Raw genomic sequence first — 56,568 nt, forward strand, 5'->3', positions numbered from 1 at the left:
AGAGCGGGTGGCGGGTGTCGTACGCGTCGGAGGCGTGGGTGCGGTCGGTGCCCAGTTCGTCGTCGTCGAGGTAGTCCTCGGTCTTCGAGGCGAACATCGTCTGGCGGGCGTCCTTGTCACCGCCCGCGCCGGTGAAGCCCTGCTCGTCGCCGTAGTAGACGACGGGGTTGCCCCGGCTGAGGAACATCAGCTCGTTGGCGAGCTGGGCGCGCCTGACCAGTTCCGCGTCGTCGGCCTTCGGGTTGTCCTGCTTGAGGAAGGTGCCGATGCGGCCCATGTCGTGGTTGCCGAGGAAGGTCACCTGCTCGTAGGCGTTGGCCTTGTCGGTGGTGTACCGGTAGTCGTCGCCGAAGACGGCGGCGAGCTTCGAGGCCGGGGCGCCCTGCGAGGCGTACTGGCGGGCCGCTTCCTGGAACGGGAAGTCGAGCGTCGCGTCCAGCCGCCCCTGGGTGACGTAGGGCGAGGTGATCGCGGTGTCGGAGGAGTAGACCTCGCCGAACATGAAGAAGTCCTCGCGCCCGTGCTCGGCCGCGTAGGCGTCGAGCGCGGTGGCCCACTGGGTCCAGAAGTCCATGTCGACGTGTTTGACGGTGTCGATGCGGAAGCCGTCGATGTCGAAGTCGCGGACCCACTTCTCGTAGATCTTCTCCATGCCGGAGACGACCTCGGGCCGTTCGGTCCACAGGTCGTCGAGCCCGGAGAAGTCGCCGTACGTGGTGGACTCGCCGGCATAGGTCGAGTCGCCCCGGTTGTGGTACATCGTGGGGTCGTTGAGCCAGGCCGGCGTCTTCCCGCCGGTGGTGACCGGCTGGTACGGGAAGGAGCCGGCGTCCACCTTCGCCATGCCCGAGGCGTCGTCGAAGGGGCGGCCGTCGCGGTCGAGGTAGGGGTAGGCGCCCTTGGGCTTGTAGCCGTAGGTCTTCTCGGCGTAGTCGACGGTGTCGGCCGTGTGGTTGGTGATGACGTCGAAGAAGACCTTCATGCCCTTGCGGTGGGCCCGCTCGATCAGCTTCGTCAGATCGGCGTTGGTGCCGAAGTGCGGGTCGACCTGGGTGAAGTCGGTGATCCAGTAGCCGTGGTAGCCGGCCGAGGCGTCCTTGCCGGTGCCCTGCACGGGCCGGTTCCTGAAGATCGGGGCGAGCCAGATGGCGGTGGTGCCGAGCCCCTTGATGTAGTCGAGCCGGTCGGTCAGCCCCTTGAGGTCGCCGCCCTGGTAGAACCCCTTGTCCGTGGGGTCGTACCCGGTCTCCAGCCGCGAACCGGTCAGCCCGCCCCTGTCGTTGCCGGTGTCGCCGTTGGCGAAGCGGTCGGGCATGACGAAGTAGAACTGCTCGCGGGTCAGGTCGTGACGGGAGGGCGTGGCCGCCAGTTTCGCGTCCGACGGCGCGGCGGGCGGTCTGGGCGCGGCGGACGCGGAGGCCGCCGGCACGAGCGGGAGCAGCGCCGTGCACAACGCGGCGACGGCTCCTCGTCTCAGGGTGGAACGGAACACGGGCGGGGTCTCCTTGTATGTGGGACGAGGGTGCGCCGGGTGCCGCGCCGGAGGATCCCGGCGCGGCACGCGGACAGGCGGAGGGGTCAGCCGCGCCAGACGTCGGCGGTCAGGGCGACCTTGCCGGAGGACGGCACGGTGGCGGTGCGGTTGGCGCCGCTCTCCCAGGTGACGTTGCCGCTCGCGTCCTTGCGGATGTACTTGTACTCGAACGACGTACCGGCGGGCAGGCTCACGTCGAGCTTCCAGACGGGGTACGTGGCCGGGTCCAGCTTCAGCGCGCTGCCGGGGTTCCAGTTGCCGAGGGCGGACTGGTTGCCGGTGACGTAGATGTTCTGGCCGAGCTGGGTGGTGGCGTTGACGCCGAAGGAGGCGCCGCTGGTGCCCGTTCCCGGGTCGGTCGGATCGGTCGGGTCGGTGGAGCCGCCGCCGCAGGTGCGGGCGCCGGTCTGGAGGGCGAGGGCGGTGTTGGCGCCGAGCGTGGCGGTGAACTGGCCGGAGCCGTTGACCGTGACGCCGTTGCCGGACTGGATGTCGCAGTAGTCGCCGGCGGGCAGCGAGGTCTGGAACGTACGGGTCAGCGAGGAGCCCTCGTGGTTGATCGCGACGTACGCCTTGGAGCCCCGGCCGAAGGCGATCTGGTCGCCGCCGTTGTCCCACCAGTTGGTCACGGTCTCGCCGCGCGCGGTGTTGCGGAAGCCGACCATGGAGGAGATCTCGCGCCAGGCGTGCTGGCACTTCCAGCCGTCGCTGTAGCAGGCGTTCACCGTGCCGCCGCTGGGCGGGCCGGCGTCCTTGTCGGACCACTCGTAGCCGGAGTGCACGTCGGGCGAGCCGTAGGGCCAGGCCAGCATGAACACGCTGGCGAGCGTGTAGTTGGCGCCGTCCTTGTAGTTCAGCGTCTCGCCGTTGCGCTCGGTGTCGTGGTTGTCGACGAAGACCGCGGCCTTGGAGGAGGACATGAAGCCCCAGCCCTCGCCGAAGTTCTTCAGGTTGGCGAGGTTCTCGTTGTTGAAGACCTGCTTGAGGCTGCGGGCGTAGCGGAACTCCTGGACGTCGCCGGTGCCGGCGTACTCGTCGGGCGAGACCGCCTCGCCGGCTCCGTAGATCGCCTCCTGCTTCCAGTAGACGCCGGAGTTGCTCAGCCGGGACTTGATGTTGGCGAGGTCACCGGCGGGCATGTGCTTGGCCGCGTCGATGCGGAAGCCGTCGACGCCGAGCGACAGCAGGTCGTTCAGATAACCGGCGATCCTGCCGCGTACGTACTCCTCGCCGGTGTCCAGGTCGGCCAGGCCGACGAGTTCGCAGTTCTGGACGTTGGCGCGGTCGCCGTAGTTGCTGATCTGCGACTGGCAGTCGTTCATGTCGTTGACCGAGTACAGGCCGGGGTAGTCGTACTTGGTGTACGAGGAACCGCCCGTGCCCGTGCCGGAACCGGCCGACATGTGGTTGATGACCGAGTCGGCGACGACCTTGACGCCCGCGCTGTGGCAGGTGCTGACCATGTTGGCGAAGGAGGTGCGGTCGCCGAGCCGTCCGGCGATCTTGTAGCTGACCGGCTGGTACGAGGTCCACCACTGCCCGCCCTGGATGTGTTCCTGGGGCGGCGAGACCTGTACGAAGCCGTAGCCGGCCGGGCCGAGGGAGTCGGTACACGCCTTGGCGACGGAGTCGAACTTCCACTCGAAGAGAACAGCGGTGACGTCCTTGGTGCCCGGGGCGGAGGCCTGGGCGTTCGTGGCGGGGACCACGAGAGCGGCGGCGCCGGCTATCAGGGCGAGCGCGGCAGACAGGGGTCTGCTGGCCATTGTTTCCTCCTGCGGTGGGGGAAATGCGGGTGACGGTACCGAGGCCCCGGGCTGCCTCCGATCCGAAGCGGCCCGAAGCCTCGCAGCCTCATACGGCAACGCGCCCTGCCCTCAAGGCTCCTGAAGGTTCTTGCTGCAAGAATGCAAACCTTGCCGCGGGGAGACCGTACGAGCCCGTCAGGTTCCGGTCAACCCTTTGGACACTCCCTGCTCACATCCCCGAAATACTGGAGATTTCTTCCTGCAAGGTCTTACGCAAGACATTGCAGCGCTGTTAAGTTTCTTCCGACTCCGGTCCGGTCGGCCGGGGGTCCCGTCACCCACGGGCCCCACGCGCCCGGCCGGCCGGGCCGGTCACCGACAAGAGGGGCACCTGGAGTCACACTCCCCGCCGGCCCGTCCGGGCCGACTCCCGGTGCCTCTCCTGCGTGTGACGGACCGGCAGGGAGCCTCTGCCGTCTCGGGCCCGGCATGGACCTGCTGCCGTTTCCTGCCTACGCTCAGGCCCCATGCGCACCCACCGCCCCCTGACCAAGCGCGGGCGCGTCCTCGTCCGTACCGCCGTGGCCTTCGTGCTGCTCGTCTCCCTGGGCGGCGGGCTCGGCCTGGCCGCCGAGGGCGTCGAGGGCCGCGAAGCGCTGCGCGAGGGCCCCGTGGGCGCCTTGGCCCCCACCGACCGCACCTGCGGCAAGGAGTCCTGCTCCTGGACCGGCACCTTCACCAGCACCGACGGGACCGTCACCGCGCGGAACGTCGAGCTGAGGGACGCGGTCGAGATCCGCCGCGGTGATGCCTTGCCCGCCAGGATCGACGGTGTCCGGCTCGCGAAGGACGCCGAGGCCGCCTACACCGCCGACTACGGCTGGCACGGCCCGGTCGTGAAGGGCGCGGTGCTCGCCGTCCTGGGCCTGGCGATCGCGACCGGCCTCGTCCTGATGCTGCGCCGGCAACGCGCCACCGCCCGGCCCGCCTGACAGCTGCCACCCCGCCCGACAGCCACCGCCCGGCCCGCCCGGCAGCCACCGCGGTCACCCCGCCCGGCATACGACGGGGCCGGGTCCCCCCTCCGGACCCGGCCCCGATTCCCTCGCCTCAGGCGCTGCGCAGCGCCGCAGTCGACCCCCGTACCACCAGCTCGGGCTGGAACACGTACTCCGTGCGCTGTACGGGACTTCCGCCTATCTCCTCCAGCAGCGCGCCCACCGCGGCCGCCGCCATCGCCTGGACGGGCTGGCGCACCGTGGTCAGCGGCGGGTCGGTGAACGCGATGAGCTGCGAGTCGTCGAACCCCACCACGGACACGTCACGCGGCACGTCGAGCCCTCGGTCCCGGGCGGCGCGCACCACGCCCAGCGCCATCAGGTCGCTGCCGCAGACGATGCCCGTACACCCCTGGTCCAGCAGCGCACCGGCCGCCACCTGGCCGCCCTCGACGCTGAACAGCGTCGAGCACACCAGGAGTTCGGCGTCGGCGCGGTCCAGGCCCAGCAGGGAGACCGCGGCGTCCACGAACCCGTCCCGCTTGCGGCGGGAGGGCACATAGCGCTGGGGTCCGATGGCCAGACCGACCCGGCGGTGGCCGAGTTCGGCCAGGTGCCCGACGGCCATCCGCACGGCGGCGTTGTCATCGGGCGAGACGAACGGGGCACTGATCCGCTCGTTGTAGCCGTTGATCAGGACGAACGGCACACCCCGGTCGGTGAGCGCGGCATAGCGCGCCGGGTCGGCCGAGGTGTCGGCGTGCAGTCCGGAGAGGAACACGATGCCGCCGACGCCGCGTTCGACGAGCTGCTCGACGAGCTCGTCCTCCGTGGCGCCGCCGGGCAGCTGGGTGCAGAGCACCGGTGTGTAGCCGTGGCCCGCGAGGACCTGTTCGACGGACTGGGCGAACGCCGGGAAGATCGGGTTGGTGAGCTCGGGCGTCACCAGTCCGATCAGCCCGGCGCTGCGCTGCCGCAGCCGTACCGGGCGCTCGTAGCCCAGGATGTCGAGCGCCGCGAGCACCCGCTGACGCGTGATGTCCGCGACGCCCGGCTTGCCGTTGAGCACCCGGCTGACGGTCGCCTCGCTGACGGACGCCTGGCCGGCGATGTCCGACAGCCGCAGCGCGCCGCCCGTCCCGGGGCCTCGCGGCAGGGGAACACTCACACCGTCCACCACACCGTGGTGTCGGCCGGCAGCTCGATCTCGGCGCCGTCGGTGGCGACCGGGGTGCTGGACAGCAGGACGGTGCCGCGTACGGGGATGCGGACCGGGGCGCCCGTCGTGTTCACCGTGCAGACGAAACCGGGACGGCCGAAGACCAGCAGGCCCTCGGGGGCGTCCAGCCACTCCACGTCGGTCCCGGCGCCGAGTCCGGGGTGCACCCGGCGTGCGGCGATCGCGGCCCGGTACAGCTCCAGGGTGGAGCCGGCCGCGCCGGTCTGGGCCTCGATGCTCAGCTCGCCCCAGCCGGTGGGCTGCGGCAGCCAGCTGCCGCCCTCGCCGAAGCCGTACGAGCTGCCTTCGCGGGTCCACGGGATCGGGACGCGGCAGCCGTCGCGGAATCCGTCCTGGCCCTCGGCCCGGAAGAACGAGGGGTCCTGGCGGGCCTCGTCGGGCAGGTCGGTGACGTCGGGCAGGCCGAGCTCCTCGCCCTGGTAGACGTAGGCGGAGCCGGGCAGCGCCAGCATCAGCAGGCTGGCCGCGCGGGCCCGGCGCAGACCCAGCTCGCGGTCGCCCGCGGTGCGGATCTGGGTGCCGAGGCCCGCCGGGTTGGCGAACCGGGTGGCGTGCCGGGTGACGTCGTGGTTGGAGAGCACCCAGGTGGTGGGGGCACCGACCGGGCGCATGGCGTTCAGCGAGGTGTCGATGACCGCGCGCAGCTCGGCGGCGTCCCAGGCGGTGGCCAGGTACTGGAAGTTGAAGGCCTGGTGCATCTCGTCGGGGCGCACGTAGTTGGCGGTGCGCTCGACGGTGGGTGTCCAGGCCTCGGCGACCGCGATGCGCCCGCCCGTCGTCCGCCGCCCCTTCGGGGAAGGCCCTTCGGGCGCCATGGCGTCCGGGTACTCGTCGAGGATGGTGCGCCAGCTGCGGTAGATCGCGTGCACACCGTCCTGGTCGAAGAACGGCATGACATCGTTTCCGAGCAGCTTGAGCTGGTCGTGCGTGCCCAGGTCGGGCAGTCCCTCGGCCTTGACGAGACCGTGCGCGACGTCGACCCGGAAGCCGTCGACGCCCATGTCGAGCCAGAAGCGCAGGATCGAGCGGAACTCGTCGGCGACGGCCGGGTGCTCCCAGTTGAAGTCGGGCTGCTCGGGGGCGAAGAGGTGGAGGTACCACTCGCCGGGGGTCCCGTCCGGGCCGGTGGTGCGGGTCCAGGCCGGGCCGCCGAAGATGGACTCCCAGTCGTTGGGCGGGAGTTCGCCGTCGACGCCCTTGCCGGGGCGGAAGTGGTAACGATCGCGCAGCGCGGAGCCGGGGCCCTCGGCGAGCGCGCGCTTGAACCACTCGTGCTGGTCGGACGAGTGGTTGGGCACCAGGTCGACGATGATCCGCAGGCCCAGGTCATGGGCGTCCCGGATCAGGGCGTCGGCGTCCAGCAGGGTGCCGAACATGGGGTCGATCGCCCGGTAGTCGGCGACGTCGTAGCCCGCGTCGGCCTGCGGGGAGGCGTAGAAGGGGCTGAGCCACACCGCGTCGACGCCGAGGTCCTTGAGGTAGGGGAGCCGGGCGGTGACGCCTGCGAGGTCGCCCATGCCGTCGCCGTTGCCGTCGGCGAAGCTGCGCGGATAGACCTGGTAGATCACCGCGTCCTGCCACCAGCCGGTGCGGTGGCCCGGGGCGTCGTCGGACGTGCCGGTGGAGGGGGCAGCGAGGTGCTGGGTCATGTCGTCCCTGGGGTGTCTGGGTGGGGGGTGGCGCCGGGACCGGGTCGGGATGCCGGCGCCACCGTGACTGGTGCGTGCGGGTCGTACGGCCGTGCGCTGCGGACAATCAGCCCTTGACGGCTCCGGCGGACATGCCGGTGACCAGGTGCTTCTGTGCGAACAGGAAGACCAGGGCCGCGGGTATCGCGATCAGCACGGACGCCGCGGTCATCGGGCCCCACTGGGCCCCGTACCGGTTGACGAACAGCTGGAGTCCGCCCGCGAGCGTGAGGTTGTCCTCGCCGACCATGAAGGCGGAGGCGTACGCCACTTCGCCCCAGGCGGTGATGAAGGAGTAGAACGCGGTGACGGCGAGGCCGGGCTTGGCCAGCGGCAGGATGAGCCGCCAGAACGTGCCGAACGGGGTGAGGCCGTCGACCTGGCCCGACTCGTCGATCTCGCGCGGGATGGTGTCGAAGAAGCCCTTCATCATCCAGGCGCAGAACGGCACCGAGATGGTGAGGTAGGTGATGACCAGACCGGTCGGCTTATTCAGCAGGCCCATGCCCGCCATGATGTTGTAGATCGGCACGATGAGGACGGCGACCGGGAACATCTGGGTGACCAGCAGCGTCCACATCAGTCCGCGCTTGCCGGGGAAGCGGAAGCGGCTGACCGCGTAGCCGGTGGAGGCGGAGACGATGACGCCGGCCAGGGTGGTGAGGCCCGCGACGACCACGGAGTTGCCGAACCAGGTCAGGAACTTCGTGTTCTGGAGCAGGTTCGTGTAGTTCTCGAACGTCGTCTCTTTGAAGAAGTCCGTGGTGGTCGCGTACGCGGCGGGCTTCAGCGAGGTGAGCAGCACCCAGAGCACGGGGAAGACGGCGATCACGGACGCGACGATGAGCGTCAGGTGCAGCGCGGTGGAGGCCAGCGGCGAACGCTCGCCGCGCAGCCGGACCTTGGGCGCGGAGTGGCGCGCGGAGGGGGCGGGGGCCGTGGTCACCAGTCATCTCCCTGGGTGCGGAGGACTCGCCGGTAGATCGCGGCGAAGACCATCAGGAGTACGAGGATCAGCACGCCCCAGGTGGAGGAGAGCGCGAAGTCGCGCGGACTGATCTCGAAGGAGAACTTGTAGGCCTGCGTCACCAGGATCTGGGTGGCGTCGCCGGGTCCGCCGCTGGTCAGCAGGAAGATCACCGGGAACATGTTGAAGGTCCAGATGGTGGAGAGCAGGATCACCGTCGTGGAGACGGGGCGCAGTCCGGGCAGCGTGATGTGGCGGAAGCGCTGCCAGGCGGTGGCGCCGTCCATCTCCGCGGCCTCGTAGTGCTCGCTGGGGATGGACTGGAGGCCGCCGAGGAGAGCGACCATCATGAACGGCACGCCGAGCCACACGTTGACGGCGATGACGGAGAACTTGGCCCAGGTGGGGTCGTTCAGCCAGGGTATGCCGTCGAATCCGCCGCCGGAGAGGATCCTGTTGAGCAGCCCCCGGTCCTCGTTGTAGAGGAAGCGCCAGGCGAAGACGGAGACGAAGCCGGGGATGGCCCAGGGCAGGATGAGCGCCATCCGGTAGGCGGAGCGCCCGGCGATCCTGCGGTTGAGCATGTTGGCGAGGGCCATGCCGAGGGCGAAGGTGATGGCCACACAGGAGACCGTCCACACCAGGGTCCACCCGAGAGTGCCGAGGAACTCGTTGCCGGTGAGCACATCGGTGTAGTTGTCCAGGCCCACGAACTTGTACGTCGCGGGGATGTGGTTGACACCGATGGACCGTTCGACGTTGCGCTCGTTGGCGTCGGTCAGCGACAGGTAGATGCCGCGGACCAGCGGGTATCCGATGATCACGCCGATCACGATCACGACGGGCGCGACCATGGTCCAGGCGTACCAGTGCGTCGACAGAGTCCGCCGGATCCTGCCCGGGGGCTTGGGGTTACCAGTACCGCGGCTCCGGCCGCGGGCGACGATGTCGTCGCCCGCGGCCTTCGCCACCGACTGGCTGGTGTGGACAGCCATCAGCCGGCCTGCCTTCCTGAGTTACTTCCAGCCCTTGAGGAGCTTGCGGTAGGAGTCGCCGGTCGTCTTGACGGCCTTCTCCGGGGAGGTCTGGCCGGTGAGGACCTTGGTGTACTCGGTGACGAGCGGGGCGAAGAGGCTGCCCGTCTCGGGGATCCAGGGGCGCTCGACGGCGCTCTCGACGACCGGCTTGAAGAAGCCGACGATCTCGTTGTCGACCACGGACTCCTCGGCGTAGGCGGAGGTACGGGTCGGCAGCAGGTTGAGCTCCTTGGTGACCTGGGCCTGCGTCTTGACGGAGGTCATGTAGTCGACGAAGGCGTAGGAGGCGTCGAGGTTCTTGGAACCGGCGTAGACGGCCAGGTTGTGACCGCCCTGCGGGGCGCCCTGCGCGGTGGAGCCGGCCGGGACCGGGGCGACACCCAGGTTGGCCTTGTCCTTGAACTCGTTGCCGGCGTAGGTGTCGGCGACGGCCCACGGGCCGTTGATCATCATCGCGACCTTGCCGTCCTTGAAGGACGACTGCATGTTCTCCCAGCCGTCCGTCGCGTCGGTCTTCGCGGCACCGGAGTCCACGAGGTCCTTGACGACCTTCATGGCCTTGACGCCGGCGGCGTTGTCGATGGTGACGGTCTTGTCGGTGGCGTTGACCATGTCGCCGCCCTCCCCGTAGAGGAAGGACAGGAACCAGTACGCGTCGTCGCCGCGCAGGTAGAAGCCGGTCTTGCCGGTCTTTTCCTTGATCTTCTTCGAGACGGTCTTCAGCTCGTCGATCGTCTTCGGAACCTCGACGCCGGCCTCCTTGAACATCTTCTTGTTGTAGAAGACGCCCATGGAGTCGATGACCTGCGGCACCGCGTACGTCTTGCCGTTGTACTTGGTGGACGCGGCGGCCTGCTTCAGGAAGTCGTCCTGCTTCACCAGGGCGGTGGTGCCGTCCAGCGGGGCGAGGTAGCCGAGGTCCGCGAACTCGGGGGTCCAGGCGACCTCGGAGCGGATCACGTCGGGGGCGCCGGAGCCGGACTGGGCCGCGTTCTTGAACTTGTTCTGAGCATCACCGAAGGGCACGTTGACGTACTTGACGTCGACCTTCGGGTGCTCCTTCTCGAAGCCCTCGGCGATCTTCTTGAAGACCTTGTCCTCGCTGCCCGCGGTGGAGGTGTCCCACCACGTCACGGTGCCGGAGAGCTCGCCGGAGCCCTTGGAGGTGCCGTTGGAACTGTCGTCATCGCTGCCGCAAGCGGTCGCCGCGAGCGCCAGGGCCGCGACCAGGGCGGTGGCCGTTATGCCACGTCGCATCTGAACTCCTTCAACTGCCGTACCGCTCCGTCGCGGCGCCGGGTCGACGTGAACGTAACAAGGATGAAAGACGGCCGAAAGACTTTGCGGAAGATTTCTGCAAGCTCCGGCGATCGTTACATTCGCGTGTCCTCACGGTTGCCGTCAAGCCTCTTGACGGAAGCACCCGATCCCTGGCATCGAGGGGGCCACCACGGCCGATTCCGCAGTGCGACGATCTGACCGCAACCCGCAATCCAGCTCCGCAAGGCCTTGCAAGATGTTGCTGCCGGCCGGCGGGGCCACCGGCTCCCGCCCCGGCCCGCGAGCGCCCGCGCGGGCGCTGTCGTCCGATTCCTGCCCATGGTGGGCAATCCGACCCATGCCCGGTACAGTCCAGTCCCATGACCGCACGGCTTGCCGATATCGCAACTCAGGCGGGGGTCAGCGAAGCGACGGTCAGCCGAGTACTGAACGGCAAGCCCGGTGTTGCCGCGACCACCCGCGAATCCGTCCTTGCCGCGCTCGACGTCCTCGGATACGAACGGCCCGTACGGCTGCGCAGGCGCAGCGCCGGCCTGGTCGGTCTGATCACGCCCGAGCTGGAGAACCCCATCTTCCCGGCGCTCGCCCAGGTCATCGGCCAGGCGCTGACGCGACAGGGGTACACCCCGGTGCTGGCCACCCAGACCCCCGGCGGCTCCACCGAGGACGAGCTCACCGAGATGCTGGTCGACCGGGGCGTCTCCGGGATCATCTTCGTCTCCGGGCTGCACGCCGACACCTCCGCCGACATGCGGCGCTACGAACAACTGCGGGCCCAGGGCGTGCCCTTCGTCCTGGTCAACGGCTTCTCCCCCAAGGTGCAGGCGCCGTTCATCTCGCCGGACGACCGCGCCGCGATGCGGCTCGCGGTGACCCACCTGGTGTCGCTGGGCCACACCCGGATCGGCCTGGCGGTCGGCCCGAAGCGCTTCGTCCCCGTACTGCGCAAGATCGAGGGCTTCCACGCCACGATGCGGGAGCAGTTGAACCTCACCGAGGACGAGGCCGAGGAGCTGATCCAGCACTCCCTGTACACGCTGGAGGGCGGTCAGGCGGCCGCCTCCGCGCTGATGGAGCGGGGCTGCACGGCGGTCGTGTGCGCGAGCGACATGATGGCGCTCGGCGCGATCCGCGCCGCCCGCCGGGTCTCCCGGGACGTGCCGCGCGACCTTTCGGTGGTCGGTTACGACGACTCGCCGCTCATAGCGTTCACCGATCCGCCGCTGACCACGATCCGGCAGCCGGTGACGGCGATGGGCCAGGCCGCCGTGCGCACGCTGCTGGAGGAGATCGGCGGCACACCCGCACCGCACAGCGAATTCGTGTTCATGCCCGAACTCGTCGTGCGCGGTTCGACGGCCGCGGGTCCCGGTCCGGACACGGCCTCCACCGCCCCGACGGTCCCAGGATCCCACGCGCACCCGTAACCCGCAGGACGTGCGGCCCGCTCCCCGCCGGAGGATCATCAGGCGAAGGGGGCAAATCTGGCAGACTCTGTGCCTATGGGTGAATTGAGCGTGAAACCACAGGAAGGCCGTAGGGCGGCCACCCCGTCACCCATCGTGAACGAGGCGGCTCCTGAGGCGAATACGAAGCAGAACGGCGAAGCGAACCGGATCGGCAGACTGCTCGACCGGGGCCTGGCAGGACTGCGTGCCCCACGGTCGCCCCGGCGGCCACGCCTCTGGTTCGAAATCCTGCTCATCGCGGTCAGTTACTGGCTGTACTCGCTGGTGCGCAACGCCGTCCCCGAGCAGAAGGCGGCGGCCCTCTCCAACGCCGACTGGCTCTGGTCGGTCGAGCGGTTCATGGGCATCGCCGTGGAGCAGTCCGTCAACCACGCGGTCAACTCGGTGACATGGCTGATCGTGTCGATGAACTACTACTACGCGACCCTGCACTTCGTCGTCACCGTCGGGGTGCTCATCTGGCTGTTCCGCCGCCACCCGGGACGCTACGCACCGGCCCGCCTGGCCCTGTTCGCGACCACGGCGGTCGCTCTCCTCGGCTACTACCTGTACCCCCTGGCCCCGCCCCGTCTGATGAACGGCGGCAACTTCATCGACACGGTCCTGGTCCACCAGACCTGGGGCTCGATGGCCTCGGGCAACTTCAAGCAGATGTCGAACCAGTACGCGGCGATGCCGTCGATACACATCGGCTGGTCGCTCTGGTGCGGCCTGACCATCTTCGCGCTGGCCTCCGCCCCGTGGGCGCGGATCCTGGGCCTGGTCTACCCGGCGCTCACCCTGGTCGTGATCGTGTCGACCGCGAACCACTTCTGGCTGGACGCGGTGGGCGGCATGGCGTGCCTGGCTTTCGGATACGCGGTGTCCTACGCCTGGTACGGAGCGCTGCCGCACCATCTGCCGAAGCTCGTCCCCTCGAAGTCCACCCGCCGCCCTCGCCTGGCGGCGGTGACGAGAGGCCCCCGCACCACACCGAAGGCGGCGGCCGGCCGCAACTGAGGGCTGTCCCCCACGGAACGGGCAGGGAACGGGCAGGGAACAGGCAGGCGACGCACTCGGGCCGGGCGCGGGACGGTATCGACGCCGGCGTCTCGTACGAGACCTTCACCGGGCGGGTACGAGGCCTCCGGCTCTCCGGGCCTCCCACAGGCCCTGCCAGGGGCCAGGGGTCCCGGCACAAAGGGGCCTCCTCACACCACCGCCCCGTAGAACAGCTCCTCCACCACCGCGCGGGCCCGGCGCGTGATCCGCCGGTAGTCGTCCAGCATGTCGCCGACATGGCCGGGCTCGTACCCCAGATACCGCCCCACCGCGGTCAGCTCCCTCGGCCCGGAGGGGAAGGTGTCGCCCGGCCTCCCCCGCACCAGCATCACCGCGTTGCGCACCCGAGTCGCCAGTACCCATGCCTCGTCCAGCGTCTGCGCGTCCTCCCCTGAGATCAGCTCCGCCGCACACGCCGCCGCCAGCGCCTCCCTCGTACGGGTGGTGCGCAGCCCCGGCTCCGCCCAGCCGTGCCGCATCTGCATCAGCTGGACCGTCCACTCGACATCGCTCAGCCCGCCCCGCCCCAGCTTGGTGTGGAGGGTCGGGTCCGCGCCGCGCGGCAGCCGCTCGGACTCCATCCGGGCCTTCAGCCGCCGGATCTCGCGGACCGCGTCCTCGCCCAGCCCCTCCATCGGGTACCGCAGCGGGTCGATGAGTTCGATGAAGTCCCGGCCCAGCTCCGCGTCGCCCGCCATCGGCTGGGCCCGCAGAAGGGCCTGGCTCTCCCAGACCAGCGACCAGCGCCGGTAGTACGCCTCGTACGACTTCAGTGTGCGCACCAGTGGCCCGCTCTTGCCCTCCGGGCGCAGATCCGCGTCGATGAGCAGCGGCGGGTCCGCGGTGGGAAGCTGGAGCAGCCGGCGCATCTCGGTGACCACCCGGTTCGCGGCCCGGCCCGCCTCCTGCTCGTCGACGCCCTCCCGGGGCGCGTGCACGAACAGGACGTCCGCGTCGGAGCCGTATCCGAGCTCCTGGCCGCCGAAGCGGCCCATGCCGATCACCGCGAAGCGGGTGGGCAGGGTGTCGCCCCACTCCGCGCGGACGGCGGCGCGCAGCGCGCCGGCGATGGTGACGGCGTTCAGATCGGTGACGGCGCTGCCGACCCGGTCGACGAGCGCCCCGTGATCGGGTTCGGCGGGGCTGTCCTCCGTGCCGTAGGAGCCGATGAGGTCCGCGGCCGTCGTCCGGAACAGCTCGCGCCTGCGCACCCCGCGCACCACCGCGACCGCCGATTCCGCGTCGTCCGCGCGCCCCACGGCGGCCAGCACCTCCTGCTCCAGGTGGTCCCGGCTGCGGGGTGTGAGCCCCTGCGGGTCGCCGAGGAGCGCGACGGCCTCGGGGGCGCGCATCAGCAGGTCGGGGGCGAGGCGGCCGGCCGAGAGGACCCGGGCCAGGTTCTCCGCGGCGGCCCCCTCGTCCCGCAGGAGCCGCAGGTACCACGGGGTCTTGCCGAGGGCGTCGGACACCTGGCGGAAGCCGAGGAGCCCGGCGTCCGGGTCGGCGGAGTCCGCGAACCAGCCGAGCAGCACCGGCAGCAGTGTGCGCTGGATGGCGGCCTTGCGCGACACCCCGGAGGACAGCGCCTCCAGATGCCGCAGGGCGGCGGCCGGGTCCTCGTATCCGAGGGCTTCGAGCCGGTGCGTGGCGGCCTTGGTGCTGAGCCGGGACTCGCCGGGCGCGAGCTGGGCGACGGCGTCGAGCAGCGGCCGGTAGAACAGCTTCTCGTGCAGCCGCCGCACCACGGACGCATGCCTCTTCCAGGCCTGGTTCAGCTCGGCGATGGGATCGGTGCGCATGCCGAGGGAGCGTCCGAGCCTTCGCAGGTCGGGCTCGTCCACCGGGACCAGGTGGGTGCGGCGCAGCCGGTAGAGCTGGATGCGGTGTTCCATGGCGCGCAGGAACCGATAGGCGTCGTCCAGCTGGGCGGCGTCGACCCGTCCCACGTATCCGCCCGCGGCGAGCGCGCCCAGCGCCTCCAGGGTCGATCCGCTGCGCAGGGCGGGGTCGTTGCGTCCGTGCACGAGCTGGAGCAGCTGGACGGCGAACTCGACGTCCCGCAGTCCGCCGGGGCCCAGCTTGATCTCGCGGTCGACCCGGTCGGCGGGAATGGTGTCGATGACGCGGCGGCGCATCTTCTGTACGTCGGGCACGAAGTTCTCGCGGTCCGCGGCCTGCCAGACGAGCGGCGAGACGGCATCGACGTACTCGGCGCCCAGCTCGGGGTCACCGGCCACCGGCCGGGCCTTCAGGAGCGCCTGGAACTCCCAGGTCTTGGCCCAGCGCTGGTAGTAGGCGAGGTGCGAGCTGAGCGTGCGCACGAGGGGCCCGTTGCGGCCCTCCGGCCGGAGGTTGGCGTCGACGGGCCAGATGGTGCCCTCGACGGTCGTGTCGGAGCAGATCCGCATCATGTGCGCGGCCAGCCGGGTGGCGGCCCGCATGGCCTCGGTCTCCTCGGCGCCGTCGGTGTGGTCGGCGGGTTCCGCCACGAAGATGACGTCGACGTCGGAGACGTAGTTCAGCTCGTGTCCGCCGCACTTGCCCATCGCGATGACGGCGAGCCGGCACTGCGCGGCGTCGGCGGGCGTGGCCGTACGCGCGATGGCGAGCGCGGCCCGGAGCGTGGCGGTGGCCAGGTCGGCCAGTTCCGCGGCGGCCTCGGCGACGTCCGTCGTGCCGCACACGTCGCGTGCCGCTATCGACAGCAGGCACCGGCGGTAGGCGACGCGCAACGAGTCCGGATCGTCGGCCCCGGCCAGTTCGTACTCGAACTCGGGCACTCCCGGGTGCAGATCTGCCGCCTCGTAGGTGACGAGGGCCTGCCAGTCGCGCGGATGCCGGGCCAGGTGGTCGCCGAGCGCCTCGGATGCCCCGAGCACCCCGAGGAGCCGGTCCCGCAGGGGCTTGGCGGTGACGAGCGTGTCCAGCAGGATCTGCCGCTCCTCGGGCTCCTCGGCCTCGACGAGCCGGACGACGCCGCGCAGCGCCAGATCGGGGTCGGCGGTGGCCCCGAGGGCTTCGAGGAGGACGGGGTCGGTGCGCACGGAGGACAGCTCCGGCAGATCGAGCAGCTGCTCGGCGGCGGACGGGTCGGTGAAACCGTGCCGCAGCAGTCGGGTGAACGTACTGCTCCTGCGCCCCGGCAATGTCGTCATTCCGCGCTCTCCCGCTCGCCGCCCGGTCACCACCCAGTTCTACGAGCTTAGACCGGCGGGCGACCGGCGGGTGGGTGAAGGTGCGGGCGGAAGGCGTGCGGTCGCGAGACCGGGGCCTGGGCGATGTCGTCGGCCTCCGCTGCCCGTGCCCCGGCGCCGGGCCTCGGGGGTGCGCGGTGGGCGGACCGCACCGCGGCTGCGCGTGACCGGCCCCGCGCCGCTGCCCCGGCCGCCGGTCGCTCCCGGTTCCGGCACCGATGAGTTCGGAGCGCGTACGCGGTCGTTACCTGACAGGCAGGATCGCTTCGAGGACCCGACCGGGAGGCCCCACCATGTCCGTATCCGAACCCGTCACCGAGCTGGACCCCCGCTACAGCAGCCCGGGCGCCGAACCCGGTGCCTGGGCGGACGCGCGGCGGCTGCTGTCCGAGGCCGAGCTGTACTGGCTGAGCACGGTCCGTCCGGACGGCCGCCCGCACGTCACACCCCTGATCGGCGTCTGGTGGCAGGACGCACTGCACTTCTGTACGGGCCCCGAGGAGCGCAAGGCCCGCAATCTGGCGGCCAACGACGAGGTGGTCCTCACGACCGGCAGCAACGCGTGGTCGGCGGGGCTGGACGTGGTGGTCGAGGGCCGGGCCGAGCGGGTCACGGACGGGGAGAGGCTGACCGGGCTCGCGAAGGCCTTCGAGGCGAAGTACGGGCCGGACTGGCACTTCGACGTGGCGGACGGCGAGTTCGTGGGCGCGCCGGGCAACCGGGCGGGGGTCTTCGCGGTGTTCCCGCGCACGGTGTTCGGTTTCGGCAAGGGTGATCCGTTCACCCAGACCCGGTGGCGCTTCGTCTGAGGCGCCCTGCCCCGAACGGGCCCCGGGCAGGGGCCCATTCGGGGCTCGCCCGGCGTCGGGACCGTCCGGGCCCGCCCCAAGCCTCCGGCCCGACGGGGGCTCAACCGGCTGCCGGGACCGTCCGGCTCAGCCCGGCAGGGTCCCGATGACGACGGTGGCGCACAGCTCGTCGGAGGCGACCACACGCGGGACGAGCCCGCTGCCGCGCACGGCCTCCACGGCCCGTGCCGCCTGCCGTTCGCTGGTCTCGGCCAGCAGGCTGCCGCCCGGAGCCAGCCATCGCGGCGCCTCGGCGGCCACCCGGCGCAGCACGTCGAGGCCGTCGTCGCCTCCGTCGAGGGCGACGAGCGGTTCATGGACGCGCGCCTCGGCGGGCAGCAGGGCGACATCGTCCGTCGGTACGTACGGCACATTGGCGAGGAGTACGTCGACACGTCCGCGCAGGGAACCGGGCAGCGGGGCGAAGAGGTCGCCCTCGTAGACCCGGCCCAGGCCTCCGAGATTGCGCCGGGCGCAGCGCACCGCGGCCGGTTCCACGTCGGCCGCGTGGAGTTCGACGCCGTCCAGCAGGGCGGCGAGCGCGACGCCCAGGGCGCCCGTACCGCAGCAGAGATCGACGACGACGTCGGGGGCCGGGGTCAGCTCCGCGGCCTGGCGGATCAGGAACTCGGTGCGGCGGCGGGGGACGAAGACGCCGGGATCCACGGCGATACGCAGACCGCCGAACTCGGCCCAGCCGAGGACGTGTTCCAGCGGATGACCGGCAACCCGCCGTTGCACCATGGCGGCGAGGTCGGCGGGCCCGGCCGCGGTCGCGGCGATCAGGTCCGCCTCGTCCTCGGCGAATACGCAGCCGGCGGAGCGGAGGGTGGTGACGAGGGAGGAGAGCACAAGCGGGGACAGCGGGACCGGCATGGAGCGGAGCCTTTCGGAAAAACGCCGATGGGTGCTCCGCGGCCGGTCACATCCGGTCGACCACGCGATCATGTGAGGCGAGCACCCAGCCTGATACAGCGGTGATGGGTCCCACCTCCTTCGGTACGTCCCCGTGCGGGGATGCGAAACACTACCTCAGCCCGGCTCCGGTCCCGCCCGGTATCAGCGCTTCCGGATCGAGTGGTCGTTGCCGCCGTCCAGAAAGCGGTTGTGGACGGCGATCGACGTGTTGGCCGCACGTATGTTGCGGATCTCCGCACTGTGATGGCGCTCGATCTGCTGGCCGTCGAAGTTCTCCGTACGGCGTCGTCGTTCCTTGAGCACCAGCTTCACGATCAGGAAGACGATCGTGAAGAGCAGCGCTCCGAGCAGCACAAGGATCTCGGTCATCGCTCATCCCCCGTCAATGGCCGACGCGTGTTCAGCGGTCGTACGGCCATTATCGGCGGACGGTCAGGAACAGTCCACCGCAGGCATCCAGGTCAAGCCGGCCCGTCCGGGCGTTCCCGCCGCGGATAATGGATCTCATGGAGCGCGCTGTGGGACTGCGGGAACGCAAGAAGGAAGCCACCCGGCAGGCCGTGCACGAAGCGGCCTTGCGGCTGACCGTCGAGCACGGCTTCGACCAGCTGACGGTGGAGGCGGTGGCCGATGCGGCCGGGATCTCCCGCAGAACGTTCTCCAACTACTTCGCGGGCAAGGAGGACGCCCTGCTCCACGGCGAGGAGCAGCAGATCCGGGAGCTCGTCCGGGCGGTGCGCGAGCGGCCCGCCGAGGAGGACGCGTGGACGGCGCTGCGGGCGGCCGTGGCCCAGTTCGCCGAGCGCGTCGCACCCCCGGAACGCGAATGGGCCGTACGCACCCGCCTCGCCATGCACCACCCCTCGCTCCTGGCCCGCCAGCTGGCCAACCACGCGGCGATGGAACGCGACTTGGCCGAGGCCGTGACCGCCCGCCCGGCCCGCTCGGCGGAGCCGGTACGCCCCCTGGTGCTCGCCGCGGCGTTCCTCTCCTCCCTGCGGATCGCGATGCGGCTGTGGATCGAGGAGGACCTGGCCCGGGAGCCCGTCGACGTGATCGACGAGGTGCTGGAGGAGATGGGGCGCAGCTTCGGCTGAAGAGCGGACGAGCTGAAGTCGGGCTCCGGACCTCACGGAGCCCCGGGCCTCACGGCCTCGGAAAGGTTCGAGGCCGGCGGCTGCGGGCTCAGACCTCCGTCGGCACGCAGAGCACGGGCACGGTCGACAGATGCAGGAGCTTGTGCGGGGTGGAGCCGAGAATCGCTCCGCGAATCGGGCTCTCGCCCCAGCTGCCGACCACGATGACGCGTGCCTCGTGCCGTGCGGCGGCCTCGACCAGGGCCTGCGCCGGGGCGCGGCCGATCACCTCGACCGTGGCCGGCACGCCCGCCTCCTCGGCCACCGCCAGCGCACGCTCAAGGCCCGAACGCCCCACCTGGCGGACGGCCTCGTAGGCGGCCCGGTACTCCTCGCCCCGGTGGCCGGGCGGCGCCGCCCCGTAGACGAGGACGAGCGGTTCGCCGTACGCGGCGGCCACCTCGATCGCGATCCGCAGCGCGCGGGCGGCGCCCGGCGACTCGTCGTAGCCGAGAACCACGGACATCTCAGGACTCCTTGTCGGATACCAGGGCGGGATCGACCACACCTCGGCGCTCCCGCCAGAACAGCGGCGAGCGGAACCGCCACACCACCATGAGCACCACGCCGATCAGGAAGATGAAGATGCCGATGACGAGAGGCGGGCCGAGGCCGAACCACGAGGTGCCGCTGTAGGAGTTGACCGCGGACTCCCAGCCCCAGTAGATGAACACCCCCAGCAGCAGACCACCGGTGAGGGCCGCGCCGCCCGCCCCGAAGGGGTTGAGCCAGGCGGCCGACGGGTGGATGGAGTCGAAGGACGTGGTCCCCGCGTAGACGCGGTGGAGGGCGACGATCACGAAGACCAGGAGGAAGGCCACCTGAGCGAGGATCAGCACGTTCTGCACCCTGGCCGACAGCTCGGTGCCGATGACGCACAGGGCCGTCATCACAAGGATCAGGATCACGGCGAGGAGCTGGCGCATGAAGGTGTTGTCGGCCCAGCTGTCGAGGCCGACGGCCAGCAGCCCGAAGCTGACGGCGACGTCCGCCAGCGACCCCACCACGAGCACCCCGGTCATCGTGATCGCCCAGCCGCCGAGCCACCCCGTCCACGGCCCCATCGCGCGGGTCACCCAGGAGAACGTCGTCCCGCAGTCCTGGTCGACCTTGTTCAGGTAGTAGAACGCCGAGGCGATGAAGAGCATCGGCACGAAGGAGGCGAAGAGCACCCCGGGCGCGTAGACGCCGACGAGCGCGACGATCGGCCCGATGACGGCCGCCACGGAGTAGGCCGGGGAGGTGGCGTTCAGCCCGATGACGAGCGCGTCGACAAAGCCGATCGCGTCGGGCTTCAAAGTCGTCGGACGCGCTGGTCCGGCAAGGTCCTCTGCCATGTGCCCTCGCTACGCTCATAGGCCAGGGGGATACGGAAAGTGTCTTTCTCCAGCTACTGAGGCGGTCCCGGGAACGCACCCCCACCGGTGCGTCGGTGCGTCCGGTCCGGCAGGCGCACGCGCCACCGGTCATTGCTCGCGCACGGCCCACGGTGCGCCGTACTCGTCGAGCAGATCGAGGAACGGCCTCGGCTCCATGGCTTCGGGCCCCAGCACACCGCTGCCCCTCCACACACCGCCCGCGACGAGTTCGAGGGCGGCCACCGGATTGATCGCGGTCTGCCAGACGACGGCCTGGGATCCGTACTCCCGCATCGACCACTGGTCGTCGACGACGTGGTAGAGGTACACCTCCCGGGGCCGGCCGTCCTTGACGCCCTTCACCCAGGTCCCCGCGCACGTCTTGCCGTGCATCCGCTCACCGAGTCCCGCCGGGTCGGGAAGGCAGGCGGCGACCACGTCACGGGGTGAGACCGAGGCCCGTCCCGCACCGGAGGCGACCGATACGGGCTCGGTCCGGCCGAGTCCGAGCTTGTGGAGTGTCCGGAGCACCCCGATGAACTCGTCGCCCAGTCCGTACTTGAACGTGACCCGCCGGGCCTTCAGCCACCGCGGTACGAGGAGCACCTCCTCGTGCTCGACGTTCACGCACTCCACCGGACCGATGCCTTCGGGGAAGTCGAAGACCTCCGGCTCGCTGAAGGGGGCCGTGGTGTACCAGCCCCGCTCCTGTTCGTACACGACCGGCGGGTTCAGGCACTCCTCGATCGTCGTCCAGATGCTGAACGACGGAGCGAAGTCGTAGCCGTCGACGGTCAGGTTCGCCCCGTCCCGGATGCCGATCTCCTCGATCTCGTCGAAGAGCTCGTCGGAGGCGTACCGGGCGAACACATCGGACATGCCGGGCTCCACACCCATGCCCACGAGCGCGAGGAGCCCGGCCGCCTCCCACTCCGCGGCGCGTTCGAACTGCGCGTCCCCGAGCTTGACGTCGCACTCCTCGTACGGGCGGGCCGGATGCGGTTGGGAGAGGGACATGGCCATGTCGAGGTAGTGGACGCCCCGGGCGAGAGCCGTCTCGAACAGGGGCAGTACGAAGCGGGGATCGGTGGCATTGAGCAGGACGTCGCAACGGTGCTCGGCGAGAGCCGACGACACCGCCGCCCGGTCGGAGGCATCCAGCCGGACGGCGCTGAATCGGTCCCCCAGGGCCGCGACGGCGCGCTCCGCCCGGCCGAGGTCGTAGTCGGCGACCGTCATGTGCTCGAAGAACGGCCGGCGGGCCGCGATCCGCGTGATCGCCGAGCCCACACCTCCCGCTCCGACCAGGAGGACACGCACGGGGACACCACTCCTTCACCGTGACGCGGCGGGATCACACCGGCACGGCGGTACGGGTCCGGTGGAGTGCGGACGCTAACAGCCGGGGACAGCCGGGGCACGGAACCGGCGGCGGGTTGTCCGCGACACCGCCCCACTGGCACGCCTCAGGGGGCCGGCTCCCCGGATTCGCCGATGACCGGGCAGTGGGTGCCGGTGTAGATGGTGGGCATGCAGCGGTTGCAGTGGATGCACTGCGACCGGGTGGCGGCATCGCGGGCGACGCGGTGCAGCAGGTCGGGCTCGCGCAGCAGGGCGCGGGCCATCGCGACGAACTCGAACCCCTCCGCCATGGCGCGGTCCATGCCCTGCCGGTCGGTGACCCCTCCGAGGAGGATCAGCGGAAGCCCCAGCGCCGCGCGGAACCGCCGGGCCTCGTCGAGCAGGTACAGCGGGCGGTAGGGGTACGTGCGGAAGAACCTGCCGCCGACCGCCCGGATCGCGAGCCGCTGCGGGAGCGGGAAGTTGGCCGCGAACTCGGCGACGGGGGCGTCGCCGCGGAACAGGTACATCGGGTTGAGCAGCGAGCTCCCCGCCGTCAGTTCGAGGGCGTCGACGCTGCCGTCCTCCTCCAGCCAGCGCGCCACCTGGAGGCTGTCGTCCACGGTGAGTCCGCCGCGCACGCCGTCCTTCATGTTCAGCTTGGCCGTGACGGCGATCCGGTCGCCGACGGCGTCGCGCACCGCCCGTGTCACGCCGAGCGCCACCGCCGCCCGCCCGCGCAGGGAACCGCCGAAGGCGTCGGTGCGGCTGTTGAGGCGGGGGCTGAGGAAGGCGCCCGCCAGGTAGTTGTGGCCGAGGTGGATCTCCACGGCGTCGAACCCCGCCTCGGCCGCGAGGAGCGCCGCGTCGGCGTGGGCCCTGATGACGCGGTCGATGTCCTCGGCGGTGGCGGCCCTGTTGCGGCGCATGCTCAGCGCGTTGAACCCGGCCGTCGGCGCGAGGGAGGGCAGCCGGTTGGACCGCCCGTCGGCCACCGGACCGGCGTGACCCAGCTGGGCGCTGACGGCGGCACCGGTGCCGTGCACGGCCTCCGTCAGCCTGCGCAGGCCGGGCAGCGCCTCGGGCCGCATCCACAGCTGACGCCGCTCGGTGCGGCCCTCCGGCGCCACCGCGCAGTAGGCCACGGTGGTCATGGCGACCCCGCCCCGGGCCGGGCGCAGGTGGTAGTCGATGAGTTCCTGGGTGACCAGCGCGTCGGGGGTGGCCCCTTCGAAGGTCGCGGCCTTGATGACCCGGTTGCGCAGCCGCAGCGGCCCGATCCTGGCCGGCGCCAGCACGTCCGGGGCACTCCGGGGCGCCTGCCCGGCCGGCCCTGCCGTTCCCGTTCCATCCGCCATGGCGCGGAGCATCGCAGAGATCTGACGAATAGTCAGTAGCGATGCGGCCCCGGATCGCGACGCCCTCGCCACCCGTACGCCGGGGCCGCGGCCGGACACCGCCGCCGCTCCCGTACGCCGGGGGCCGCGCCGGACACCGCCGCCGGCGGCCTCCCGCACCCACCCCGCACCGGCGTGCCGAACACGGTCGGCCCGGCACGCCGGACACGGCTCCGGGCCGACGGTACGCAATCCGTCGGCCCGGAGTCCTCCGCGTACGCGCGGGGGCAGGCAGCGCTACAGCACCGGCAGCAGCGCCTTCAGCTCGAAGGCGGTGACCTCGCTGCGGTACTCCTCCCACTCCTGCTTCTTGTTGCGCAGGAAGAAGTCGAAGACGTGCTCACCGAGCGTCTCGGCGACCAGTTCGCTCTTCTCCATCAGCGCGATCGCCTCGCCCAGGTTCTGCGGCAGCGGCTCGATGCCCATCGCGCGGCGCTCCGCGTCGGACAGGGCCCAGACGTCGTCGTCGGCGCCGGCCGGGAGCTCGTAGCCCTCCTCGATGCCCTTGAGACCGGCGGCCAGGAGCACCGCGTAGGTCAGATAGGGGTTGGCGCCGGAGTCGATGGAGCGGACCTCGACGCGGGCCGAGCCGGTCTTGCCGGGCTTGTACATCGGGACGCGGATCAGCGCGGAGCGGTTGTTGTGGCCCCAGCAGATGTACGAGGGGGCCTCGCCGCCGGCGCCCGCGGCGCGGGAGGAGCCGCCCCAGATGCGCTTGTAGGAGTTGACCCACTGGTTGGTCACCGCGGAGATCTCCGCGGCGTGCTTGAGCAGGCCCGCGATGAAGGAACGGCCGACCTTGGAGAGCTGGTACTCGGCCCCGGACTCGTAGAACGCGTTGCGGTCGCCCTCGAAGAGGGAGAGGTGGGTGTGCATACCGGAACCGGGGTACTCCGAGAACGGCTTCGGCATGAACGTCGCCTGCACGCCCTGTTCCAGCGCGACCTGCTTCATGACCAGGCGGAAGGTCATGATGTTGTCCGCCGTGGAGAGCGCGTCCGCGTACCGCAGGTCGATCTCCTGCTGGCCGGGGGCGCCCTCGTGATGGCTGAACTCGACCGAGATGCCCATCGATTCGAGCATGGTGATCGCCTGGCGGCGGAAGTCCATGCCGACGTTCTGCGGGGTGTGGTCGAAGTAGCCGGAGCTGTCGGCCGGGGTGGGACGGGTGCCGTCGACCGGCTTGTCCTTCAGCAGGAAGAACTCGATCTCCGGGTGGGTGTAGAAGGTGAAGCCCAGGTCGGAGGTCTTGGCCAGGATGCGCTTGAGCACGTAGCGCGGGTCGGCGAAGGAGGGCGAGCCGTCCGGCATCAGGATGTCGCAGAACATCCGGGCCGTGCCAGGGGCCTCCGCGCGCCAGGGCAGGATCTGGAACGTGCCCGGGTCCGGCTTGGCGATCATGTCCGACTCGTACACCCGGGCGAAGCCCTCGATGGCCGAACCGTCGAAGCCGATTCCCTCGTCAAACGCCTGTTCCAGCTCGGCAGGGGCCACGGCCACGGACTTGAGGTAACCGAGCACGTCGGTGAACCACAGCCGTACGAAGCGGATGTCGCGTTCCTCAAGTGTCCTGAGGACGAATTCCTGCTGCTTGTCCATAGCCACATCCTTGCAGTTCAGACGGTCCGTGCACCACCGCCCGGGGTAAGGGGGAAAGTCCAGTATCACGACCCCGGATTTCACCCAGATTACGCACCCGACGTGAGATGGAGCACGCGGCCACCCACTACGATCGTCGGCCACGGTGTGTACGAGGCGCGACGGCCTCGCAACTGCCCCGCGCACACCGGTTTCAGTCCCGTTCCGTCAACTCGCCGCCCCTTCGCAGAAGGACCAACGACATGAGCTTCGACCGCAGGACCCGCATAGAGCAGATGCGCCAGGCCGACCGCGCGCGTGACCGCCGCACCCGTGTGCTCGTCATAAGCCTCAGCGCCGTCGTCGTCGCAGGTCTCGTCACCTTCGGCGCCTACACGCTGATCGACAGGTCCGAGGCCTCGGCCGACCAGAAGGCCTCGGACGCCAAGAACGCCGAGCAGTCCGAGGCGGAGAAGAAGGAACTGGCCGAGGGGCCGATCCAGGGCGAGAAGACCTGGGACGCGAAGAAGCTGACCCGCAACCACGTCACCGAGACCGTCTCGTACCCGATGCGGCCGCCGGTCGGCGGTGACCACAGCCCCGTCTGGATGAACTGCGAGGGCGACGTATACAAGAAGGCGATTCCGGACATGAACGCCGTGCACGCGCTGGAGCACGGTTCGGTGTGGGTGACGTACACGGACGAGGCCTCGGCCGCCGATGTGGACAAGCTCGCCGAGCGGGTGTCCACGACCCCGTACTCGCTGATGAGCCCGTACAAGGACCAGGCCGGCACCATCATGCTGAGCGCCTGGGGCAAGCAGGTCACGGTGGACAGTGCCGACGACCGCCGGGTGGCGCAGTTCTTCGCCAAGTACGTGCAGGGCCCGCAGACGCCCGAGCCCGGCGCGGCGTGCACCGGCGGACGGGCGACTCCGTGACGGTGACGGAGCGCGCCCGGCGCACCCGGTGGGCGGCGGGTTCCGCCGTCGCGCTCGCGCTGCTTTTCGCGGGCGCGGCGACGGTCGCGGCCGCGCGGGACGACGGCGCGGACCACCACGGGTCCGCGCCGGCCTCCGCCGCCGTGCGGGCCCCGGCGACCGCTTCCGCGGACGCCGGGTTCGCCCGCGACATGGCCGTGCACCATCAGCAGGCCGTGGAGATGTCGTTCATCGTGCGCGACCTCACGCAGGACGAGGACGTGCGCCGTTTCGCGTACGACATCGCCAACACACAGGCCAACCAGCGCGGCATGCTCCTTGGCTGGCTGGACCTCTGGGAGCTGACGAAGGCCACCGGGCAGCCGCCGATGGCGTGGATGGCCGCCGGACAGCACGCGGGCCACGACATGGCCGGGATGCCGGGCATGGACGGCGCGTACAAGGCCCACGACGGGTCCCTGATGCCCGGCATGGCGACCCGGACCGAGCTCGGCCGGCTCCGCGAGGCCCGTGGCAGACAGGCCGAGGTCCTGTACCTCCAGCTGATGACCGACCACCACAAGGGCGGCATCGACATGGCCCGCGGCTGCGTGGACCTGTGCACCGTGAAGGCGGAGAAGCGACTGGCCCAGGGCATGGTCGAGGGCCAGCGGTCCGAGCTGGAGGCCATGGCCGGGATGCTGGCGGAACGGGGAGCCGCGCCCCGGCCCGGGAAGGAGTCCGGGGAGGGGGCCGGGAAGGAGTCCGGGTAGGCGTCCGGGGAGGTGTACTGGTGGGCGTCCGGGGAGGTGTACTGGTGGGCGGGGCATCTCCCCCGGGCACACCCGAATGGGTGAGTCCGTTCGCGTGATCCGGACGTTCCCAGGACGATGGACTGGTCTCGGGGCCGTACGGAAATGCCTTCGGCACGCAGGAGGAACCCCCATGACCACCGCCAAGGACATCATGCACACCGGCGCCACCTGGATCCCGGCGCACGAGACCCTCGACCGCGCGGCCCAGCTGATGCGCGACCACAACGTCGGCGCGCTGCCCATCTCGGAGAACGGCGGGCAGGACCGGATGGTCGGCATCCTCACGGACCGCGACATCGTGGTCGCCTGTGTGGCGATGGGCCGGGATCCGTCGCAGGTGACCGCCGGTGACCTCGCGCAGGGCACACCGCGCTGGATCGACGCGGGGGCCGAGGTGGATGCGGTGCTGGAGGAGATGCAGAACCACCGCATCCGCCGGCTTCCGGTGGTCGAGAACAAGAAGCTGATCGGCATGATCAGCGAGGCCGATCTGGCCCAGCACCTCTCCGACGACCAGATCGCCGGCTGGGCGGAGAAGGTCTACTCCCCCAGCTGATCCCCGTACGGCCGGACGGCCCGCCACCCCCGCCGCGCGGGAGTGGCGGGCCGACGCCGTTCATATACCCGGTGGGGGTAGGGTGGCCGGCATGTCCGGAACGAGGGCTTCGACGTACGGGCAGCTGCTGCTGTTCGCCACGCTGCTCTTCGGAATCTTCACCATGCACACCGTCGGCCACCCGGCGGAGCACGGCGGCCCGGGGCCTGCCGCGCATGCCTCTCACTCAGCCGCCCTGGCCGGTGCCCCGGTTCACCCGGACCCCACCCCGCACCCGCCGGCCGAGGCCGGTCTGCGGCACGGCGCCCCGGCGCCGATGTCCGGCATGGACCCGACGGCCGTCTGCACGGCCGTGCTGGGGACCTGGGGCCTGGCTCTGATCGTGCTGTCGCTGGTGATGCGGCGGTCCCCCGGCCCTCGTCCGCATTCGGCTCCGCCCCGGCCGCTCCGGCCGTCCCCGCCATCTCCCCCGCCCCGGCCGCGCAAGGCCGTCCTCACCGGGCTGTCGGTGCTGCGGATATAGGCGCCCCGCGCCCCCGTCCGTCCTCACGCACACCGACCACATCCTTGAGGTGCATTCAGTCATGCCCGCTCAGCACACCCGACGCGCCGTGCTCGGCGCTTCGATCGCCCTTGCCGGTACGGGAGTTCTCACCGCCTGCGGCGGCAGCGCCGACAGCGGCGCAGCCGCCGGCCACTCCGCCGTGAACCATCCGGCGCCCACCGGCACCGCCGTCCCCGACGGCTATGTCTCCCCCGACGGGCCGGAGGTCGCCGCGGCCGAGAAGCGGCGGGGCGCCGGCCCCGAGCGCAAGGCCACCCTGACCGCGACCCCGTCCCGGCTCGACCTGGGCGCCGGGCACACCGTCAGTTCGTGGACGTACGGGGACCGGCTCCCCGGACAGGAGATCCGGGTCACCGCGGGCGACACGCTCGCCCTCACCCTGGCCAGCCATCTGCCGCAGCCGACCTCGCTGCACTGGCACGGACTGGCCCTGCGCAACGACATGGACGGCGTGCCCGGACTGACCCAGCGGGCCGTCGCGGCCGGGACCGACTTCACGTACCGGTTCGCGGTCCCGGACCCCGGGACGTACTGGCTCCACCCGCACTCGGGCGTCCAGCTGGACCGGGGGCTGTACGCGCCACTGATCGTGGAGGACCCGAAGGAGCCGCTGGCCTACGACAAGGAGTGGGTCGTCGTCCTGGACGACTGGGTCGACGGGGTCGACGGCTCCACCCCGGACGCGGTGTTCCAGGAGCTCACCGGAGGCGGGGGGCACAGCGGGCACGCGATGCCGTCCCCGTCCCCGTCCCCGTCCGCGAGCGGCGGCCCCTCGCGGATGCTGATGGGCGCCGCCAGTGAGCTGCTGGGCGGTGACGCCGGTGACGTCGCCTATCCGTACTACCTGGTCAACGGCCGGGTGCCGGAGGACCCGTCGGCCTTCACCGCGCGGCCCGGTGACCGGATCCGGCTGCGGATCATCAACGCGGGCGCCGACACCGCCTTCCGTCTCGCGCTCGGCGGCCACCGGATGACGGTGACGCACACCGACGGCTTCCCGGTCCGGCACACCACGACGGACGCCCTGCTGCTCGGGATGGGTGAGCGGTACGACGTGCTGGTCACCGCAGGGGACGGGGTGTTCCCGCTGACGGCGCTGGCCGAGGGCAAGAAGGCCTCCGCGATGGCCCTGCTGCGGACCGGCGGCGGTGCGGCGCCCGGCGCGTCCGTGCGGCCCAAGGAGCTGGACGGCGAGCTGGTGACGGCCGGCCGGCTGACTCCGGACGCGTCCGTGGCCCTGCCCTCCCGCACGCCCGACCGGACGGTTCGGATGCGGCTGACCGGTTCCATGGAGGCGTACGACTGGGCGTTCGACAGGAAGCCGTACACCGCCGGTCAGCGCCATCCGGTGAAGGCCGGGGAGCGGGTCCGGATGGAGTTCCACAACCCGACGGCGATGTGGCACCCGATCCATCTGCACGGACACACCTTCGCGCTGGCCGGCGGTGCGTCCGGGGCCCGCAAGGACACCGCGATCGTGCTGCCCCGGCAGACGCTGACCGTCGACTTCGACGCGGACAACCCAGGTCTGTGGATGCTCCACTGCCACAACCTGTACCACGCGGAGGCGGGCATGATGACGGTCCTCGGCTACCTCCGCTGACCGGTTCCTGGCGGGCCGGGGAGGGCGACGGCCGCCTTTCTCCCGGCCCGCCAGGACATTGCGTCAGTCAGACGATTACACTGGGCGGCGTGCCTCAACTACGCCTCGCACTGAATCAGATCGACTCGACCGTCGGCGACCTCGCCGGCAACACCGAGTCGATCCTCCACTGGACCCGGCACTCTGCCGAACAGGGCGCCCACCTGGTGGCGTTCCCCGAGATGGTGCTGACCGGTTACCCCGTCGAGGACCTGGCCCTGCGGTCGTCCTTCGTCGAGGCGTCGCGGGACGCGCTGCGTGCGCTCGCCGCCCGCCTGGACGCGGAGGGCTTCGGAGAGCTCCCGGTCGTCGTCGGCTACCTCGACCGTTCCGAGTCGGCGGCGCCCCGCTACGGCCAGCCCGCCGGGTCGCCCCGGAACGCCGCCGCGGTCCTGCACCGGGGCCGGATCGCCCTGAACTTCGCCAAGCACCACCTGCCCAACTACGGGGTCTTCGACGAGTTCCGGTACTTCGTGCCGGGCGACTCGATGCCCGTCGTGCGGGTGCGCGGCGTCGATGTGGCGCTCGCGATCTGCGAGGACCTCTGGCAGGACGGCGGCCGCGTGCCGGCCGCGCGCGCCGCCGGGGCCGGGCTGCTGCTGTCGATCAACGCCTCTCCGTACGAGCGGGACAAGGACGACACCCGCCTCGAACTGGTCCGCAAGCGGGCCCAGGAGGCCGGCTGCACCACCGCGTACCTCGCGATGATCGGCGGTCAGGACGAGCTGGTCTTCGACGGCGACTCGATCGTCGTCGACAAGGACGGCGAAGTGATCGCCCGCGCCCCGCAGTTCGCCGAGGGCAGCGTGGTCCTGGACCTCGATCTGCCGGCCGCCTCCCCCGAGGCGCCGTCGGGCGTGGTGAACGACGGGCTGCGGATCGACCACGTGGTCCTCTCCGACGAGCCGCTTCCGGCGTACGAGGCGGAGCTGACCGGAGGGTACGCGGACCGGCTCGACGACGACGAGGAGCTGTACTCGGCGCTCGTCGTGGGCCTGCGGGCGTACGCGGCGAAGAACGGCTTCAGCAGTGTGCTGGTCGGGCTCTCCGGCGGGATCGACTCGGCGCTGGTCGCCGCGATCGCATGCGACGCGCTGGGCGCGCAGCACGTGTACGGCATCTCCATGCCGTCGAAGTACTCCTCGGACCACTCCAAGGGTGACGCGGCCGAGCTCGCCCGGCGTACCGGGCTGAACTTCCGGACCGTACCGATCGAGCCGATGTTCGACGCGTACATGGGCTCGCTGGGGCTCACCGGCCTCGCCGAGGAGAACCTGCAGTCGCGGCTGCGCGGCACGATGCTGATGGCCGTCTCCAACCAGGAGGGCCAGATCGTCCTGGCCCCGGGCAACAAGTCGGAGCTGGCGGTCGGCTACTCGACGCTGTACGGCGACTCGGTCGGCGCGTACGGGCCGATCAAGGACGTCTACAAGACGTCGGTCTTCCGGCTGGCGAAGTGGCGCAACCGGGCCGCCGAGGAACGCGGGCAGACCCCGCCGATCCCGGAGGCGTCCATCACCAAGCCGCCCAGCGCGGAGCTGCGCCCCGGCCAGGTCGACACGGACTCGCTGCCCGACTACGACGTGCTGGACCGGATCCTGGAGATGTACGTCGACCGGGACCAGGGCCTCGACTCGATCGTCGCGGCCGGGTTCGACGCGGCGCTGGTGGCGAAGACGCTGCGGATGGTGGACACGGCGGAGTACAAGCGGCGGCAGTATCCGCCGGGCACGAAGATCTCGCCCAAGGGCTTCGGCAAGGACCGGCGGCTGCCGATCACGAACCGGTGGCGCGAGTCCGGCTGACGCCGGGGGCGAATGCGACCGCGGGCCCGTCCGGCCGAGGCTCTGTCCTCGATCGCCGGACGGGCCCGGCCCGTTCCTGCCCTGGCGTGCGGGCGATGCGCGGGACCGTACAGCTGGGGCACGCGATGCGCGGGAGCCCTCCGGCCCGCGCACGTGAGGTGCGAGGGCTCTCCGGCCCCTGCACGTGAGGTGCGTGGGGTTCTCCGGCCCCGGACCGGGTGGGCCGGGGCCGGCCCGGACCGGGTGGGCTCAGTGGACGTCCGCGCCCGACTTCTGCGGGGTGGCCGTCGCCGCCCGCGCCACCACCCTCGACGGGGTCCGGTCGCGGTCCAGGACGCCCGCCGTGACCGCCACCGCGAGGCCCGCCACGGCGAGCACCGCGCCCACGAGGGCCGGGGATGTCCAGCCCCAGCCCGCCGCGATGGCCACGCCGCCCAGCCACGCGCCTCCCGCGTTGGCCAGGTTGAAGGCGGAGTGGTTGGAGGCGGACGCCAAGGTCGGGGCGTCCTTGGCCTTGTTCATGACGAGCATCTGCAGCGGCGTGGTCGTCATGAAGCCGACCCCGCCCAGCAGAACCACCATCACCAGCGCGGCCCACCGGATGTGGGCGGCGAACGGGAACACCGTCAGGACGACGGCGAGCGCCCCCAGCGAGCCGTACAGCGTCGGGCGCAGCGCCCGGTCCGTGAGCGGGCCCGCGGCGAGCGCGCCGAGGGTCATGCCGATGCCGAAGAGTGCCAGCACCAGCGTCACGGAGGACTCTCCGAAGCCCATCGCCTCGGTCGTCATGGCCGAGAGGTAGGAGTACACGGCGAAGACCCCGGCGAAGCCGAGGACCGCGGTGAGGAGTCCGAGGAGCACCTGGCGGTTGCCCAGGGCGCGCAGTTCGTGACGGACGTCCTGATGTGCCTCGACCGGGATCTGCGGGATCAGCCGGGCGAGCGCCGCCATCGCGCAGAGGCCGATGAGCGCGACGACCAGGAACGTGGCCCGCCAGCCGAGGTGCTGGCCGAGCAGTGTGGCGGCCGGGACCCCGACGATGTTGGCGACGGTCAGCCCGAGGAACATCGTCGCCACGGCCCGTGCCCGGCGCCCCTCGGAGACCAGCCGGGTGGCGACGACCGCGCCGACTCCGAAGAACGCGCCGTGCGGCAGTCCGGCCAGCAGCCGTCCGGCGATCAGCCAGCCGAAGCCGGGCGCGAGCGCGGAGGCGAGGTTGCCGATGGTGAAGAGCGCCATCAGCAGCAGGAGCATCCGTTTGCGCGGGATGCGTGAGCCGACCGCGGTGAGCAGCGGGGCGCCGAGCACCACGCCGATCGCGTACGCCGACACGAGATAGCCCGCGGTGGGGACGGAGGTGCCCAGATCGTCCGCGACATTGGGCAGCAGGCCCATCATCACGAACTCCGTAGTACCGATGCCGAAGGCGCTCACCGCGAGTGCGAGCAGAGCCAGTGGCATGAAGAGAGACCTTTCCGACGTGGGCCCGCGCACTCCGGCCGGGCCCGGCGGGCCTGCGGGGAGTGCGTGGGGGCAGGAGGGAACGCGGCCGTCCGCGCGCCGGCGGGACCGGCCTGAGCCGGATCGCGCGGTGCCGGACCGGCTTCCTCGCCGGCGGCCTTGTTCCCGTTCGGAACAAATTCTCTCAGAGGATTTGTGCCCGAAGGTGAACGGACCGTTGCGTCACAGTTCGATGCGGGCGGCGATCGGAAGATGGTCGCTGTCCGTCGCCGGGAGCGTCCAGGAGGACATCGGCTCGACGCCCTTCACCATGATCTGGTCGATCCGGGCCATCGGGAACGACGCCGGCCAGCTGAACCCGAAACCGTCACCGGCCGCGCCCTGGGTGGAGCGCATCTGGGAGGTGACCGCCTTGAGCGCGCGGTCGTTCATCGTCCCGTTGAGGTCGCCGAGCAGGGCGACCCGTTCCAGCGGCTCGTGGGAGATGGCCTCGCCCAGGGCGTCCGCGCTCTGGTCCCGCTGGCTGGCGGTGAATCCGGCGTGCAGTTTGACCCGTACGGAGGGCAGGTGCGCGACGTAGAAGGCGATCGGGCCCTCGGGCGTGGTCACGGTGGTCCGCATGGCGCGGACCCAGCCCATCTTGATGTCCACCGGCCGGGTGCCGCTCAGGGGGTACTTGCTCCACAGGCCGACGGTCCCCTGCACCGAGTGGTACGGGAAGCGGCTGGCGAGCGCCGATTCGTACGCCGCGACCTTGCCGCTGGGCAGCTCCTGGAGCGCGACGACATCGGCGCCCGATCCGGCGACCTGCTGGGCGGTGCCCTTGGGGTCGGGGTTGTCCGCGTTGACGTTGTGCGTGGCGATCGTGAGGTCGCCGCCCGTGCCCGACTTGTCGGTGAGCAGCCCGCCGAAGATGTTGAACCAGACCAGGACCGGGAGCAGCAGGGCGATCAGCGCGGTCGCGGAGCGGCGGACCAGGCCCAGGATCAGCAGCAGCGGGACGAAGACGGCGCACCACGGCAGAAACGTCTCGGTGAGGCTGCCCAGGTTGCCGATGGTGTTCGGGATCTGGGCGTGCAGGAGCATCACGAGGGTCAGCAGGACGGAGCAGCCTGCCAGGACGAGCCCCCGCCGCCAGATGCCGGGGTTCCGGGTCAGTCTGTCGCGCAGGTCCCGGAAGCGGGATCCGGTGCGCTGCGGCTCCGCGCCGCCGTTCCCGGTGTCCGCCCTGTACGCCTGCACCATCGCGCTGTCCTCACTGCCTTGCCGTACACATCGCCGCGCCCCACGACCCTAGGCGATGCGCGATGCCTTTACGGCCGTCGGCGACGGCCGCACTGCCACGAGGACGACGCGGGCGGCGCGGCGGGTTCCGCTCGCGGGGCGTCGGCGGTGCCTTGTGACAGAACGATCACACTCGCCCGGAACCCGGGCGAGTCAGCCGTGCGTGAGCTGTGCGTCAGCTGTGACCTGCCCCTTCGCCGGGTCCGGCGGCAGCGGTTCTCGGCCCGAGCCCCTCGATCAGCAGGCCGATGATGCGGTCGGCGAGGTCCTCGGGGAGCGGTGCGTCGGGCCGGTGGATGGTACGGACGAGCATGGGGCCGAGGAAAAGGTCGTCCATCAGCTCCACGTCCGTGTCGCCCCGCAGCTCGCCCGCCGCGACCGCGCGGCCGACGGCGGCGAGCATCGCGGCCCGGCGGGGGGCGATCACGGTGCCCTGGTACTCGGCCCACAGCTTGGGATGGCTCTTCATCTGCGCGAAGACGTTGTGCAGCAGGACCGAGGAGCGCTGGGCGAGCCCCCGGGTGCGCATGGACTCCAGCAGGACGCGCAGGTCGTCGAGGCCTCCGGTGCCGGATACGTCGGGTTCCGGCGGCTCGATGTCGCGCAGGACGTCGACGAAGAGTTCCTCCTTGCCGGCCCAGCGCCGGTAGATGGTGGCCTTGCCCACTCCGGCCGTACGCGCGATCCGTTCGATGGACAGGCCGGCGAGCGGCTCGCCGGCCTCCAGGAGCTCGACGACCGCGTCCAGGATGGACCGCTCCGCGGCGGGGCTGCGGGGGCGGCCGCGGCGGGGCTCCTGATCGTCCCCGGGGTGCGGCTCCCGGCCCCGGCCGTCGTCGGGGATCTGCCGCTCCCGGCCCCGGTCGTCGGGAACCTGCCGGTCCCGCTCCCCGGGGACCCGGCCGTCCCGGTCCGCTGCCTGAGCCTGCACGTGGAACCACCTTTCGCCACCCCCGATTCTCGCCGACGCGGGAGGCGCCCGGTCCTTGTCAGGGCCGGGCGGCGCCTCCCGGCCTCACCGCCCGGCGTCGGCGTGCACCGCCGGCTCGTCCGGCGCGACCGCCGGCTCGGGGCGCGGCCGGCCCGGCAGGAACAGGGCGACCACGATCGCTCCGATCAGGGCGACGCACGCCGAGCCGATGGCCGTGACGTGCATGGCGCTCATGAACGCGTCGTGCGCGGCGGCCACCAGCGGGCGGCCCGCCGGACCCAGCTTCTCCGCGACACCGAGTGTCGCCTCGATCGACTCCCCCGCCATCTCCCTGACGGCGGCCGGTACGGCGCCGAGGTGTCCCTCGATGTCGCCCCGGTAGACCGTGGACAGCACCGAACCGAGGACGGCGATCCCGAGGGCGCCGCCGACCTGCCGGAACACGTTGTTGACGGCCGAGCCCGATCCGGCCTTCTCCCGGGGCAGCGCCTGCATCACGGCCACGGTGACCGGGGGCATCACATGGGCCATGCCCGTGCCCTGGACGAAGAAGACCAGACAGATGACCCAGACCGGGGTCGTGGCGTCGTACAGGGTGAACGCCGCAAGACCCACGGCGACCAGCAGCATGCCGGCGGTGCACACGGCGCGGGCGCCGAACCGGGCGACCACGAGCCGGGCCCTCGGGGCGAAGACCATCTGCGCGACGGCCAGCGGCAGGATCAGCAGCCCGGACTGCAGGGCGCTCCAGCCGCGCACACTCTGCATGTAGAAGGCGGAGAAGAACGTCACGCCCATCAGCGCGAAGAAGACCAGCGCGATGGCGGCGACGGCGGCGGCGAAGCCCGGCTTGCCGAAGTACGAGATGTCGATGGCCGGGCTGCTGCTGCGCTTCTCGTGGAGGACGAACACGACCAGCACGGCCAGGCCGCCGATGACCGGCAGGAGCACGGAGACGTCGGTGAAGTCGGCGAGCTCGCCGCCTCGGATGATGCCGTACACCAGCAGGACCAGGCCGACGACGGAGAGCGCCACACCGATCGGGTCCAGCCGTCCGGGCTTCGGGTCCCTGGAGTCCGGTACGAGCCAGGCCATGGCGATCACCGCGATGACCACGATGGGCACGTTGACCAGGAAGACCGAGCCCCACCAGAAGTGTTCGAGGAGCAGCCCGCCCGTGATCGGGCCGATCGCGATGCCGAGGCCGACGCTGCCGGCCCAGAGGCCGATGGCCTTGGGCTGCTCGTCGCGCTCGAAGACGTTCATCAGGACGGCGAGCGTGGCCGGCATGACGAAGGCGGCGCCGAAGCCCATCACGGCTCGCCAGGTGACGAGTTCGGCGGGCGATCCCGACATGGCGGCGAAGGCGGAGGCCACGCCGAAGAGGCTGATGCCGAAGAGCAGGACCTTCTTGCGCCCGACGCGGTCGCCGAGCAGGCCGGCGGTGAAGAGGAGTCCGGCGAAGACGAGCGTGTAGGAGTTGATGGCCCACTCCAGCTCGCTCTGGGTGGCACCCAGACCGGTGGGTGAGGGGGAGGCGATCGTCTTGACGGCGACGTTCAGGATCGAGTTGTCGAGCACGACGACGAGCAGGCTGAACATCAGGACAGCGAGGATCGCCCAGCGGCGGCGGTGGACCGCTTCGGGGACCTGGGGCACGGCGACGGGAGCGCCGGACGGTATGGACATGGCGAGAGCGTAACGTTATTTCGATACGAGACCGTCTCGTATTGGAAAGTCTTTACCGGACGCCTGGCACCCGGTGCCAGGCAGGTGTGCGGGCCCACTTCCCGTCAACGGCTCCGGGATGCCACCATGGAAGGGATCCGGGGACGCCGTCAGGGCGCCTCGAGATGACGAAGGAGCCGTTGGCCATGTCGCTTCAGGCTGCGCACAACCAGTCCGCCACACCCCCCGCGGGAACCCCCTCCGACAGCAGCAAGGCGCTGTACGGAGGCAAGAGCAACCGCCGCGTCACCGTCCACGACATCGCCGCCGCCACCGCGCGGGGCGAGAAGTGGCCCATGCTCACCGCCTACGACGCGATGACCGCGTCCGTCTTCGACGAGGCCGGCATCCCGGTCGTGCTCGTCGGCGACTCGATGGGCAACTGTCACCTCGGCTACGAGACCACCGTGCCCGTCACGATGGACGAGATCGCCATCCTGTCCGCCGCCGTCGTCCGGGGTACCAAGCGCGCCCTGATCGTCGCCGACCTGCCCTTCGGGTCCTACCAGGAGAGCCCCGTCCAGGCCCTGCGCAACGCCACCCGGCTGATCAAGGAGTCCGGGGTCGGCGCGGTCAAGCTGGAGGGCGGCGAGCGCAGCCACGAGCAGATCAAGCTCCTGGTCGACGCCGGCATCCCGGTCATGGCCCACATCGGCCTGACCCCGCAGTCCGTCAACGCCATGGGCTACCGCGTTCAGGGCCGCGGCGAGGAGGCCGCCCAGCAGATGCTGCGCGACGCCAAGGCCGTGCAGGACGCGGGCGCGTTCGCCGTCGTGCTGGAGCTCGTACCGTCCGAACTGGCCGCCGAGGTCACCCGCACCCTGCACATCCCGACCGTGGGCATCGGGGCCGGTCCCGACACCGACGCACAGGTGCTGGTCTACACCGACATGGCCGGTCTGACCGGCGGCAAGGTGCCGCGCTTCACCAAGCAGTACGCCAACCTGCGCCAGGTCCTCGGTGACGCCGCGAAGGCGTACGCGGACGAGGTCGTCGGCGGCACCTTCCCGGCGCCGGAGCACACCTTCCACTAGCCGGTCCGGACCGCTGCGCCGCGGCAACCGACAGACCACTGCCGCACCACCGACAGCCCGCCGACATCCCCCATCGGCGGGCTGTCGCCTGCTGTCGGCACGCTGTCGGTGCGCTGTCGGTGGCGGCTGGTCTGATGGTGGACATGACGCGAATCGACAAGAACCCCAGGAACGGCACCAACGCCGTCGAGGTACGGGGACTGGTCAAGCACTACGGCTCGACCAAGGCTCTGGACGGCGTGGACCTCGATGTGCGCGAGGGCACCGTCCTCGGTGTGCTCGGCCCCAACGGCGCCGGCAAGACCACCCTCGTACGAGTCCTCTCCACCCTGATCCAGCCCGACGCCGGACACGCGGTCGTGGCCGGCTACGACGTGGTGAAGCAGCCCCGCGCGCTGCGCCGCACCATCGGCCTGACCGGGCAGTACGCCTCGGTCGACGAGAAGCTCTCCGGCTGGGAGAACCTCTACATGATCGGGCGGCTGCTCGACCTCCCGCGCAAGAAGGCACGCTCGCGCGCCGACGAACTGCTGGAGCGCTTCTCGCTCACGGACGCGGCGCGGAAGGCCGCGATGGAGTACTCCGGCGGTATGCGGCGCCGGCTCGACCTGGCCGCGTCCATGATCGGCAGCCCGGCCGTCCTCTATCTGGACGAGCCGACGACGGGGCTCGACCCCCGTACCCGTAACGAGGTCTGGGACGAGGTGCAGCGGATGGTCGCGGAGGGGGCGACCGTGCTGCTCACCACCCAGTACATGGAAGAGGCCGAACAGCTCGCCAACGAGCTCACCGTCATCGACAAGGGCAGGATCATCGCCCGCGGCGGTGTCGACGAGCTGAAGGCCAAGGTCGGCGGCCGCACCCTGCAGATCCGTCCCGCCGACCACGCCGACCTGGCCCCGATGGCACAGGCGATCAGGGAGGCCGGCCTCGACGGTGTGTCGGGTGCCCAGGCGGTCCCGGACGAGGGACTGCTCTACGTACCGATCCTCAGCGACGAGCAGCTCACCGCCGTCGTCGGCCTGCTCGGCACCCGGGGCTTCCCGCTGGCGCACGTCGCCACGGCACTGCCCAGCCTGGACGAGGTGTTCCTCGCCATCACCGGCGACAAGTCCACCGTCACCGAAACGATTCCCCAGGAGGTCGCGGCATGAGCACGACGACTCTGACGCCCACCCCCACCGACGCGGTACCGGCCGCCCCGGTCACGAAGGTGCACGACGAGGGCCGGATCGGACTGCGGAACAACCTGCGCCACATCGGGGCGCTGGTGCGGCGCAATCTGCTCCAGATCAAGAAGGATCCGGAGTCGATGTTCGACGCCCTCCTGATGCCGGTCATCTTCGTGCTGCTGTTCGTCTACGTCTTCGGCGGTTCCGTCGGCGGCAGCATGGGCGGCGGACGGCAGGAGTACCTGAACTACCTGATCCCCGGCCTGATGGCGATGATGGGCATGAACATCGCCATGGCGGTCGGCTCCGGAGTCAACGACGACTTCCGCAAGGGCGTCATGGACCGGTTCCGGACCATGCCGATCGCCCGCTCATCGGTACTCATCGCGAAGATCGTCGTCGAGCTGGGCCGCATGACGGTCGCCACGCTCATCCTGCTGGGCATGGGCTTCGCTCTGGGCATGGAGCTCCATGGATCGGTGCTCGGACTGATCGGGGCCATCGCCCTGTCCGCCGCGTTCGGCGCGGCCATCATGTGGATCTTCATCCTGCTCGGACTGACCATGAAGACGGCTCAGGCCGTCCAGGGAATGGGGATGATCGTGATGATGCCGCTCCAGTTCGGCTCCTCCATCTTCGCCCCGCCCACGACGATGCCCGGCTGGCTCCAGACGTTCACCGACTACAACCCGCTGTCCAACCTGGCCGACGCGGCCCGCGCCCTGATGATGGGCACCCCGGTCGGCCACTCGGTCTGGCTGACGCTCGGCTGGACCGTGGTCATCACCGCGGCGATGGCTCCGCTCGCGGTGTCCAAGTTCCGCAAGAAGTCCTGACCGAAGGGTCCGGACCCGCTCACTGCCGGTACGCGTCGACGAGGGCGGTGGCCTCCTCCATGGAGAGGCCGCCGCCCTCGGCGTACGCGGCCTCGTAGGCGGCGTCCCCGAGTGCGGCGCGGACCAGTTCCTCGGCCCGGTCGAAGCTCTCCCGCTCCATCGACGTCATGAAGTGCCCCTCCGGAAGACTGTTCCGGGCCACGGCCAGCAGCCGCGCGGCGAGACCGCTCGCGCTCTCCCCGCCGATTCCGCCCAGCGACCACGCAATGGTGACCATGCTGATCACCATCATCTGCGGCGCGACCATCTGCGTCAGCGGGTCGCCCAGGCGCTCCAGGGCCTGCCGGCTCCCCGCCAGCGCCCCGGCGTACTCGCCGTCCAGGTTGTCCAGCCAGGCCAGTCCGCTCAGCACGAAGCCCTCGAAGATCGCCATGGTCCGGGAACTGAACTCTTCGAGCAGCTCGAAGAACTGCTCGCGCGCCTCGTCGGTGCGGCCGGAGCGGCCCAGCCACAGCGCCAGGAAGAGCCGGGCCGTCGGCCTCGCCTCGTACCCCGTGCTCCGCCCGTCGGCGATCACCTCGCGCAGGATCACCTCGCCCTCCGCGCCCCGGCCGAGCTCGGTGAGCGCGGAGGCGTACCGGGTGCGGAGCACCGACACCTGGGCCAGCGCGCCGAGCTTCTCCGCGTAGCCGACCGCGGCCAGGTAGTCCTCGGCCGCCTGCGCGTAGTCGCCCTTCTTCTCGTTCGCCTCACCACGTGAGGAGAGCGCCTCGGCCATGCCCCAGTCGTCGCCGAAACGGCTGAAGATCTCCAGGCTCTCGGCCGCGTCCGCATGGGCCGCGCCCGCCCAGTCGGGGCGGTTGGCCAGGACGTTGGCACGCATCTGGAGCGCCGCCGCCAGCTCCCACTCGAAGCCGAACTCCCGGGCGGCGCGGACCGTTTCGTCGAGCAGCTTCCGCAGGTCGGCGACGCCCCCGGTCAGCATGACGGCGAAGAACCAGAGCGATGCGGGGCTCCGGCAGGTCTGCGGCTGACCGGCCCGGTAGGCGGCGGCGATGCACCGCAGCCGCTCCATGCTGGTCTCGTTCGTCCACTCGTCCATCGCGTGGTCCATGCTGACCAGCTGCACCAGCGCCACCTGGCGCCGCGCCTCCTGGAGCAGTTCGGGCCCCATGGGCGGGGGATCGTCGGTGCAGCGCTCGAAGATCGAGGGCGCGGGCCGCACGGGTGCGGCGAACGGGTCGGGGCCGAGGGCAGCCGCGGCGTCGGCCCAGTGCAGGGCGTCGGAGCGCAGATTGCGGATCTGCCAGTACCAGGAGAGCGAGATCACCAGGCACAGCGCCTCCTGCTCGTCGCGCGCGGCGACGGCGTGGCGCAGTGCGGTGCGCAGGTTCTCGTACTCGTGCTGGAAGACCCCGATCGCGGCGCGCTGTCCGGCACCCCGGAGCAGCGGGTCGGTGGTACGGGCCAGCTCCCGGAAGTAGGTGAGGTGCCGGCGTTCGACGGCGTCCCGCTCCCCGTCCTCGTCGAGTCGCTGCGCCGCGTACTCGCCGACGGTCTCCAGAAGGCGGTAGCGCATCTCGCCTTCCGCCGTCGGGGCGGCAACCACCAGGGACTTGTCGATGAGGGAGCCGAGCAGCCCGGCGACCTCGTGCTCCCGCTCCGGCACGTCCGGGCAGACGGCCTCGGCGGCTTCGAGGGTGCAGCCGCCGGCGAAGACGGACAGCCGGCGCAGGGTCGCGCGTTCGTCATCGGCCAGCAGGTCCCAGGACCAGTCGACGACGGCCCGCAGGGTCTGCTGGCGCGGGAGCACCGTGCGGCTGCCGCTGGTCAGGAGCCGGAACCGGTCGTCGAGCCGGTCGGCGATCTGCTGCGGGGTGAGCATCCGCAGCCGGGCGGCGGCGAGTTCGATGGCCAGCGGCAGCCCGTCCAGGCGGCGGCAGATCTCGGCGGTGGCCGCCTCGGTCGCCTCGTCGGCGTCGACGCGGAAGCCGGGCAGCGCGGCGGCGCCGCGCTCGGCCAGCAGCCGCAGGGCCGTCGGGTCGGGCAGCGGCTCGACGGGCCGGACGAACTCGCCGGGCACGCCGAGGGGTTCGCGGCTGGTGGCGAGGACGGTGAGCCCCGGGCAGCGGGCCAGGAGATGGTCGGCGAGGGCCGCGGCGGCCTCGATGACGTGCTCGCAGTTGTCCAGGAGCAGCAGCATGCGGCGCCGGGAGCAGTGCTCGGTCAGCTTGGTGAGGGGTTCACCGGCGCCCCGTTCGGCGGCCCTGAGCTCCTCGGCACCGGCCCCGCGCAGCACGGTCTCACGGGCGCCGAGCGCTCCGAGGACGGCTTCCGGTACCGCTTCGGGGTCGTCGACGGGCGCGAGTTCGGCCAGCCAGACGCCGTCCGGCCAGGACTCGGGTCCGAAGGATTCCGCGGTCTCCTGGGAGAGCCGTGTCTTGCCCGCTCCCCCGGGTCCGAGCAGGGTGACGAGCCGGGCCCGGGCGAGGTCGTCGCGCAGATGGCCGATGTCGCGCTCGCGTCCGACGAAGCTGGTGAGCCGGGCGCGGAGGTTGCCCTGGAGAACGGCCGGTACGGGGGCGGGGGAAGCCGCCACCGGGACGGGCCGGGCGGGTTCCTGACGGAGCAGTCCGGCGTGCAGCGCGCTCAGCTCGGGCCCCGGGTCGGTGCCGAGCCGGTCGGCGAGCACGGTGCGCACCTCGTCGTACGCGGCGAGCGCCTGGGCCGTGCGTCCGGCGTCGCGCAGGGCCCGCAGCCGCAGCGCCTGGAACGGCTCGTCCAGGGGATGCTCGTCGCAGAGCGCCGCCAGCTCCGGCAGCACCTCGTCGGCCCGGCCGAGGGCGAGCGCCGCGTCGAGCCGGGTCCGGCGGGCGTCGAGGCGGCGGACGGTCCAGCGGGCCGCGACGGCCTGCCGGTCGGGCAGATCGGCCAGCGCCGGTCCGCGCCAGAGGCCGAGCGCGTCGTCGAGGACGCTCAGGGCCTTCGCCGGATCACCGGCCTCCAGGGCCCGCGCCCCCTCCCCCGCGAGGCGTTCGAAACGGTAGAGGTCGACGCTGTCCGGCTCGGCGGCCAGCCGGTAGCCGTTGTCCGCCGAGGCGACCGCCTCATGGCCGAGCGCCCGCCGGAGCCGGCCCACCAGGGCCTGCAACGCGCCCGGCGCGTCGGCCGGCGGCTCCCCGTCCCACACCTCGTCGACGAGCACCGCGACGGACACCGTCCGGCCGGCGCGCAGGGCGAGCACGGTGAGCAGGGCACGCAGCCGTGCCCCGCCGACGGTGACGGCCGTGCCGTCGTCGCGAAGTGCCTGGGTGGTACCGAGGATGCCGTAGCGCACGCGCCCATTGTCCGTGACGGGGGCCGGGGCACTCACACCCGCCCGGCCGTCCCCGGTCGCCCCGCCCGCGTTCCCGCCCGTCATGACTCCACCCTTCACCGAACCACCGGCCCGAAGCGAGACGTTCTCCGCGTGTCGCCTGTACCGTCGGGGCTCGCCGCCCGCCCGCTCCCCACAGCCACCAGGAGCCCGCCGATGACCTCCGCACCAGCCCGCAGCGACCGGCGGATCAGCCCGGTCTTCCTCGGAATCGCCGCCGTGGCGGCGGTCTCCGGCTGGGCGGTGTGGACGGACTTCGCCGAGCAGCCTGGCTTCGCCACGTTCCTGTTCGTCACCGCCGCCTGGGTCGTCTCGCTCTGTCTCCACGAGTACGCCCACGCCCGGACGGCTCTGCACAGCGGCGACATCTCCATCGGGGCCAAGGGCTATCTGACCCTCAACCCCTTGAAGTACACGCATGCGCTGCTGAGCATCGTGCTGCCCGTGCTGTTCGTCGTCATGGGCGGCATCGGGCTGCCCGGTGGCGCGGTCTTCATCGAGCGGGGCCGGATCCGGGGCCGCTGGCGGCACAGCCTGATCTCGGCGGCGGGCCCGTTGACGAACGTCCTGTTCGCGCTCGTGTGCACCGCGCCGTTCTGGCTGGACGCGCTGGACGGCGTTCCGGTCGCCTTCCGGTACGCGCTGGGCTTCCTGGCGCTGCTCCAGGTGACGGCCGCGATCCTGAACTCCGTACCGGTGCCGGGGCTGGACGGCTACGGGGTGATCGAGCCGTGGCTCTCGCACCGGGTCCGGCGGGCGGTGGAGCCGTTCGCGCCGTTCGGGCTGATCGCGGTCTTCGGCCTGCTGTGGGTACCGGAGGTGAACGCGGCCTTCTTCGACGCGGTCGACGCGCTGCTGCGGTCGCTGGGCGTGTCCGAGTTCGACACGTACTGCGGTCTCGACGCCTACCGGTTCTGGCAGACGCGGAATCCGGTGTGCGCGATGAACGGGTAGGGCCGGGCCCTACGCGCCCGCTGCGGCCTGGGCTGCCTGGGCGTTCAGGGCGCGGTGCCTGCGCACGTAGTACCAGGACATGTTGGACGAGAGTCCGACCAGCAGCACCCAGACGATCCCGAGGAGCCAGCTGCCCTGCACGAAGGAGATCACGGCGGCCGCGACGGCGAGGACGCAGACGACGATGGCGTAGAGAGCGAGGCGGGGCATGGGGGTGGCTCCTGTCGGGGGATGGTGCGCGGTCCCGTCCAGTGTCCCCCATGCCCCCGGCCGCCGGGAGCAGGGTGCGCCGCCGGCTCGGACGTCGGTGGCTCGGACGTCGGTGGCTCAGACGTCGGTGGTGCGCAGCCCGGCGTGTGCCTTGTAGCGGCGGTTGACCGAGATCAGGTTGGCGACGAGCGATTCGACCTGGTGGGCGTTGCGGAGCCGGCCCGCGAAGATGCCGCGCATCCCCGGGATCCGGCCGGCCAGAGCCTGGACGATGTCGGTGTCGGCGCGGGCCTCGCCCAGCACCAGCACGTCCGTGTCGATCTCCTCGATCGTCTCGTCCTGGAGCAGTACCGCCGAGAGGTGGTGGAAGGCGGCGGTGACGCGGGACTCCGGCAGCAGGGCGGCGGCCTGCTCGGCGGCGCTGCCCTCCTCGGGCTTCAGGGCGTAGGCGCCCTTCTTGTCGAAGCCGAGCGGGTTGACGCAGTCGACGACGAGCTTGCCGACGAGCTCGTCGCGCAGGGACTCCAGGGTCTTGGCGTGCCCGTCCCACGGCACGGCGACGATCACGACGTCGCTGTCGCGCGCGCACGCGGCGTTGTCCGCGCCCCGGACACCGTGTCCCAGCTCATCGGCGGCGGTCTGTGCGCGGTCCGCCGCGCGGGAGCCGATGATCACGTCGTGTCCGGCACGGGCGAACCGGTACGCGAGTCCGCGCCCCTGCGGCCCGGTGCCGCCGAGTACGCCGATGGTCAGCCCGGAGACATCGGGGAGGTCCCAGGGGTCCTTGGCGGGGGGCTTGGGAGCGCTGCCGCTCTCATTCGTAGTCATGGCCCCGACACTACTGCCAGGTAAGGGGCCGGACCGGATGTCCCCGGCCAGTGGGACGGACCCGCGCACAGGACTCGTACGGATGGTTTCGCCGTCGTTCACCGGTACGGGGGCGCCGGTGTGGTGCATGATCCCGGGCCATGGATGCCGTACGTGTGGCGCTGCTGCGTGAGGTGCTGGCGAGGACCCAGTGGCCGGCGGCGGCCCGGCAGTTCGCCGGGACGCTGCGCTCGTCCGTCGTACCGCACGGCGGCGGGCTGCTGCTGGTGGGGACCGAGGAATACGAGCCGTGGCACCTGGCGGCCCATCTGGTGGACGAGTCCGCCTGGTCGGGGCTGCCCGAGCTGGTGCCCACGCTGGTGCGCCACCGGGTGGAGCCCGGCGCCCCGGCCCACCTGGCGGTCGGGCTCGGCCGGATCGAGGCGGCAGGCCGGGGCGAGACGCTGCTCGTGGTGGTGCCCGAGCAGCCGGGCGAGGGGCTGCTGGAGCGGGTGCACGATGCCCGCAGGGCCGGGGCGACGGTCCTGTCGCTGGACAACGGCGACCCTGAGGTTCACGGGCTGGCCCACGAGGCGCTTTCCGTGACGGACGACGACGACGTGGACCTGGACACGGTCCAGCACCTGGTCAGCGCGGCAGCCGGGGAGAACGGCGTGCCCGTGCCGCGCGGCCGGCGGCGGTTCCGGGACCGGCTGTCCCGGCTCGCCGACCAGCTTACCGCGCCACCGCCGGCGCGGTGGTGACCCGGAACACCCCGGTGTCCGTCCGCCTGGGTGAAATCTGTTTGCACCGGGCACGCACCGGGACGGACCATGTGTCCTCGTGACCTCTCGCCCCTCGCTCGCCGCGAGGCTTGCCGCACTGCTGCCCGACCTCTCACCCTGGCGTTCCTCGGCGGACTTCCGCCTGCTGTGGGTCCAGGGGATCGTCACCTACTTCGGCAGTTTCATGGCGCTGATCGCGCTGCCGCTCCAGATCAAGGACCTGACCGGTTCGCCGCTCGCCGTGGGCGCGATGGGTGCGGTCGAGCTGGTGCCCCTGGTGGTGTTCGGGCTCTACGGCGGCGCCCTCGCCGACGCGGCCGACCGCCGCAAGGTCATCCTGGCCACCGAGGCGGGGCTCGGTCTGCTCGCGCTCGTCCTGCTGGTGAACGCGGCGCTGCCCGACCCGATGCTGTGGCCGCTCTATGTGGTGGCCGGCGGTGTCTCCGCGCTCGCGGGGCTCCAGCGGCCGGCGCTGGACTCGCTGATGGCCCGCATCGTGCCGCACGACCAGCTGGGCGCGGCCGCCGCGCTGAACTCGCTGCGCTGGCAGGCCGGCGCGATCATGGGCCCGGCGCTGGCGGGCCTGGTGGTCGCCTATGCCGGGCACGCCACGGCGTACGCGGTCACCGTGGTCACGTTCGCCGTGTCCGTGGTGCTGTGCCGCAGGCTCGCACCCGCACCGCCCGCCGGGCAGGGGGCGAAGCCGTCGCTGCGCGGCATCGCGGAGGGGGCACGCTACGCCTGGAGCCGGCCGGTGCTGCTGGGCACGTACGCGATCGACATGGCGGCGATGTTCTTCGCCTTCCCGAACACGATCTTCCCGTTCCTCGCCGACGAGCTGGACGCCGAATGGTCGCTGGGGCTGATGTATGCGGCGGGCTCGGTCGGCTCCCTCGTACTTGGCCTGACCAGCGGCTGGACGTCACGGGTACGCCGGCACGGGCTGTTCGTGGTGTGCGGTGCGGCCGTCTGGGGGCTGGCCATCGCGGCGGCGGGCTGGTTCGGCAGCGTATGGCTGGTGCTGGTCTGTCTGGCCGTCGCCGGCGCGGGAGACATGCTCAGCGGCCTCGGCCGGTCGACCATCTGGAACCAGACGATCCCGGAGGAACTGAGGGGCAGGCTCGCGGGCATCGAGGTGCTCTCGTACAGCGTCGGCCCGCAGCTGGGCCAGGTCAGGGCCGGCGGTATGGCGGGATGGACGGGGACCAGGACCGCGGTCTGGAGCGGCGGCGTGGCCTGTGTCGCCTCGGTGGCGCTGCTGGCGGCGGCCCTGCCGAAGCTCCTCACGTACAACTCGGAGACGGACGAGGACGCGCTGCGCCGACGGGCGCGGAGCGAGGAGGCCATGCGGGCGGCACCGGCGGGCTGAGCCCGGGGCACGGGCCCCGGGCCGCCTCCTTCAGCCGCTCGCGTCCTTGTCCGGCCCCGCGCGGTCGTGCCACTTGGGGTCGGTCTCCCACTCCAGGTTCCGCTCCTGCGCGGTCTCCATCGCGCGCTGCGCCTCCTGGCGGGAGGTGTACGGTCCGAAGCGGTCCTTGGCCGGGCACTCGGGGCCCTCCTCGACCTTCTTGTGCTCCAGGCAGTAGAACCACTCGCCCGGCTTGCCGACCGTGCGTTTCTTGAACAGGGCCATCACCCGCTCCTTTCCTCGGTGCCATGCTGCCCCAGCGGCGCTGGTTAGACTCGCTGGCATGTCTGGTCAGTCGCTGCTTGTTCCGGGGGAACCCACTCCCGTCCGTTCCGTGCCAGGAAACGTCCGGCGCCCCGAGTATGTCGGCAAGCCGGCCCCGACGCCGTACAGCGGCCCGGAGGTCCAGGACGCCGACACCGTCGAGCGCATGCGCATCGCGGGACGCATCGCCGCCCAGGCGATGGGTGAGGCCGCGAAGCACATCGCGCCGGGGGTCACGACGGACGAACTCGACCGGGTGGCCCATGAGTTCATGTGCGACCACGGCGCCTACCCGTCGACGCTGGGCTACCGGGGCTTCCCCAAGTCGCTCTGCACCTCCCTCAACGAGGTCATCTGCCACGGCATCCCGGACTCCACGGTGCTGCGCGACGGCGACATCGTGAACCTCGATGTGACGGCGTACATCAACGGGGTGCACGGCGACAACAACGCCACCTACCTCTGCGGCGACGTGGACGAGGAGTCGCGGCTGCTCGTGGAGCGCACCGAGGAGTCGCTGAGGCGCGCGATCAAGGCGGTGCGGCCGGGCCGCCAGGTCAATGTGATCGGCCGGGTCATCGAGTCGTACGCGAAGCGCTTCGGATACGGGGTGGTGCGGGACTTCACGGGGCACGGGATCAACTCCTCGTTCCACTCCGGGCTGATCATTCCGCACTACGACAGCCCGCACGCCACCACCGTGATGCAGCCCGGCATGACGTTCACCATCGAGCCGATGCTGACGCTCGGGACCCACGACTACGACATGTGGGACGACGGCTGGACCGTGGTGACGAAGGACCGCAAGCGCACCGCGCAGTTCGAGCACACGCTCGTGGTGACGGAGACGGGCGCGGACATCCTCACGCTCCCGTAGCCCTCCCCCTCCTCCCGCCGAACGGCCGCCCCTTCCGGGCGGCCGTTCCTCGTTCCCTGCGGCCGTTCTTACCGACAAGCCGTCGGGAAACAGTTGACTTAGGTAAACCTAAGTAGGAAGATCGACGCATCGGCGGCGCCGGGCGAACAGCCTCGACGCACCGATATTTCCGTCTCTTTCTGGACTTCCCGTCCCCCTCGGTCCCCGGAGGCCCGCCTTGGACGCAACCGTCACCACCACGCCCTTCTCGACGCTGATCCGCACCGCGTCGCACGAGCAGCACACCGAGGCCGAGACCTCGACCTTCATGAGCGATCTGCTCGGCGGGCGCCTCGGGGTGGACGCGTACACGCGCTACACCGAGCAGCTGTGGTTCGTGTACCGGGCGCTGGAGGCCGGGGCCCAGGCACTGGCCGACGACCCGGTCGCCGGGCCGTTCATCCAGCCCGAGCTGATGCGCACCGCCGAGCTGGAGCGGGACCTGGCCCATCTGCGGGGTGCGGACTGGCGCGAGGGCCTGGAGCCGCTCCCGGCCACCGCCGCCTACGCCGACCGGGTCGCCGAGTGCGCCCGCACCTGGCCCGCCGGGTACATAGCGCACCACTACACCCGCTACCTGGGCGACCTGTCGGGCGGTCAGATCATCCGCGACAAGGCGGAGAAGACCTGGGGCTTCGCACGCAAGGGTGACGGAGTGCGGTTCTACGTCTTCGAGGGGATAGCCAACCCCGCCTCCTTCAAGCGGGATTACCGGGAGCTGCTGGACGCGGTGAACGCGGACGATCTGGAGAAGCAGCGCATCGTGGACGAGTGCAAGCGCGCGTTCGCGCTGAACACCGCGGTGTTCAGGGAGCTGGGCGAGGTGTTCCCGCTCAGCGCCTGAGAGCTGTCGTGGAAGCGGTGGGGGTACCCGGGCCCGGGTACCCCCACCGCTTCGTTCCGTCCTCGGCCGCCCGGCCGGTGCGACCGGGCCGCTACCGGCTCGCCTGCGCCAGCACGACCCGGCCGCCGATCTCCACCGTGCCGTCCGGTGCGGGTGCCGTGAGGATCTGGGAGCCGGCGCCCTGCCTGATGTTCAGGGCCCGGCCCAGCCGGTCGCTCAGCAGCAGCGCCGCCGCCCCCGTCGCCTCGTCCTCCGCGATCCCCCCGGCGCACGCCCCGGCTCCACCGGAGCGGCCGGCGCCGCGCTCATCGAACCGGCGCGGGAACGCCCGCGCCCGTACCCGCCCCGCGGACTCGTCCTCCCACGCCCACGCGTAGAGCCAGCCCTCACCGGGCGGCGGGGCGGGCAGCGCGTCGACCTCGGCGGCGGATCCGTACTGCTGAAGCGTGCGCGGCGGCGCCCACTCGGGACGGGCGGAGATCCAGCTGAACTCCCCGTCCTGGCGGGCGAAGACCTCCCCCACCCCGAGCTCCAGAACCTCCAGGTCGAGCAGCCACGCCGCGCCGACCACCGGATGCCCGGCGAACGGCAGCCGGAGGCCCGGTGTGTAGATGTCCAGATGACCGCGCTCGGGGTCGTCCACGAACACGGTCTCGCTGAAGCCGAGCCGGCGGGCGAGTTCCTGCCTGCCCGGCTCGTCGGGGAAGTGGCTCCCCTCGCGCACGACGCCGAGCGCGTTGCCGTGCCGGCCGTCGGGGCCGCAGAACACGCGCAGTACGTCGATGCCGTCGGGTACGTCGTAGTCGTTCACACGCGCATTCAAGCACCGCCCGGGTACCCGCCCCGTGAGAGGCCGGTACCCGGGCGGTGCGACGGGGGACGGGGATCAGGCGGTACGGCGGCGGCGGGCGACGGCGACCGCTCCGGCACCGGCCGCCACGATGACGCCCGATGCGGCGAACAGGGCGCCGGCCGGCAGGTCGGAGCCGGTGGCGGCGAGGGCGCCCGAGCCCCCGACCGTGCCGGTGCCGCCCACGGTGCCGCCGGTGGTGGAGGCACCGCCCGCGGAGGAGCCGCCGGTGGACGAGCCGCCCGTGGAACCGCCGGTGGACGGGAGCGCGGCGTCCTTGTCGAGGGCGACCGAGACGGTCAGCGCGTCGAGTTGCTCGCCCGCCTCGTACATCCCGCCGAAGGCCTTGGTGCCGTCGGCGGTGAGGGCGGCCGGTACGGCGGAGAGGGTCACCACGCCGTCCTTGGCGGTGAGTCCGCCGGCGGGCAGCGTGAGGTCGGCGACGGCCAGACCGGTGTAGGTGGTGACCTTCTTCGTCGCGCGGTCCTTGGTGGACACGTCGGCGATGAGCGTGCCCTTGGTGCCGTCCGTCTGGATCTCCAGGCCGGTCAGCGACAGGTCGAGGGTGTAGGCGCCGTTCTCCTCGTGGCCCAGGAAGCGGACCTTGCCGTCGAACGCGGCGCTCAGGGTCTGCTTCTCGGCGTCGAAGCGGCCGGTGGCGTCGGGGAAGCGGTAGCCGCCGCCCGTCGCGGTGGCACCGGCGGTCGTCTCGACCTTGCCGTGGGCGATGGGGCCCGTGACGTACGTACGGAAGGAGGCCTTGACGCCCCAGTCCAGGGTGCCGTCGAGGATCGTGCCCGGGGCGGCGGCCGGCTTGTCGGTGGCCGTGGTGGTCGGGGACGGCTTCGGCGTCGGCTCCGTGGGCTGCGTGGTGGGCTTCACCGGGGGCTTCTCCGGATCGGTCGGCTTCCCGGTGGGCTCGGCCGGATCGGTCGGCTCGGCCGGGTCCGTCGGCTCCGGGTCCGTCGGAGGCGTGACCGCCTTCACCGTGAGCGTGGCGGGGTCGAGCACCTCGCCTTCCTTGTACTGGCCGTTGAAGGCCTCGGAGCCCGCCTTCGTGAGCTTCGCGGGGATGTCCTTGAAGACCATGGCGCCGCCCTCGCCCTGGCCGGGCCGGACCGCCGACAGGTCGAGGTCGGCGACCGCCACGTCGTTCGTGGTGCCGTCCGGGGTCGCCACGTCGGCGGTGATCGCGCCGCCCGTGCCGGTCGTGGCGAGCTTGACGTCCGAGAGCGTGATGTCCAGGATCCCGCCGTGCGCCGAGAAGTTGACGCCTCCTTCGAAGGCGGTGTCGGTGCCGTGCGTGGTCATGTCGTACGAGCCCTTGCCGTTGACAAAGGTGAAGACACCGTTGCCCTCGGCCTGGGTGGCACCGTCCTTGACGGTGATCTTCCCGGCGGCGCCGATGTACTTGCGGAAGGACTCCTTGAAGCCCCAGTCCAGCGTGCCGTCCTTCAGCTCCATGGCGGGGGCGGCCGCGGTGGCGCCGGGCGCGGACCGTTCGGCCGCGAGCGCCGGCAGGGCGAAGGCGGCACCGAGGGCGGCGGCCGTGGCGACGGCTGCGGCAAGGGCTATGGGACGGCGGGTTGCTGCCATGGTCGGGGGTCTCCTCAGGGATGTGCAGGAATCTGCGGGGGTGGTGCGGGGGACGGGGAGGTCTGCGGGGAGGGGCGGATGGGGCGGAAGGTCTGCGGGGAGGGGCAGGGGCAGGGGCAGGGAGGTTGACGGGGGTGCGGAGGTCAGGAGGGGGTGCCGGTCCTGGAGCGCTTACGGCGTACGAGAACGAGCGCGCCGGCCACGGCCGCCACTCCGGCGCCGCCGAGGGCGAGCGCGAGGCGGAGGCCGGTCCGGGAGCCCTCGTCCGCCACCGCGGCGGCGGCCGTGGCGGGCTTGGCGGCGGGCGGGTCCGAGGGCTGCGCCGAGGCAGTCGGCTCGCTGCCCAGGTCCGGGAGCGCGGGCAGCTTCGCCGCTGCCGTGACGGCCACCGCGAGCGAGACCGGGTCCATCGCGGTGCCCGCCCTGTACAGGGAGCCGAAGGCCTTGGCACCGTCGGCGGTCAGCGTGGCGGGGGCCTCCGTGAGGACCGCGAGGCCGTCCTTGGGGGCGAAGTCCTTTGCCGTGAAGGTGACCAGGGGGACGGCGTCGCGGTTGGTGTCCTTGCTCAGGACGTCGGCGCGGAGTGTGCCGGTGCCCGCCTTCAGGGTCACCGCGAACCGGGAGAGCTTCAGGTCGAGACCGCCCGCCCCGGTGAAGCGGACGCTGCCCGCGAACTCCGCCTCCAGGGCCTGCTTCTTCGGGTCGTACGTGCCCTTGCCCCGCGGGAAGCGGAAGAGCGCCCCGCCGTCCTGGGCGCCTGCGGCCAGGGTCCACTTCCCCCGGCCGATCGAGCCGGTGACGTACTCGCGGAAGGTGCGGCGCACGCCCCAGTCGACGGCGGCGTCCTCGAAGCGGCCGGTCACGGCCTTCGGCCGCGCGCTGCTCTGCGGCTTCCCGGGGGTCTTCGACGCGGCGGGCTTCGCGGCCGGGGCCGTGGTGTCCACGGAGAGGCTGACCGGGTCCAGGGGCGTGCCGGCGGTGTAGTACCCGGCAAAGGCGCTGGCGCCCTGTGAAGTGAGCGTCGCCGGGATGTTGTTGAGGGCGATGGGCGTGGAGCCGCCCGTCATGTCGATCCCGGAGAGGCCGAGCGTGGCCAGCGGGACCTGGGCGGTGGAGGTGACGCGGCCGCTCCCCCGGTCCTTGCTGACCATGTCCGCGTACACCGTGCCGCTGCCGTTCCGGATCCGGACGGTGGGGCGGCTGATGGTCAGGTCGAGTTCATGGGAACCGTCGGGCTTCCTGTGTCCGGTGAAGTGGACACCGCCCGAGAAGCCGGCCCGGAAGGCCCCGCTCGCCGGATCGTAGGAACCGGTCGCGGAGTGGAAGCGGAACTGACTGCCGCCGACCGTGGCGGCGCCGCCGGTCAGGCCCCAACTCCCCTGGGCGATCGGGCCCGTGACGTAACTCTGGAAGGAGGACTTGATGCCCCAGTCCAGCCGCCCGCCCTGCACCGTACGGTCCGCCGCATGCGCGGCGGTGGCCGGGAGCAGGGCTGCCGGCAGTACCGCGAGGAGCGCGACGGCGAGCGCGCGGACAGGTCTGAACGAGGGCATGTGGACCCCTCCGAGGTCTAGGAAGTGAGGTAAGGCTAACCTAAGATATGTACATCCTGTGCCGGTACCCCCTCCCGTCACATTTCTCGCAATCCATAACCAACTGCACGACGCAGAACGACAGGACGGTGCCCCGTGCGCTTCCACAAGGACTTCGCCCCGCCGTGCCCGGCCGACGGGCAACCGAAGCGCGGGCGCACCGGCGCCCTGACGGCCGCTCTGTCCCTGGCTACGGCCCTGCTGCTGACCGGCTGCGGGGGTACGGCGACTCCCGCGGCGAAGGCCGGGGGGACCGGGACCTCCGCGGCATCGGAGGCCGACCGGATCGAGCCTCTGGCCACGACACCCACGCCCCGGCTGCCCGTCACCGTGGAGTCGGCGGACGGCGAACGGACCACGGTCACCTCGGCGGACCGGATCGTGCCGCTGACCGGAGGCCTGAGCGAGATCGTCTTCACCCTCGGCCTCGGCAAGCAGGTCGTGGCCCGCGACATCACCGCCACCTTCGAACAGGCGGCGAGGCTCCCGGTGGTGACCCGGGCCCACGATGTCTCGGCGGAGAGCGTCCTGTCCCTGCGGCCCACCGTCGTCCTCGCGGAATCCACGACGGGCCCGGCCGAGGCCATCGGCCAGATCCGGGACGCCGGGATTCCGCTCGTGGTCGTCGCACCGGCGAAGGAGCTCGCCGATGTCGGCCGCCGGATCGACGCGGTGGCCGCCGCCCTCGGCGTACCGGAGTCCGGCGACGAGCTCGACAGGCGTACCCAGGACCGCATCGACGCCGTACGGGACTCCGTCCCCGCACCGGCCGACGGGGCGGAGAAGCCACGGGTCGCCTTCCTCTATCTGCGCGGCTCCGCCTCCGTCTATCTGCTGGGCGGCCGGGACTCCGGGGCGAGCTCGCTGCTGGAGGCGGCGGGCGCCGTCGACGCGGGCAAGGCGTCCGGGCTGAAGAAGGACTTCACGGCCATCACCAGTGAGGCCCTGGCCAAGGCGGCCCCCGACGCGATCCTCGTGATGACGAAGGGGCTCGACTCGGTCGGCGGTGTCGACGGGCTGGTGAAGATTCCGGGCGTCACCGAGACCCCGGCGGGCCTGGACCGCCGGATCCTCTCCATCGACGACGGGGTGCTGCTGAACTACGGGCCCCGTACGGACCGGGTACTGAGCGAACTGGTCGCCCAGCTCCACCCGGAGGACGGTGCGGCCAAGTGACCACCGCACACGAGGCGTCCGCCGGGCCCGCGATCCCCCGGGCCCGGCGCTCCACGGCCGCCACCCTGACCGCGGGGCTCATCGCCGCTCTGCTGCTGTGCTGTCTGCTCTCCGCCGGCCTCGGCGCGTACAGCATCCCGCTCGGCGATGTCCTCGCCTCCGTCCAGCACCGGATCGGGCTCGGCGGTCACGCCCTGGACCGGGTCGGCGAGAGCGTCCTGTGGAACGTACGGCTGCCGAGGGTCGTCCTCGCGCTGCTGGTCGGCGCCTCGCTCGGCTGCGCGGGGGCCCTGATGCAGGGCGTGTTCGGCAATCCGCTCGCCGAACCGGGCGTCATCGGGATCTCCGCGGGGGCGGCGGTCGGCGCGGTCGCCTCGATCGCGCTGGGGCTGAGCTTCTTCGGCAACTGGACCATCACGGTCTGCGCGTTCGCCGCCGGTCTGCTGACCGTCCTGCTGGTGTACGCGCTGTCGCGGTCCGGCGGCCGGACGGAGGTGGTGACGCTGATCCTCACCGGCATCGCCGTCAACGCCTTCGCGGGCGCGCTGATCGGCCTGTTCATCTTCTTCGCCGACAACGCGCAGATCACCCAGATCACCTTCTGGCAGCTCGGCTCGCTGGCCCAGGCCACCTGGCCCAAGGTGCTCGCCGTGCTGCCGTGCGCGGTGCTCGGGCTCGCCGTCGCCCCCTTCTACGCGCGCAAGCTGGACCTGCTGGCGCTCGGTGAGCGGCCGGCCAGGCACCTGGGCGTCGACGTCGAACGCCTCCGGATCGTGCTGGTGCTCGTGGTGGCGCTGCTGACGGCCGCCGCGGTGGCGGTCGCCGGGATCATCTCCTTCGTCGGGCTGCTGGTGCCGCATCTGCTGCGGATGGCGAACGGGCCGGGGCACCGCTTCCTCGTACCCGGCAGTGCTCTCGGCGGTGCCCTGGTGCTTGTCGCGGGTGATCTCGCGGCGCGGACCGTCGCCGATCCGGCCGAGCTGCCGCTCGGTGTGCTGACCGCGCTCTTCGGCAGCCCGTTCTTCTTCTGGCTGCTGCGCAGGACCCGTCGCAAGCAAGGTGGTTGGGCATGAGAACACTGCGGAACCTCTTCACGGCGCGGGGCCGGCAGCTGCCCGTGCCCGTCTCTCCCGGCGATCCGGTCGCCGAGGCGCAGGGGCTGCGGGTATGGCTCGGCGGGCGGCAGGTGCTCGACTCCATCGATCTGGCGGCGCACGCGGGCGAGGTGCTGGCGCTCGTCGGCCCGAACGGGGCGGGCAAGTCGACCCTGTTGGCCGCGCTGGCCGCCGATCTGCCCGCCGGGAGCGGCGCGGTCCGGATCGACGGGCGGCCGGTCACCGAGTGGACCGCACCCGAACTGGCGCTGCGCCGTGCCGTGCTGCCGCAGTCCGCGGCGCTCTCCTTCCCCTTTCCGGTGGAGGACGTCGTACGGATGGGCCGTGCGCCCTGGGCCGGGACGGACCGGGCGGACGAGGACGATCCGGCGGTCCGCGCGGCGATGGCGGCCACCGAGGTCACCGAGTTCGCCGCGCGCCCCTTCTCCGCGCTCTCCGGCGGCGAGCGGGCCCGGGTCGCGCTGGCCCGGGTGCTGGCGCAGCGCGCTCCGCTGCTGCTGCTCGACGAGCCGACCGCCGCGCTCGATCTGCGCCACCAGGAACTGGTGCTGAGGATCTGCCGGGAGCGGGCCGCCGCCGGGGACGCCGTCGTCGTCGTCCTGCACGACCTGGGCCTCGCGGCCGCGTACGCGGACCGGGCCGCCGTGCTGCACGACGGGCGGATCGCGGTGGCGGGCCCGCCGGCCGAGGTGTTCACCGGTGCGTTGCTCAGCGGTGTCTACCGGCAGCCGGTCGAGGTGTTCCCGCACCCCCGGACCGGGGCGCCTCTCGTCGTCCCGGAAAGGACCTCCTAAAAGAAATCCTTGAAAGGACCTCTCGAAAGGGCCTCCCGAAAGAGCCTCTTGACCGCCGCTTGACCCGTTCGGGGATCGCTCATGGGTCGGCTGTGACCCTTCCGTTCCTGTGAGTCCCCAGTGAGAGCTGAATCACTGCACGGGTGGGTATCGGTCAGGTAAGCCTCGGTTAAGTTAGGTCCGCCTCACCCGCCTTTGTCCGATCCGTTTCCCCCTACTCCTTCATCCCAAGTGGAGCCCGTATGCGAGCCGTTCGTTTCTCCGTCGTCACCGCTGCCGCCACCGCGGCCGCTCTGACCGCTGTCACGGGCTGCGCCGAGAAGAGCGACGGCAAGGGCGAGGGCGCCGTCCAGGTCGTG

At 71.4% G+C, this 56,568-nt stretch carries 49 protein-coding genes (2 of these 49 cut by a window edge); 23 read left to right on the plus strand and 26 right to left on the minus strand.

All coding sequences use genetic code 11. The annotated features are described in order from the left end of the window. Both pulA and ACZ4LX_RS09650 read right to left on the minus strand, forming a co-directional pair. Positions 1-1,492, minus strand: partial view of a pullulanase-type alpha-1,6-glucosidase gene (gene pulA, locus ACZ4LX_RS09645; protein ID WP_467634483.1) — the 5' portion only. It extends 3,821 nt beyond the left edge of the window; 1,492 of the gene's 5,313 nt are visible here — the first part of the coding sequence; its start codon is at positions 1,490-1,492; the stop codon falls past the left edge of the window. An 86-nt stretch (positions 1,493-1,578) separates the two neighbouring features. Then, positions 1,579-3,300, minus strand: a complete 1,722-nt coding sequence (locus ACZ4LX_RS09650; protein WP_467634480.1) for a carbohydrate-binding module family 20 domain-containing protein — start codon at positions 3,298-3,300, stop codon at positions 1,579-1,581. Between the two features lie 509 nt (positions 3,301-3,809). Here ACZ4LX_RS09650 and ACZ4LX_RS09655 point away from each other — a divergent pair. Further along, positions 3,810-4,274 (plus strand): hypothetical protein, encoded by a 465-nt coding sequence (locus tag ACZ4LX_RS09655; RefSeq protein ID WP_467634477.1) that lies wholly within the window; start codon positions 3,810-3,812, stop codon positions 4,272-4,274. A gap of 118 nt (positions 4,275-4,392) precedes the next feature. On the opposite strand, the gene ACZ4LX_RS09660 is transcribed toward ACZ4LX_RS09655, so the two are convergent. From ACZ4LX_RS09660 to ACZ4LX_RS09680, 5 genes are all read right to left on the minus strand, one after another. Continuing rightward, a complete protein-coding gene (locus tag ACZ4LX_RS09660) occupies positions 4,393-5,460 on the minus strand; it encodes a LacI family DNA-binding transcriptional regulator (RefSeq protein ID WP_467634474.1) in 1,068 nt (355 codons plus the stop codon). After that, positions 5,445-7,169 (minus strand): glycoside hydrolase family 13 protein, encoded by a 1,725-nt coding sequence (locus tag ACZ4LX_RS09665; protein WP_467634471.1) that lies wholly within the window; start codon positions 7,167-7,169, stop codon positions 5,445-5,447. Before ACZ4LX_RS09665 ends, ACZ4LX_RS09660 begins: the two co-directional genes overlap by 16 nt. A 106-nt stretch (positions 7,170-7,275) precedes the next feature. Next, the gene (locus tag ACZ4LX_RS09670) at positions 7,276-8,154 is read right to left on the minus strand and encodes a sugar ABC transporter permease (RefSeq protein ID WP_467634467.1); all 879 of its coding nucleotides are present in this window, start codon (positions 8,152-8,154) and stop codon (positions 7,276-7,278) included. After that, on the minus strand, positions 8,151-9,170 hold the full coding sequence (locus tag ACZ4LX_RS09675; protein WP_467634464.1) for a carbohydrate ABC transporter permease: 1,020 nt from the start codon (positions 9,168-9,170) through the stop codon (positions 8,151-8,153). Before ACZ4LX_RS09675 ends, ACZ4LX_RS09670 begins: the two co-directional genes overlap by 4 nt. A 21-nt stretch (positions 9,171-9,191) precedes the next feature. Further along, positions 9,192-10,469, minus strand: a complete 1,278-nt coding sequence (locus tag ACZ4LX_RS09680) for an extracellular solute-binding protein (RefSeq protein ID WP_467634461.1) — start codon at positions 10,467-10,469, stop codon at positions 9,192-9,194. 383 nt (positions 10,470-10,852) lie between these two features. Here ACZ4LX_RS09680 and ACZ4LX_RS09685 point away from each other — a divergent pair, with 383 nt between their 5' ends. Then, complete coding sequence (locus ACZ4LX_RS09685) at positions 10,853-11,920, plus strand: LacI family DNA-binding transcriptional regulator (protein ID WP_467634458.1); 1,068 nt, start codon at positions 10,853-10,855, stop codon at positions 11,918-11,920. Between the two features lie 75 nt (positions 11,921-11,995). Further along, the gene (locus ACZ4LX_RS09690; protein ID WP_467634455.1) at positions 11,996-12,961 is read left to right on the plus strand and encodes a phosphatase PAP2 family protein; all 966 of its coding nucleotides are present in this window, start codon (positions 11,996-11,998) and stop codon (positions 12,959-12,961) included. A gap of 191 nt (positions 12,962-13,152) precedes the next feature. Here ACZ4LX_RS09690 and ACZ4LX_RS09695 read toward each other — a convergent pair whose 3' ends face one another. Beyond that, positions 13,153-16,158 carry a bifunctional [glutamine synthetase] adenylyltransferase/[glutamine synthetase]-adenylyl-L-tyrosine phosphorylase gene (locus tag ACZ4LX_RS09695; protein ID WP_467634452.1) on the minus strand — a complete coding sequence of 1,002 codons (3,006 nt, stop codon included), beginning with the start codon at positions 16,156-16,158 and terminating at the stop codon, positions 13,153-13,155. 332 nt (positions 16,159-16,490) lie between these two features. Here ACZ4LX_RS09695 and ACZ4LX_RS09700 point away from each other — a divergent pair, with 332 nt between their 5' ends. Then, on the plus strand, positions 16,491-17,006 hold the full coding sequence (locus ACZ4LX_RS09700; RefSeq protein WP_467634449.1) for a pyridoxamine 5'-phosphate oxidase family protein: 516 nt from the start codon (positions 16,491-16,493) through the stop codon (positions 17,004-17,006). Between the two features lie 126 nt (positions 17,007-17,132). Here ACZ4LX_RS09700 and ACZ4LX_RS09705 read toward each other — a convergent pair whose 3' ends face one another. Continuing rightward, positions 17,133-17,921: a putative protein N(5)-glutamine methyltransferase gene (locus ACZ4LX_RS09705; protein ID WP_467634446.1), complete on the minus strand. Its 789-nt coding sequence runs from the start codon at positions 17,919-17,921 to the stop codon at positions 17,133-17,135. Positions 17,922-18,104: 183 nt separating this feature from the next. Next, positions 18,105-18,332 carry a hypothetical protein gene (locus ACZ4LX_RS09710; RefSeq protein ID WP_467634443.1) on the minus strand — a complete coding sequence of 76 codons (228 nt, stop codon included), beginning with the start codon at positions 18,330-18,332 and terminating at the stop codon, positions 18,105-18,107. A 137-nt stretch (positions 18,333-18,469) separates the two neighbouring features. On the opposite strand from ACZ4LX_RS09710, the gene ACZ4LX_RS09715 reads away from it, so the two are divergent. Beyond that, on the plus strand, positions 18,470-19,060 hold the full coding sequence (locus ACZ4LX_RS09715; protein ID WP_467634440.1) for an acyl-CoA-like ligand-binding transcription factor: 591 nt from the start codon (positions 18,470-18,472) through the stop codon (positions 19,058-19,060). 88 nt (positions 19,061-19,148) lie between these two features. On the opposite strand, the gene ACZ4LX_RS09720 is transcribed toward ACZ4LX_RS09715, so the two are convergent. The 5 genes from ACZ4LX_RS09720 to glnA all read right to left on the minus strand — a co-directional run bounded on the left by ACZ4LX_RS09720 (position 19,149) and on the right by glnA (position 24,794). Further along, positions 19,149-19,565: a universal stress protein gene (locus tag ACZ4LX_RS09720; protein ID WP_467634437.1), complete on the minus strand. Its 417-nt coding sequence runs from the start codon at positions 19,563-19,565 to the stop codon at positions 19,149-19,151. Position 19,566: 1 nt separating this feature from the next. Beyond that, positions 19,567-20,436 carry an amino acid permease gene (locus tag ACZ4LX_RS09725; protein WP_467634434.1) on the minus strand — a complete coding sequence of 290 codons (870 nt, stop codon included), beginning with the start codon at positions 20,434-20,436 and terminating at the stop codon, positions 19,567-19,569. A 129-nt stretch (positions 20,437-20,565) separates the two neighbouring features. Beyond that, on the minus strand, positions 20,566-21,777 hold the full coding sequence (locus tag ACZ4LX_RS09730) for a saccharopine dehydrogenase family protein (protein WP_467634431.1): 1,212 nt from the start codon (positions 21,775-21,777) through the stop codon (positions 20,566-20,568). Between the two features lie 146 nt (positions 21,778-21,923). Further along, positions 21,924-23,156: an NADH:flavin oxidoreductase gene (locus tag ACZ4LX_RS09735; protein WP_467634428.1), complete on the minus strand. Its 1,233-nt coding sequence runs from the start codon at positions 23,154-23,156 to the stop codon at positions 21,924-21,926. 276 nt (positions 23,157-23,432) lie between these two features. Then, positions 23,433-24,794 (minus strand): type I glutamate--ammonia ligase, encoded by a 1,362-nt coding sequence (glnA, locus tag ACZ4LX_RS09740; protein WP_467634425.1) that lies wholly within the window; start codon positions 24,792-24,794, stop codon positions 23,433-23,435. Positions 24,795-25,036: 242 nt separating this feature from the next. On the opposite strand from glnA, the gene ACZ4LX_RS09745 reads away from it, so the two are divergent. The 6 genes from ACZ4LX_RS09745 to ACZ4LX_RS09770 all read left to right on the plus strand — a co-directional run bounded on the left by ACZ4LX_RS09745 (position 25,037) and on the right by ACZ4LX_RS09770 (position 31,076). Beyond that, the gene (locus ACZ4LX_RS09745; protein WP_467634423.1) at positions 25,037-25,714 is read left to right on the plus strand and encodes a DUF3105 domain-containing protein; all 678 of its coding nucleotides are present in this window, start codon (positions 25,037-25,039) and stop codon (positions 25,712-25,714) included. A 2-nt stretch (positions 25,715-25,716) separates the two neighbouring features. Continuing rightward, positions 25,717-26,466, plus strand: coding sequence for a DUF305 domain-containing protein (locus ACZ4LX_RS09750; RefSeq protein ID WP_467635690.1), 750 nt, complete (start codon positions 25,717-25,719; stop codon positions 26,464-26,466). Between the two features lie 172 nt (positions 26,467-26,638). Next, entirely contained in the window at positions 26,639-27,064 is a 426-nt protein-coding gene (locus ACZ4LX_RS09755) for a CBS domain-containing protein (protein ID WP_467634420.1), read from the plus strand. Between the two features lie 91 nt (positions 27,065-27,155). Then, the gene (locus ACZ4LX_RS09760) at positions 27,156-27,587 is read left to right on the plus strand and encodes a hypothetical protein (protein WP_467634417.1); all 432 of its coding nucleotides are present in this window, start codon (positions 27,156-27,158) and stop codon (positions 27,585-27,587) included. Between the two features lie 61 nt (positions 27,588-27,648). After that, positions 27,649-29,232, plus strand: a complete 1,584-nt coding sequence (locus ACZ4LX_RS09765) for a multicopper oxidase family protein (protein WP_467634414.1) — start codon at positions 27,649-27,651, stop codon at positions 29,230-29,232. An 89-nt stretch (positions 29,233-29,321) separates the two neighbouring features. After that, positions 29,322-31,076 (plus strand): NAD+ synthase, encoded by a 1,755-nt coding sequence (locus ACZ4LX_RS09770; protein WP_467634410.1) that lies wholly within the window; start codon positions 29,322-29,324, stop codon positions 31,074-31,076. A gap of 249 nt (positions 31,077-31,325) precedes the next feature. On the opposite strand, the gene ACZ4LX_RS09775 is transcribed toward ACZ4LX_RS09770, so the two are convergent. The 4 genes from ACZ4LX_RS09775 to ACZ4LX_RS09790 all read right to left on the minus strand — a co-directional run bounded on the left by ACZ4LX_RS09775 (position 31,326) and on the right by ACZ4LX_RS09790 (position 36,441). Continuing rightward, a complete protein-coding gene (locus ACZ4LX_RS09775; RefSeq protein ID WP_467634407.1) occupies positions 31,326-32,537 on the minus strand; it encodes an MFS transporter in 1,212 nt (403 codons plus the stop codon). A gap of 222 nt (positions 32,538-32,759) precedes the next feature. Continuing rightward, a complete protein-coding gene (locus ACZ4LX_RS09780; RefSeq protein ID WP_467634404.1) occupies positions 32,760-33,782 on the minus strand; it encodes an endonuclease/exonuclease/phosphatase family protein in 1,023 nt (340 codons plus the stop codon). A 214-nt stretch (positions 33,783-33,996) separates the two neighbouring features. Continuing rightward, on the minus strand, positions 33,997-34,665 hold the full coding sequence (locus tag ACZ4LX_RS09785; protein WP_467635684.1) for a TetR/AcrR family transcriptional regulator: 669 nt from the start codon (positions 34,663-34,665) through the stop codon (positions 33,997-33,999). A gap of 171 nt (positions 34,666-34,836) precedes the next feature. After that, complete coding sequence (locus tag ACZ4LX_RS09790; protein ID WP_467634401.1) at positions 34,837-36,441, minus strand: MFS transporter; 1,605 nt, start codon at positions 36,439-36,441, stop codon at positions 34,837-34,839. 185 nt (positions 36,442-36,626) lie between these two features. On the opposite strand from ACZ4LX_RS09790, the gene panB reads away from it, so the two are divergent. The 3 genes from panB (at position 36,627) to ACZ4LX_RS09805 (ending at position 39,522) form a co-directional block, all read left to right on the plus strand. Next, positions 36,627-37,514 carry a 3-methyl-2-oxobutanoate hydroxymethyltransferase gene (gene panB, locus ACZ4LX_RS09795; protein WP_467634398.1) on the plus strand — a complete coding sequence of 296 codons (888 nt, stop codon included), beginning with the start codon at positions 36,627-36,629 and terminating at the stop codon, positions 37,512-37,514. A gap of 134 nt (positions 37,515-37,648) precedes the next feature. Then, a complete protein-coding gene (locus ACZ4LX_RS09800; protein ID WP_467634394.1) occupies positions 37,649-38,668 on the plus strand; it encodes an ATP-binding cassette domain-containing protein in 1,020 nt (339 codons plus the stop codon). Next, positions 38,665-39,522, plus strand: a complete 858-nt coding sequence (locus ACZ4LX_RS09805; RefSeq protein ID WP_467634390.1) for an ABC transporter permease — start codon at positions 38,665-38,667, stop codon at positions 39,520-39,522. Before ACZ4LX_RS09800 ends, ACZ4LX_RS09805 begins: the two co-directional genes overlap by 4 nt. A 19-nt stretch (positions 39,523-39,541) precedes the next feature. On the opposite strand, the gene ACZ4LX_RS09810 is transcribed toward ACZ4LX_RS09805, so the two are convergent. Beyond that, positions 39,542-42,859: a BTAD domain-containing putative transcriptional regulator gene (locus tag ACZ4LX_RS09810; protein WP_467635679.1), complete on the minus strand. Its 3,318-nt coding sequence runs from the start codon at positions 42,857-42,859 to the stop codon at positions 39,542-39,544. Positions 42,860-43,054: 195 nt separating this feature from the next. Between ACZ4LX_RS09810 and ACZ4LX_RS09815 the strand changes: the two genes are divergently transcribed. After that, positions 43,055-43,852: a site-2 protease family protein gene (locus tag ACZ4LX_RS09815; protein WP_467634387.1), complete on the plus strand. Its 798-nt coding sequence runs from the start codon at positions 43,055-43,057 to the stop codon at positions 43,850-43,852. A 9-nt stretch (positions 43,853-43,861) separates the two neighbouring features. Here the strand turns inward: ACZ4LX_RS09815 and ACZ4LX_RS09820 are convergent, their stop codons facing one another. Both ACZ4LX_RS09820 and npdG read right to left on the minus strand, forming a co-directional pair. Then, complete coding sequence (locus ACZ4LX_RS09820; RefSeq protein WP_467634384.1) at positions 43,862-44,062, minus strand: hypothetical protein; 201 nt, start codon at positions 44,060-44,062, stop codon at positions 43,862-43,864. Between the two features lie 117 nt (positions 44,063-44,179). Further along, positions 44,180-44,890, minus strand: a complete 711-nt coding sequence (npdG, locus tag ACZ4LX_RS09825; protein ID WP_467634381.1) for an NADPH-dependent F420 reductase — start codon at positions 44,888-44,890, stop codon at positions 44,180-44,182. Positions 44,891-45,030: 140 nt separating this feature from the next. Here npdG and ACZ4LX_RS09830 point away from each other — a divergent pair, with 140 nt between their 5' ends. After that, positions 45,031-45,633 (plus strand): hypothetical protein, encoded by a 603-nt coding sequence (locus ACZ4LX_RS09830; RefSeq protein WP_467634378.1) that lies wholly within the window; start codon positions 45,031-45,033, stop codon positions 45,631-45,633. 79 nt (positions 45,634-45,712) lie between these two features. Further along, positions 45,713-47,023, plus strand: coding sequence for an MFS transporter (locus ACZ4LX_RS09835; protein ID WP_467634375.1), 1,311 nt, complete (start codon positions 45,713-45,715; stop codon positions 47,021-47,023). Positions 47,024-47,053: 30 nt separating this feature from the next. Here the strand turns inward: ACZ4LX_RS09835 and ACZ4LX_RS09840 are convergent, their stop codons facing one another. Beyond that, positions 47,054-47,287, minus strand: a complete 234-nt coding sequence (locus ACZ4LX_RS09840; protein ID WP_467634371.1) for a hypothetical protein — start codon at positions 47,285-47,287, stop codon at positions 47,054-47,056. Between the two features lie 58 nt (positions 47,288-47,345). Between ACZ4LX_RS09840 and map the strand changes: the two genes are divergently transcribed. Both map and ACZ4LX_RS09850 read left to right on the plus strand, forming a co-directional pair. Further along, positions 47,346-48,203: a type I methionyl aminopeptidase gene (map, locus tag ACZ4LX_RS09845; protein ID WP_467634368.1), complete on the plus strand. Its 858-nt coding sequence runs from the start codon at positions 47,346-47,348 to the stop codon at positions 48,201-48,203. Positions 48,204-48,420: 217 nt separating this feature from the next. After that, the gene (locus ACZ4LX_RS09850) at positions 48,421-49,086 is read left to right on the plus strand and encodes a biliverdin-producing heme oxygenase (RefSeq protein ID WP_467634365.1); all 666 of its coding nucleotides are present in this window, start codon (positions 48,421-48,423) and stop codon (positions 49,084-49,086) included. Positions 49,087-49,177: 91 nt separating this feature from the next. Here the strand turns inward: ACZ4LX_RS09850 and ACZ4LX_RS09855 are convergent, their stop codons facing one another. From ACZ4LX_RS09855 to ACZ4LX_RS09865, 3 genes are all read right to left on the minus strand, one after another. Then, complete coding sequence (locus ACZ4LX_RS09855; protein ID WP_467634363.1) at positions 49,178-49,897, minus strand: PhzF family phenazine biosynthesis protein; 720 nt, start codon at positions 49,895-49,897, stop codon at positions 49,178-49,180. Between the two features lie 75 nt (positions 49,898-49,972). Beyond that, positions 49,973-51,532 (minus strand): HtaA domain-containing protein, encoded by a 1,560-nt coding sequence (locus ACZ4LX_RS09860; RefSeq protein ID WP_467634360.1) that lies wholly within the window; start codon positions 51,530-51,532, stop codon positions 49,973-49,975. 143 nt (positions 51,533-51,675) lie between these two features. Then, on the minus strand, positions 51,676-53,085 hold the full coding sequence (locus tag ACZ4LX_RS09865) for an HtaA domain-containing protein (protein WP_467634357.1): 1,410 nt from the start codon (positions 53,083-53,085) through the stop codon (positions 51,676-51,678). A 135-nt stretch (positions 53,086-53,220) separates the two neighbouring features. Here ACZ4LX_RS09865 and ACZ4LX_RS09870 point away from each other — a divergent pair, with 135 nt between their 5' ends. The 4 genes from ACZ4LX_RS09870 to efeO all read left to right on the plus strand — a co-directional run. Beyond that, on the plus strand, positions 53,221-54,300 hold the full coding sequence (locus ACZ4LX_RS09870; protein WP_467634354.1) for a heme/hemin ABC transporter substrate-binding protein: 1,080 nt from the start codon (positions 53,221-53,223) through the stop codon (positions 54,298-54,300). Continuing rightward, positions 54,297-55,373 carry a FecCD family ABC transporter permease gene (locus ACZ4LX_RS09875; protein ID WP_467634352.1) on the plus strand — a complete coding sequence of 359 codons (1,077 nt, stop codon included), beginning with the start codon at positions 54,297-54,299 and terminating at the stop codon, positions 55,371-55,373. Before ACZ4LX_RS09870 ends, ACZ4LX_RS09875 begins: the two co-directional genes overlap by 4 nt. Continuing rightward, positions 55,370-56,209 (plus strand): heme ABC transporter ATP-binding protein, encoded by an 840-nt coding sequence (locus ACZ4LX_RS09880; RefSeq protein WP_467634349.1) that lies wholly within the window; start codon positions 55,370-55,372, stop codon positions 56,207-56,209. The genes ACZ4LX_RS09875 and ACZ4LX_RS09880 overlap by 4 nt, the downstream gene beginning before the upstream one ends. A 242-nt stretch (positions 56,210-56,451) precedes the next feature. Next, positions 56,452-56,568, plus strand: the beginning of a protein-coding gene (gene efeO, locus ACZ4LX_RS09885; protein ID WP_467634346.1) for an iron uptake system protein EfeO. Its footprint extends 1,020 nt past the window's final position; only the first 117 of its 1,137 coding nucleotides appear in the window; its start codon is at positions 56,452-56,454; its stop codon lies beyond the right edge, outside the window.

It is taken from the genome of Streptomyces sp. NPDC026062 (assembly GCF_055568375.1).

What these genes read in the sequence shown, in the direction of transcription:
- ACZ4LX_RS09865 (WP_467634357.1), bottom strand. Translation starts at nt 53,085, where the DNA reads ATGCCCTCGTTCAGACCTGTCCGCGCGCTCGCCGTCGCGCTCCTCGCG.
- ACZ4LX_RS09800 (WP_467634394.1), top strand. Translation starts at nt 37,649, where the DNA reads ATGGTGGACATGACGCGAATCGACAAGAACCCCAGGAACGGCACCAAC.
- map (WP_467634368.1), top strand. Translation starts at nt 47,346, where the DNA reads ATGTCTGGTCAGTCGCTGCTTGTTCCGGGGGAACCCACTCCCGTCCGT.
- ACZ4LX_RS09685 (WP_467634458.1), top strand. Translation starts at nt 10,853, where the DNA reads ATGACCGCACGGCTTGCCGATATCGCAACTCAGGCGGGGGTCAGCGAA.
- ACZ4LX_RS09880 (WP_467634349.1), top strand. Translation starts at nt 55,370, where the DNA reads ATGAGAACACTGCGGAACCTCTTCACGGCGCGGGGCCGGCAGCTGCCC.
- ACZ4LX_RS09650 (WP_467634480.1), bottom strand. Translation starts at nt 3,300, where the DNA reads ATGGCCAGCAGACCCCTGTCTGCCGCGCTCGCCCTGATAGCCGGCGCC.
- panB (WP_467634398.1), top strand. Translation starts at nt 36,627, where the DNA reads ATGTCGCTTCAGGCTGCGCACAACCAGTCCGCCACACCCCCCGCGGGA.
- ACZ4LX_RS09755 (WP_467634420.1), top strand. Translation starts at nt 26,639, where the DNA reads ATGACCACCGCCAAGGACATCATGCACACCGGCGCCACCTGGATCCCG.
- ACZ4LX_RS09860 (WP_467634360.1), bottom strand. Translation starts at nt 51,532, where the DNA reads ATGGCAGCAACCCGCCGTCCCATAGCCCTTGCCGCAGCCGTCGCCACG.
- ACZ4LX_RS09840 (WP_467634371.1), bottom strand. Translation starts at nt 47,287, where the DNA reads ATGGCCCTGTTCAAGAAACGCACGGTCGGCAAGCCGGGCGAGTGGTTC.
- ACZ4LX_RS09655 (WP_467634477.1), top strand. Translation starts at nt 3,810, where the DNA reads ATGCGCACCCACCGCCCCCTGACCAAGCGCGGGCGCGTCCTCGTCCGT.
- ACZ4LX_RS09725 (WP_467634434.1), bottom strand. Translation starts at nt 20,436, where the DNA reads ATGGCAGAGGACCTTGCCGGACCAGCGCGTCCGACGACTTTGAAGCCC.
- ACZ4LX_RS09720 (WP_467634437.1), bottom strand. Translation starts at nt 19,565, where the DNA reads ATGTCCGTGGTTCTCGGCTACGACGAGTCGCCGGGCGCCGCCCGCGCG.
- ACZ4LX_RS09765 (WP_467634414.1), top strand. Translation starts at nt 27,649, where the DNA reads ATGCCCGCTCAGCACACCCGACGCGCCGTGCTCGGCGCTTCGATCGCC.
- ACZ4LX_RS09790 (WP_467634401.1), bottom strand. Translation starts at nt 36,441, where the DNA reads ATGTCCATACCGTCCGGCGCTCCCGTCGCCGTGCCCCAGGTCCCCGAA.
- ACZ4LX_RS09815 (WP_467634387.1), top strand. Translation starts at nt 43,055, where the DNA reads ATGACCTCCGCACCAGCCCGCAGCGACCGGCGGATCAGCCCGGTCTTC.
- ACZ4LX_RS09710 (WP_467634443.1), bottom strand. Translation starts at nt 18,332, where the DNA reads ATGACCGAGATCCTTGTGCTGCTCGGAGCGCTGCTCTTCACGATCGTC.
- ACZ4LX_RS09745 (WP_467634423.1), top strand. Translation starts at nt 25,037, where the DNA reads ATGAGCTTCGACCGCAGGACCCGCATAGAGCAGATGCGCCAGGCCGAC.
- ACZ4LX_RS09820 (WP_467634384.1), bottom strand. Translation starts at nt 44,062, where the DNA reads ATGCCCCGCCTCGCTCTCTACGCCATCGTCGTCTGCGTCCTCGCCGTC.
- ACZ4LX_RS09680 (WP_467634461.1), bottom strand. Translation starts at nt 10,469, where the DNA reads ATGCGACGTGGCATAACGGCCACCGCCCTGGTCGCGGCCCTGGCGCTC.
- ACZ4LX_RS09735 (WP_467634428.1), bottom strand. Translation starts at nt 23,156, where the DNA reads ATGGCGGATGGAACGGGAACGGCAGGGCCGGCCGGGCAGGCGCCCCGG.
- ACZ4LX_RS09695 (WP_467634452.1), bottom strand. Translation starts at nt 16,158, where the DNA reads ATGACGACATTGCCGGGGCGCAGGAGCAGTACGTTCACCCGACTGCTG.
- ACZ4LX_RS09665 (WP_467634471.1), bottom strand. Translation starts at nt 7,169, where the DNA reads ATGACCCAGCACCTCGCTGCCCCCTCCACCGGCACGTCCGACGACGCC.
- ACZ4LX_RS09805 (WP_467634390.1), top strand. Translation starts at nt 38,665, where the DNA reads ATGAGCACGACGACTCTGACGCCCACCCCCACCGACGCGGTACCGGCC.
- ACZ4LX_RS09700 (WP_467634449.1), top strand. Translation starts at nt 16,491, where the DNA reads ATGTCCGTATCCGAACCCGTCACCGAGCTGGACCCCCGCTACAGCAGC.
- ACZ4LX_RS09675 (WP_467634464.1), bottom strand. Translation starts at nt 9,170, where the DNA reads ATGGCTGTCCACACCAGCCAGTCGGTGGCGAAGGCCGCGGGCGACGAC.
- ACZ4LX_RS09715 (WP_467634440.1), top strand. Translation starts at nt 18,470, where the DNA reads ATGGAGCGCGCTGTGGGACTGCGGGAACGCAAGAAGGAAGCCACCCGG.
- ACZ4LX_RS09705 (WP_467634446.1), bottom strand. Translation starts at nt 17,921, where the DNA reads ATGCCGGTCCCGCTGTCCCCGCTTGTGCTCTCCTCCCTCGTCACCACC.
- npdG (WP_467634381.1), bottom strand. Translation starts at nt 44,890, where the DNA reads ATGACTACGAATGAGAGCGGCAGCGCTCCCAAGCCCCCCGCCAAGGAC.
- glnA (WP_467634425.1), bottom strand. Translation starts at nt 24,794, where the DNA reads ATGGACAAGCAGCAGGAATTCGTCCTCAGGACACTTGAGGAACGCGAC.
- ACZ4LX_RS09760 (WP_467634417.1), top strand. Translation starts at nt 27,156, where the DNA reads ATGTCCGGAACGAGGGCTTCGACGTACGGGCAGCTGCTGCTGTTCGCC.
- ACZ4LX_RS09690 (WP_467634455.1), top strand. Translation starts at nt 11,996, where the DNA reads ATGGGTGAATTGAGCGTGAAACCACAGGAAGGCCGTAGGGCGGCCACC.
- ACZ4LX_RS09775 (WP_467634407.1), bottom strand. Translation starts at nt 32,537, where the DNA reads ATGCCACTGGCTCTGCTCGCACTCGCGGTGAGCGCCTTCGGCATCGGT.
- ACZ4LX_RS09830 (WP_467634378.1), top strand. Translation starts at nt 45,031, where the DNA reads ATGGATGCCGTACGTGTGGCGCTGCTGCGTGAGGTGCTGGCGAGGACC.
- ACZ4LX_RS09780 (WP_467634404.1), bottom strand. Translation starts at nt 33,782, where the DNA reads ATGGTGCAGGCGTACAGGGCGGACACCGGGAACGGCGGCGCGGAGCCG.